This is a genomic window from Mycobacterium sp. 852002-51961_SCH5331710, from assembly GCF_001665535.1.
GTDB lineage: Bacteria > Actinomycetota > Actinomycetes > Mycobacteriales > Mycobacteriaceae > Mycobacterium.
On sequence record NZ_LZSQ01000128.1, the window covers coordinates 57,509 to 115,179 of the forward strand.

Sequence of the window (57,671 nt, forward strand, 5' to 3'; positions counted from 1 at the left end):
CGGCCGTGACGCCGATGATGACGAGCTCACCCTGGGGAGCCAGGCCGCCGACGGTGTCGGCCATCGCCTGCGAATTGGCGGCAGTCGCCAACACCACCGCGGCACCGCCGAGGTCCTTCAGCGCCGCGGCGACATCGACGGCCCTCGAGTCGATGTAATGGTGGGCGCCCAGTTCGCGGGCGTCGGCCTCCTTGTCGGCACCGCGCGCGATCGCCACGGTTTCGAAGCCCATCGCCCGTGCGAACTGCACGCCCAGGTGGCCGAGGCCGCCCACACCGAGCACGGCCACCAGGTCGCCGGATTTCGCCCTCGTCTGGCGCAGGCCGTTGAAGGTGGTGACGCCCGCGCAACCCATCGGCGCGGCCTCGGCGAACGACAGTTCCTCGGGAATGCGCGCGAGCGCGGTGACGGGCGCGACCATCGATTCCGCGTAACCGCCGGGGTAGTGCCAACTCGGCACCTGCATGCGTTCGCACTGCATGAACTGGCCCTTGCGACAGGGCACGCAGCGGTTGCAGTTGCCGCCGAACCATCCGACGGCGACGCGATCACCGACGGCGAAGTCCTCGACGTCCGGGCCCACCTCGGCGACGGTCCCGGCGACCTCGTGGCCCAGCGTGATGGGCCAGTTCAGGTTGGGGAAACCGCCGGCGACGAAACCGTGGTCGGTGCCGCACACACCGCACGCCGCGACGGCGATCCGCACGTGCCGCGGCGGGGGCGGCGTCGTCTCGACGTCGGAGAGGGTGAGAGAACCGCCGACGGATTCGACGAGAACCGCCTTGTGAGTGGGCATAGACAGACATTAGTGACGAACGACGGCCGGGCGCATCCCCTGCGCGCGGGCGGACCGTCGTCGCGACGCCGGTATCTTGGTGAGCCATGACCACCTCGGCCCTCGCGGCGACCGACCGGCTGGCGCTCATGCCGGATTTCCTCGATCCGATGACGCTGCTCGGTTACTTCGGCACGTGGGCTCTGGTCGGGCTGCTGGTGGTCATCTTCGTTGAGTCCGGGGTGCTGTTCCCGGTCCTGCCGGGTGACTCGCTGCTGTTCGTGGCGGGCATGCTGGCCGCGGGCACGGCCGCGCTGGCCGAGGGTGGTGGCGACGTCATCAACTTCCAGCTTTGGCAGTTGCTGGTGTTCATCCCCGTCGCCGCGATACTCGGCGGTCAGGTGGGGTACTGGATCGGGCGCAACGTCGGTACCGCGATGTTCAAGCCCGACGCCCGATTCCTCAAGCAGAAGTACCTCGACGAGGCTCACGTGTTCTTCGAGCAGCGGGGACCGTTCGCGATCGTCATCGCGCGATTCGTGCCGATTGTGCGCACACTCGCACCGATCACGGCGGGCGCGGCCAGGATGAGCTACGCGGCGTTCACATTATTCAACGTGATCGGCGCCGTCGTGTGGGGCGTCGGCCTGACGCTGCTCGGCTACTGGCTCGGCCGGTTCGAGGTCATCCAGAAGCTGCTCGAACCGATCGTGGTCGCGATCGTCGTGGTCTCGGTGCTGCCGATGTTCATCGAGTGGTACAAGCGGCGGCGCGCGGCCAAACGAGCCGACATCGCGACGCCCCCGCTGGAAACCGGCGAGCAGGGTTAACGACCGGGCCGGCTGCTCTCGAGTGCTCGGATCAAGCTGGCCGCATCCCACGGACCCTTGTGCCGCTTGCCGTTGACGAAGAACGTCGGCGTCGAGTTCAGGTCCATCAGCTCCGCGTCCTGCGCATCGTCCTGGACGTGGTGCAGCACCGCCGACGGGTGCACGCGCACGTCCTGGTCGAATCGCTCGATGTCGCAACCCGCAGCCACGGCGTAGCGGTACATGTCCGACCACTCGAGGTCGTCCTGGTGGCCGAACAGTTCGCGGGCCATCTCCCAGAACCTGTCCTGCAGCGAGGCCGCCTCGCTCGCCCGTGCGGCATCGAAGGCCCGGGGATGGGCGCGCTCCAGCGGTAGATGACGCCACACGTAGCGCAGTTCGCTGCCGAAGTGCGCGCGCACCTCGTCGATCGCCCCGGTCGCCCGGCTGCAGAACGGGCACTCGAAGTCGCCGTATTCCACGAGCGTCAGCTGGGCGTCGGGCTCACCCTTGATGTGGTCGCGGTCCGGATCGATCGGCCTAAGCAGCTTCAGCCCGACCGGCTCCGGCGGGCTGAGCCAGTCGGTGAGACGGAAGATCAGCCAACCCACGAGGAACGCGACCACCGATGCGATCAGCACACCGATGATCGCCTGCTCTTTGCGACCAGGATCGTCGATCGCGATGTCGACGATGAAAAGCGAGATGGTGAAACCGATTCCGGACAGCGCGGCACCGCCGGCGATCCGGCGCAGGGCCAAGCCGGGCGCCAGCGCACCCAACCCGGTGCGTTGCATGAACCATGTCGCGGCGGTGATGCCGACGAACTTGCCGAACACCAGGCCGGCGACGATGCCCCACGTCAGCGGCGAGCGCAGCGCCGCCGAAACGCTCTCGGCGTCCAGTTGGACACCGGCGTTGACGAGGGCGAACAGCGGCAGCACCAGAAACGACACGTACGGGCCGACGCTGGTCTGCAGCCGTTCGTTGATCGAGATCGAGTCCCGCAGACCGCGAGTCACCTCACGGGCGTAGCGCGAGTTCGGCGACTGCCGGAACGCCCGGATGCGCGCGACGACCTCCTCGACCTGGCTGCGCTCGGGCGAGTACACCGGGATCAGCAGCGCCACTGCCACGCCGGCCAGCGTCGGGTGCACTCCGGCCATGTACATGCTCACCCACAGCGAGAAGCCGAGCGCGGCGTAGGCGGGCCCGCGCGCGGCGGGCAACAATCGCACCGACGCGATGGCCGCGATCAGCGCGATGGAAATGACCAGCGGCACAACGTCGATGCGGTCGGAGTAGAACAGCGCGATCACGCACAGCGCGCCGACGTCGTCGACGACGGCCAGCGTCAGCAAGAACGTCCGCAACCGGGACGGGAACATCGGCTTGATGATCGCCAGGGCGCCGATCAGGAACGCGGTGTCGGTGGAGATCACGACACCCCACGCCTGCGCGTTGTCACCGGAGGGGTTGAACAGCAGGAAGATCGCCGCGGGCACCGCAAGACCGGCGATCGCCGCCACCACGGGCACCGCCGCGCGTGCTCGGTCGGTGAGCTCACCGATGGCGAACTCGTGCTTGACCTCCAGGCCGACGATGAAGAAGAAAAACGCCATCAGGCCGTCGTTGACCAAGTGTTTGACGGTCAACTCGAAACGGCTTTCGGCGAAGGTGAACCCGACGTGGGTGTCGAGCAGCGTCCAATAGCTGTGTGCCCACGGCGAATTCGCCCACAGCAGCGCGGCGAGCGTGAAGAGCAGCAGCAGACCGGCCGCGGTGTTCTCGCTCGTCTTGGCGGATTTGGCGTCGCTGGTGAACCGAGCGGGCAGCAGGCGGGCGATCCGCGGGCCGGTCTCTGTGCTCACGCCCCGGCCACCGCGTGCGCGGCTTCCATCAGCATCCACCCCGACAACTGCACCGACAGGTCGCGCTCGGGCACCTCCGAGGCGTTGACCGCTCCCTCCACGAACTGCGCCTGCCCACCGGCGGCGGTGGGGATCTCGGCGGTGCGGTCCCAGAACGCGCCGAACAGCGGCATCCCGTCGACCACCTGACGGTTCTGCCATGCTGCCTCCGCCGAGGCCAGCACCAGCGAGCGGGCGGTGTCACGCGCCGCGGAGTCCTCGTCGCCGTTCTGCGGCAGCGTGGTGGCCGTCAGCGCGAGGTAGCGGGCCAGGATGCCGTTGAACAGGCCCCCGTCTCCGCCGCCCGCGCCCTTGATGACGCCGTCGGTCGCCATGTTCTCGGCGATCGCGGCCACCAGGCGGTGCACCCGGGTGGCGTGCTCGGCGTCGTCGGTGCGCGCCGCGAGTTCGGTTTCCAGGCCGAGCACCACGCCCTGGCAGTAGGTGTACTGCGCGCGCACGAGCGAGCCGCCCTTGATGCCGTCGAACACCAGATGGGTCTCGGGGTCGATCAGGGTCTCGTCGATCCAGTCCGACATCTGCTGCGCGCGGCGCAACCGGTCGTAACGCGCCAAAAAGATCGCGGCCGGTCCGTTGGCGGGCGCGTTGAAGAACTGGTCCTGCTTGCGCCAGGGGATGCCGCCGCCGTCCTCGGGCACCCACGCGTTGACGAACTGGTCGCAGAGTTTCTTCAGCGCCTTGGGCCGCTCGACCGACGCGAGCGTGGCCGCCCGTTCCAAGGCCAGCGCCAACCAGGCCATGTCGTCGTAGTAGCTGTTGACCCAGGACAGGCTGTTGCGCAACCGGTGTGCGCGGATCTGGCGCGCTATCGCCTTCTGGCGTTCGGGCCGCGGATCGCGCACTTGGGCGTCGACGAGATTGTCCAGCAGATGCGCCTGCCACCAGTAGTGCCATGTACCGAACAGCCGGTGCTGCCGCGTCGCCGGCCAGGCGACGACGCCCAGCTGGGTGCCCGGCAGGCCCCACAGGCGTCTGACGTGTCGCTTGGCGACCGCGGCCTCAGCGCTGGCTGCGCGATTGGCCCAGAGCTGATCCATGGTGTCGATCCTGCCCTACCAGGCCGCGGAAAGGTCCCCGTGTTGTGTGATCCAGGTGTGCATGGCGATGCCCGCGGCGACGCCGGCGTTGATGCTGCGCGTGGAGCCGAACTGGGCGATGGACACGGTCATGGCCGCACCCGCCGTCGCCTCGGGTGTGATCCCCGGCCCCTCCTGGCCGAAGATCAGCAGGCAGTTCCGCGGCAGCGGAGTGGTCTCGAGGCGCACGGCCCCCGGCACGTTGTCGACGGCGACGACCGTCAGCCCCGCGTCGGCGGCGTACGCGAGCAGCGCGGCGGTGGTGTCGTGGTGGCGCAGCCGTTGGTAGCGGTCGGTGACCATCGCGCCGCGGCGGTTCCACCGGCGCCTGCCGACGATGTGCACGGTGTCGACCGCGAACGCGTTCGCGGTGCGCACCACCGCGCCGATGTTCGCGTCGTTGCCGAAGTTCTCGATCGCGATGTGCAGCGCGTGCCTGCGAGTGTCGATGTCGGCGACGATCGCGTCACGCCGCCAATAACGGTATGCGTCAACGACATTGCGGGTGTCGCCGTCGCGGAGCAGCTCGGGGTCGTAGCGCGGGTCGTCGGGCGGCGGTCCCTGCCACGGGCCGACGCCGGGCCCCTCGCCCCATTCGGTGGGCCCCGGTTCCAGCGGTTCAGTCATCCTTCGTCCACAGCGCGGCGTGGGTGCCGATGAGCGAAACCGTCGCGTACAGCAGCGCGTTGTTGATCTCGCCTTGGGTGCACAGCGATGCCTTCACCTGCACGGAGTCACGGGAGGCGTCGGGAAGCACCAGAATCGAGGCGCCGTAGACGTCGCACGCGTGGCTGAGCCCCGGCGGGGGCAGCGTCGGAGCGACCAGCACCATCGCGGGGCCCCCGCGCTGCTGCGAGACCTCACGGTATTGCTCTGCCAGCCCGCTGATTTCGAGCCCGAGCAGCATGTAGCCGTTGCCGGTGAACGCGCCCGGGTCGCCCAGGACCGTGGGGTCGAGCATGGCGCCGTCGCCGCGGAAGGCGTCGAGGCTCGTGGTGCGCAGCGACAGTCCGGTGTCGTTGTCCCTGACTGCGGGCAGCCCGACGGGGAACGCGGCGGGATGGGCGACGGTGGTGCCCGGTGTCCGGTCGCGTGGCGAGTACGCGTACACGCCGCGTACCTGCACCTGGTCGCGCGCCGGTCCGATGCACACGGTGCCGGTGAGGCGATCGGGGGCGGGGGCCGAGAGAGGTTGCAAGTCAAGGTTTGTCACGTCGCGACAGCTACCGAGCGCGTTGGCCTCGATCGGGTGCGCCAGGGCCCCGTACAGGCCGAAGCGGATGTCCTCGGGTTTGGCGTGCGGCCCGCCGGCCTCCGAGGGCGAGGCGTCGACGTCGAAGAGCGCGTAGTCGCCCTCGAAGCGAAGGTTCGACACCGACATGTTCCAGCCCAGCGTCGCCAGCGATTCGCCGATGGTCGCGGTTTGCGCGGCGTAGGGATGGGCCGACGCGTCGTCCTTGGAGCATGCGGATGCCGCGATGACGAGGACCGCGGTCAGCACCGCGATCAGCGTGCGCACGTATTCGGTGCCCTATGTCCGGCCACGGCCCCTACCCACGATTTTGGTCATGGCGCGCACCAGGTTTCGCGGCACCACGCGGCCGCCGGTGGTGAGCACCTTGTACTGGACCCCGGGCACGATCACGACCTTGCCTTTGGCGACGTCGGCCATCGTCTCTCGGACGACGTCGTCGACCTCGAGCCAGAACCACGACGGCGTGCCGTCCATGTCGATGCCCGCACGCTGGTGGAACTCGGTGCGGACGAAGCCCGGGCAGAGGGCGTGAACCCCGACCCCGGTGCCGCCCAGGCCGTTGGCGAGGCCCTCCGAGAACGCGATCACCCACGCCTTGGACGCCGAGTACGTCGAACCGCGCCCGGGCAGCAACCCGGCCACGCTGGCGACGTTGATCACCGTGCCGCGCCCGGCGTCCAGCATCGGGGGCAGCGCAGCATGCGTCAGCTGCATGACGGCGGTGACGTTGACGTCGAGCTGCGACTGCAGCAGCGAGAAGTGCGAGCTCCAGAACTCCCCGGAGGTGCCGAACCCGGCGTTGTTGACCAGGACCTGCACGCCCTCGGCGAGCCGGTCGGCCACCTTCGCCCGATCGGAGGCCTCGGCCAGGTCGGCGGTGAGCACCTCGACGGCCGCTCCAGCTTCGTCGTGCAGTTCGGCGGCCAGGCGCTCGAGCCTGGCGCCGTCGCGGGCGACGAGGACGAGATCATGGCCGTCGCGGGCGAACCTGCGCGCGAAGCCCGTACCGATGCCGGACGTCGGTCCGGTGATCAGGGCGACGGGGCGAGACATGGGTTCAGGGTACTTCCCGCGGTCGCGAGCCCCCGCGCCGCCGGAAGGGAGCGATTACCGCTGGTAGTGCGGCGACTGCCGGCCGTTTCGCGACGGCGGTTGCCGCCTGGCGTCCGGGCGAGGAGGTGGTTGCTGCGGATAACGCGCGGCTTCGGGCCGTGGCGGAGCGTCGGGTGCCGGCTCCCCGCGGCCTGCCGCCGGGGTGAGTGGACGGCTCGGCGATCCGCTCCGCCGGGCCAACGCGCCCTGGCTGCTCTGGCTGGCCATCGCCTGCGGGGTCGGCGGCAGCACGCGCAGCAGATCGTTGAACTGACGCACGGTGCGCAGACCCTCGTCCCACTGCGCGCGGGTGCTGGTGACCGGCATCGAGACCAGCGTCCAGTGCTCCTCGTTCCACATGATCTCGGCGCAGTCCGGTGCGGTGTGGGCGAAGGTCACCATGCGCCGGTCGCACGCGCGCCGCGCCGCGTCGAGGTTGGTGGAGTACACCATCCGCGGGCCGATCGCGCCGAGCAGCCAGATGTCGTTCTCGCGCGGCTCCTTGATGCCCTTGAGCCGCAGGTCGACGACCACATTGGTGCCGACCTTGCGGTGCAGCGCGATCACCGTCGCGACGTCCTCGAGGTCGAAGATGAACACCGCCTCGCCGCGGATCTGGCCGAGCACGACGTTCTTGGCGCTGACGTCGCCGACGGTCGACATCACCCCGCGCTTCCAGCGCTTGACGATGTCGTGCGATTCGTGTTCGTAGTCGAAGCCGTGCGACTTCGCCCACGACTTGCGCCGGCGGCCCAGCCCGCGTCGACGGTCGATGTCGACATACAGCAGCACGGCCGCGCCGACGAAGCACAGCGCGGACAGCGTGAACCAAAGCGGGACCATTGCGTCCTAGCCTACTTGCAGGTAGCCCTCAAATCCGAACTCGAGCGGATCACAGCCCCATCACATAGCGTCCAACGGCCCCGGCCGGCCCGCGATGCCGCGCTCAGCCGCCGGGGAAACTGGCCGCGGCCAACTCGAGGATCTCGGCGCGGTCCGCGGCCAGGATGAAACCCTCCTCGATCGTCCTGTCCAGCGCCGCGGTGAAACGTTCGAGGTAGTCGGCCTTACCGCCGGGATAGAGCCTGCCCAACGCCTCGTCGCCGAAGACCTCGCCCGAGCCGAAGATGAACGACATCGAGCTCTCGCCGGGAGCAAGCCCCGAGAGGCGAGCGGTCGGCACGTCCACCCAGGGCGTGCGGACGCCGCCCCTGGCAAGACCGTTGGCGTCGAGTTCGGGCGTCACCGGGTCGGATCCGGTCAACGCGATCGGCGGCGCCGAGGACGCGGGCCTGCCGGTGCGCACCCAGTCGTTCAGGTGGGCGACCGCGGCCTGCAACACATAGTGGTGCTGTGGCCCGAAGTTGATGTTGTACGAGAGCTTCTCGCCCATGAGCTCGTTGGTCGGCGCGAATGCCGCCGCGAGGTCGGCCAGCGGTGCGCACCCGCTGTCCATGACACTGCCGATGATCGTGTAGTTGTCCGCGTGGGCGGCACCGGGTATCTCCCAGGTCCGCAGCCGGTCGTGATCGGGTTGGCGCACAGCGTGATACCCCACCCGAAAGCCGCCGACCAGGTCGGTCTCGGTGATGAACGCCAGGACCGGGACGCGGGGGTCGGGCCGGAACGGGACAGCTTGCTGGGTTGACTCGTCCCCCTCGAACAGGTTCGCGCCGTCCAGCGGCGCGCTGGTACCGAACCGCGAGTGCACGAGGAATCCGTCGTACACGGCGGCGTCCGGATCGATCTCGTTGATGTAGGTCGACAGGAAGACGGCCGATTGCGACTCCCCGACACCGAGCACGATCTGCGGGCGCAGCCCGTCGATGGCGCCTTCGCGGACCAGGCGCCCCACCTGCGTGTAGATGTCGTAGGAGTACTCGTCTCCCGGATGATGCAATCGCGAATAGCGTTCGGGATCCTGTGTTTTCAGCGACATGTCGATGCCGACCAGGCTCGTGCCGCCCTCGACGCCCACCCGTTGGGCCGACACCCCCACGTAGGCGTAACCCGAGCGGGCGATCTCCCGATGCGCCATCAACCACACCGCGGGGGTATCCAACCCACCGCTGACGTTGAGCCATTCGACGATCACGGCGCCGTTGAACAGCGCGGGATCGACCGGGAGCACGACCACGATGCGGGTGGTGTAGTCGGCCGTGGCGTCGGTCGCATACGACCTGGCGGTGCCGGAGACGAAGAACTCCTCGGCGCCGTAACCCAGCGTGGCCAGGTCGTATGCCCCGAGGAGCAGGTTGGGCTTACCGGGAACGGATGTGATCACGTCCCCATCTTGCGGCTTCGGCGTGCTCGTTCACGTCAAAGCGAACGAGCACGCCGAAAACCCTTCTCAGCCGAGGACCAGCGAGTCGCCGTCCGGGCTGACGTTGACGGGCACGATGTCGCCGTCGTGCACGTCGCCGGCCAGCAGCAGCTTGGCCAGCTGGTCGCCGATGGCCTGCTGGATCAACCGGCGCAGCGGGCGGGCGCCGTACTGCGGGTCGAATCCGCGCTGTGCCAACCACCGCTTCGCGGGCAGCGACACCTCCAGGGTGAGGCGGCGCTGCGCCAGCCGTTTGGCCAGCTGCTCGAGCTGGATGTCGACGATGTGGACCAGCTCTTCGGGGTTGAGCCCGTCGAACACGATCACGTCGTCGAGGCGGTTGATGAACTCGGGCTTGAAGGCCGCGCGCACCGCCGCCATCACCTGCTCCTCGGTCCCGCCCGCGCCCAGGTTGGACGTCAGGATCAGGATCGTGTTGCGGAAGTCGACCGTTCGGCCCTGGCCGTCGGTCAGCCTGCCCTCGTCGAGCACCTGCAGCAGCACGTCGAACACGTCCGGGTGGGCCTTCTCGATCTCGTCGAACAGGATCACCGTGTACGGACGCCGGCGCACCGCCTCGGTCAGCTGACCGCCCTGGTCGTAGCCGACGTAGCCCGGAGGCGCACCGACCAGGCGGGCCACCGAGTGCTTCTCGGCGTACTCGCTCATGTCGATGCGGACCATCGCCCGCTCGTCGTCGAACAAGAACTCCGCCAGCGCCTTGGCCAGCTCGGTCTTACCGACGCCGGTCGGGCCGAGGAACATGAACGAGCCCGTGGGCCGGTTCGGGTCCGCGACGCCCGCGCGGCTGCGACGCACCGCATCCGAAACCGCCTGCACCGCCTTCTTCTGGCCGACGACCCGCTTGCCCAGCTCGTCTTCCATCCGCAGCAGCTTGGCCGTCTCGCCCTCGAGCATCCGGCCGGCCGGGATACCGGTCCACGCCGACACCACATCGGCGATGTCGTCCGGGCCGACCTCTTCCTTGAGCATCAGATCCTCGCGCGCCTCGGCTTGCGGCAGCGCGGCGTCGAGCTTCTTCTCGACCTCGGGGATGCGGCCGTACCGAAGCTCGGCGGCCTTCTCCAGGTTGCCGTCGCGTTCGGCCCGATCGGCCTCGCCGCGCAGCGCCTCGAGCTGCTCCTTGAGCTCGCGGACGATGTCGATGGCGTTCTTCTCGTTCTGCCAGCGGGTGGTCAACTCCGCGAGCTTCTCCTTGTGGTCGGCGAGCTCGGCGCGCAGCTTCTCGAGGCGCTCCTTGGAGGCGGCGTCCTCTTCCTTGGCGAGCGCCATCTCCTCGATCTCCAGCCGGCGGACCAGCCGCTCGACCTCGTCGATCTCGACCGGCCGCGAGTCGATCTCCATGCGCAGCCGCGACGCGGCCTCGTCGACCAGGTCGATCGCCTTGTCGGGCAGGAAACGGGCTGTGATGTAGCGGTCGGACAGCGTCGCCGCCGCCACCAGCGCGGAGTCGGTGATCCGCACACCATGGTGCACCTCGTAGCGGTCCTTCAGCCCGCGCAGGATGCCGACGGTGTCCTCCACCGACGGCTCACCGACGAACACCTGCTGGAAACGTCGTTCCAGCGCGGCGTCCTTCTCGATGTACTTGCGGTACTCGTCGAGCGTGGTGGCACCGACGAGCCGCAGCTCGCCACGGGCCAGCATCGGCTTGATCATGTTGCCTGCGTCCATCGACCCTTCGCCGGTCGCGCCCGCACCCACGATCGTGTGCAGCTCGTCGATGAACGTGATGATCTGGCCCGCCGAGTTCTTGATGTCGTCGAGCACGGCCTTGAGCCGCTCCTCGAACTCGCCGCGGTACTTCGAGCCGGCGACCATCGAGCCCAGATCCAGGCTGACGACGGTCTTGTCGCGCAGGCTTTCCGGCACGTCGCCGGCCACGATGCGCTGGGCCAGGCCCTCGACGATCGCGGTCTTACCCACGCCGGGTTCACCGATCAACACCGGGTTGTTCTTGGTGCGCCTCGACAGCACCTGCACGACACGACGAATCTCGTTGTCGCGGCCGATGACCGGGTCGAGCTTGCCCTCCCGCGCGCGGGCGGTCAGATCGGTGGAGTACTTCTCCAGCGCCTGGTACGTCCCCTCGGGATCCGGGCTGCTGACCCGGGCGCTCCCGCGCACCTTGACGAACGCCTCGCGCAGGGCCTGCGGCGAGGCGCCGTGGCCGGTCAACAGCTTCGCGGTGTCCGAGTCGCCGGTGGCCAGGCCGACCATCAGGTGTTCGGTCGAGACGTACTCGTCGTCCATCTCGGTCGCGAGGTTCTGGGCGGCGGTGATCGCGGCCAGTGCCTGCGGAGAGAGCTGCGGCTGCGAGGCCGCGCCGCTGGCGCTGGGCAGGCGGTCGAGGAGCCGCTGCGTCTCCGCGCGAATGGTCGCGGGTTCAACGCCGACGGCCTCGAGAAGGGGTGCGGCAATGCCGTCGTTCTGCGTCAGCAGTGCCATCAACAGGTGGGCGGGGGTGATCTGCGGGTTGCCCGCAGCCGTGGCCGCCTGCAACGACGCGGTCAGCGCCGCCTGAGTTTTGGTCGTCGGGTTGAACGAGTCCACGACACCTTCCCTTTCTTAGGTACGTGAGCTTGGCAAAAATGCTTGTCGCATACATCAACGTCGTCAATCTTGAGTCTGTTCCGCTCAAGTCTAGTCAATTTCTCTCGCCTCCCGCACGCACTTCTCGACAGACCGGACAACACGCCGCGCAGCTGTCACAATTTTCACAGCTGTATCAGCGAGGCTGGACGCATGCGTCGGCTTATCGCGATACTCGCGGGCTTCGCGGTGAGCCTGAGCGGGGTCGCACCGACGGCGTCGGCCGTTCCCGCGGCCTCGGTCAGCGACGAGGATCAGGTCCGCGCCGTACTCGACGGGATGAACGGCGCCTACAACCGCGAGGACTTTGCATCGTTCGCCGCGCACGTCTGCGCGCCGATGCGCCTGTCCGCGGGCTTCGCGGCCGAGTGGTACGCCAACCGGCGGGCCGACGGTCCGACGCAGATCACCGTGAGCTCGGTGAGGGTCGCCGGCGAGCCCAGCCTGACGGCCGCGGCCACGGTTCGGTTCGCGGCCGCCAACAAAGCCGAGGCCAAGATCTTCGACATCGACTTCCTGCGCGAAGGCAGCGAGTGGAAGGCCTGCCGGTACCACCCGGCGCGAGCCATCTGATCGTGACGGATGGCGACACCGCCGCGACGGTCATCATCGGCCAGCGGGTCCGTGCCGGTAAGGATGCGGCGTTCGAACGGTGGCAGCAGGACCTCAACCGCGAGGCTTCCCGATACACCGGCTTCCTCGGCGCCGAAATCCGCTCGCCCACCGCCGTTCAGCCGGAATGGGTGGTGATCTATCGCTTCGATTCGACCGCCCATCTTCAAGCGTGGATCAACAGCGCCACGCGGCAGAGCCGGCTGACCGCGGGTGAGGAGCTCTTCGACGGCCCGGCCACCCAACAGGTCGTCGGCGGCCGCGCCGCAGACGGCGATGCGCTGGTGACCGTCGTCGTCAGCCACCGGGTCCGCGCCGATCAGGTAGATGAGTTTCTCGCTTGGCAGGACCGGCTTCGACTGGCCGAGAACGAGTTTCCCGGCTTCCGCGGCAGCGAGCTGTTCCGCCCGGTGGCCGGAGTTCAGGATGAGTGGACCGCCATGTACCGCTACGACACCGCAGCGGACCTCGACCGGTGGTTGGTCTCGAAGAAGCGTCGCGACCTCCTCGCCGAGGGCGAGCAGTTCTCCGATTTCAATCTGCGCACCATCGACCACTCCTTCGGGAGCTGGTTCGCCTTCGACGAGCATGGCAAGCAGGCCCCACCACCGACGAACCTCAAGACATCCATCGCGGTGTGGGTCGGGCTGTACCCGACAGTCATGCTGCTCACCATCGCGCTGTCACCGCTGAGGCTGCCGCTGTGGTTGAACATGCTCGTCGGAAACCTGTTGTCGAGCCTGCTGATCAGCTTCATCGTCATGCCCTACTACGTGAACCCGCTGCTGAAGCACTGGTTGCGCCCACCGCCGAACGCGCCCGTCGCACGGACCAACCTTCGGGGCGTCGGCACCATCGTCGTCGCGATGTTGTTCTGGGCGCTGATATTCCACCTCGCGTCGGTCGTCTTCTGAAACGCCACTGAGGCAGAAACCAGCGACGCGCGGAGTGCATGCGGCGTAAGAACCGCACCGGCAGCGGGCATTCCGCTATGTTCGGCCTCGTGGACAAGGGATCGTTGCTCACCGAACTGATCCCGTTGGCGTTGGTGGTGGCGCTCTCACCGCTGTCGATCATCCCCGCGGTGCTGGTACTGCACACCGCGCGGCCCCGCCCGACGAGCCTGGCGTTCTTGGCCGGATGGCTGATCGGGTTGGCGGTGCTGACGAGCATCTTCCTTCAGGTGTCCAGCCTGCTGGGTGGCCGCGAGGGCCGACCACCGGGATGGGCGTCGTGGCTACGGATCGTGGTCGGCGCCGCCCTCATCGTGTTCGGGTTGTATCGCTGGTTCACCCGCAAGAAGGCATCGCACAAGCCGCGCTGGATGGAGGGCTTGAGCACGCTGACCCCACTACGCGCGGGCGGCACGGGGATGCTCTTGACCGTCGCCAACCCCAAGGTCCTGTTCATTTGTGCCGCAGCGGGTTTGGCTATCGGCACCGCCGGCGGTCCCCGCGACGACTGGGTGGCCGTCGCATGGTTCGTGATCGCGGCCGGTTCGACGGTCGCGCTGCCGATCCTGGCCTACGCGGTCTCCGGCGACCGGCTCGACCGACCGCTGGCCCGGCTCAAGGACTGGATGGACCGCCAGCACGCCGTCCTCATCGCGGGCATCCTCGTCGTGATCGGTCTCATGGTGTTGTACAAGGGCATTCACGGGTTATGACCCGCCGAGCTCCGGTAGCCCGAGCTCGGCGGCATCGGCGGTCAGGTACCGCGTCACCGTCGGCGCGAGCAGCCGTACCAGGTCGTCGTCGGGCAGCGTCGCCAACGGCGGGATCTTCATGACGAAGCGCAGCACCGCGGTTCCCACGAGCTGACTCGCCGCCAGCAGCGCACGCAGCCGGGCCTCTTCCCCTCCGCCGAGCTCGGCGGACACCGCGCTCAGCACGTGATCCTGCATGAACCCGCGGAACGCCTCGTGCGCGTCGGGATTCGAGGTGGCCGACTGCAACATCGCGACCATCGTCGGGCCCGACTCCGGTGACTGCCAGATCCGCAGGTACGTACGAACCATGCGGGTGCCGATGTCGGGGTCGTCGTCCGGGCCGCCGGCGAGCGCGGAGACCAGCGCGCCGGGGGTGACGACGAGGTTGAGCGACTCGCGGAACAGCTGGGCCTTGGAGCCGAACAGATAGAGCACCATCGACGGGTCGACATGGGCGTCGCGGGCCACCGCGCGCAGCGTCGTCTTCTCGTATCCCTCGGCACCGAAGCGCTTGCGCGCCGCCGCGAGCACCGCGTCGCGCGAAACCGGCTCGCCCTGTCGCCGGCCCCTGCGCCGGACTGTTTTGGCTGGTGACGCCATACCCCGAGGCTATCATTTCAATGGGTGTTGAAATTGTCGCGGCGCGGCGTTACTCTGCCCCTACGCAGAAATTCAACGTCGAATGAAAAGGTGCGGACCATGACTACCGAAACCCCGGAAAGGGCCCCCCACCACGCTTCACCGGTTCACGAGCCGCCCGCCGCGGTACGCGCGACGGGCGTGGTCGTGGTGCTCACCGTCGTCATCGCGATCGTCGCGCTGGCCTTCGCGCTGCCCGCCGCTCGCAGCGGCCCACATAACGTGCCGATCGGCGCGGCCGGACCGCAGGCGGCAAGTGGCCAGGTGGTGGCGACGCTGGACCAGCAGGCACCGGGGGCGTTCTCGGTCACCTACTACCCCGGGGCCGACGCCCTTCGCGAGGCCATCCGCAACCGCGACGTGTACGGCGGCATCGCGTTCGGGCCGGAGGGACCCACGCTGATGACCGCGACCGGCGCCAGCCCGATGGTCGCCCAGATGTTGTCCCAGATCGGCAACGGCATCGCGCAGAAGACCGGCACGCAGTTGCACGTCGAGGACCTGGCGCCCCCGACCGCCGACGATCCGCGCGGCGCCGGCCTGGCCGCCTCCGCCCTGCCCATCACCCTCGCCGGGCTGCTGCCCGCGATCGCCTTGATGTTCGCGCTCAAGCGGGAGGTGTGGACCCGCTTCACAGCCGCCGTGGTTTTCGCGGGCGTGGCCGGGCTGTCCATCGCCGCGCTGCTGCGCTGGGTGACGGGCTCGATCGAGGCGAACTTCTGGGGAGTCGCCGGTGCGCTGACGCTGGGCGCCCTGGCGATGGGGTTGACGATTTTGGGGCTGGGGTCGCTGTTCGGACGGGTCGGCCTGGCGCTGGGTGCGGTGCTCGCGTTGCTCGTCGGCAACCCGCTGTCCGGTTTGACCAGCGCCCCCGAACTGCTGCCCAGCGGCTGGGGAGAGTTCGGCCAGTTCATGCCTCAGGGCGCCAACGCCACCCTGCTGCGGTCCGCGGCCTTCTTCGACGGCGCAGGCGCCGCGGTACCGGTCCTCGTGCTGGCCTGCTGGACGGCCGTCGGAGTGGCGCTCATCGTGCTGGCGGCGCTTCGGCAGCGAAGGGTGACGCCCGGCTGACATACACTCGGGCCGCGTGGGACTCGACGACCGTGAAGCGCTGAGCATGCTGCGCGACGCGGTCGATCCCGCGTCCGGCTCGGACCTGATCCGCAGCTTCTACACCCATTGGTTCGCGATCGACATCTCGGTGCGCGACCTGTTTCCGCCGGACATGGACGAGCAGCGTCAGCGGTTCGGCCACGCCGTCACCTGGGTGCTGGGCGAACTCGTCGCCCAACGGGCCCGGGAACCGGTCGCCTTCCTCGCTCAGCTCGGCCGGGACCACCGTAAATACGGTGTCCTGCAACGGCATTACGACACCATGCAAACCGCGCTGTACGCCAGCTTCCGTAATCACTTGGCCGAGCGCTGGGACGACAGGCTCGCCGAGACCGCACACGACGTCGTCGCGTTGATGATCGGGGTGATGCGCGGGGCCGCCGACGCGGAGCAGGGGCCGCCGTTCTGCGACGGCACGGTCATCGAGCACCTGCGGGTCACCCGCGACGTCTCCGTCGTGCGATTGCAACTGGACCGTCCGCTGTTCTACCACCCGGGCCAGTACGTGACGGTTCAGGTTCCGCAGTGGCCGCGCCGGTGGCGGTATCTGAGCCCGTCGATACCGACCGAGCCCTCCGGCGCGATCGAATTCCACATCCGCTCGGTGGCCGGCGGCATGGTGAGCACCGCGATCGTCGCCGAGACGAAACCCGGCGACCGGTGGCGGCTGTCCAATCCGCACGGGGGGCTGCACGTGGACCGCGACGGCGAGGACGTGCTGATGGTCGCGGGCAGTACCGGGCTGGCACCGCTGCGGACGCTGATCATGGATCTCACCCGCTGGGGCGTCAATCCGCGAGTCCATCTGTTCTTCGGCGGAAGGTATCCGTGCGACCTGTACGACCTGCGCACGCTGTGGCAGATCGCGTCGCAGAACCCATGGCTGTCGGTCACCCCGGTCTCGGAGTTCAACGTCGACCCGCCGTGGGCCGCCGACTATCCGGACGTACAACCCCCGCGCGGCCTGCACGTGCGACAGACCGGCACGCTGGCCGACGTCGTCACCCGCTATGGCAACTGGGGCGATCGGCAGATCCTGATCTGCGGAAGCCCGAACATGGTGACGGCGACCAAGGCGGCGCTGCTCGCCAAAGGAGCACCGGCCGAACGCATTCAGCACGATCCGCTGAGCTCCTGAAACCGGGCGGCACGGCGGCGGTCGCACCCGCTCGTTTGTGAATCCGACGACGGTTTCGTCGCGATGAGCGCAGCTGGTTTCACAAATCACGCAGGCACGCGCTGCCGTGGCTTCATCTAAGCCCGGCGTGGGACGATCGTCTGGTGGTTGACTTCGATGCCGTCACGCTGAAGGACCCGTCGTCGGACCTGACCGCGACCTTCGTCCCGGCTGCCGGCATGATCGGCACGTCGCTGGCCGAGTCGGGTGACGAGTTCCTCGGACAGCGCCGCGGCTTGACCGCCTACGTGAACAACGGCAAGACGATGGGCATCCCGATCCTGTATCCGTGGGCGAACCGGTTGAGCGCCAATACCTATGAGGTCGACGGGTCGGTCGTCACCCTGACCCCGGGCACAAACGGGGTCCGCACCGACGAGCACGGCGCGCCGATTCATGGTGTGCTCGCCGCCTACCCGGGGTGGAAGGTCACCACCCGCACCGAGAACGTGCTGACCGCCGAGCTCGACTACGGCGCCGACGCCGAACTGCTCGCGTCGTTTCCGTTTCCGCACCTACTCACCCAACACGTCACGCTCGGCGATCGCACGCTCACCATCGAGACGACGGTCGCGGCCACGTCGTCGGCGGACGTGCCGCTGTGCTTCGGCTACCACCCGTACCTGAAGATCCCCGGCGTCCCGCGCGAGGAGTGGACGCTGAGCACACCGGAGATGCGCCACCTGCCGGTGGACGACAACGGCATCCCCACCGGCGCCCACGAGCAATGGCCCGGCGGCGCAGAGCAATTGAAGGTCACCGCCTATGACGACGGTTTCGACCAGGTCCCAAAGGGCGCCGTGTTCACCCTCGCTGGCGGTGAGCGCCGCATCGAGGTGCGGTTCGAAACCGGTTATCCCGCAGCGCAACTGTTCGCCCCGCCCAATGACGACCTGATCGGCATCGAGCCGATGGCCGCGCCGACGGATTCACTGAGAAGGGGCGGATACCGAAAAGCGGCCCCCGGCATGCCGGAGACCGCTCGGTTCTCGATCATTGTTTTTTGAGGAGTTTGTTACTCCGCCTGACGTCGCCGCCGAGCGGCTCCAGGTTGCCAGACCACGACCGCGGTGCTCTTCGGCATCACGGCCAGATCGCGGCGCTGAGACCCCCGCAACGCCTCCACTTCGTCGGTCAGCTCCCGGACCCTCGCCTGCAGCGCCTCGACCTGGTTGGTCAGCTCGATGATGCGTTTGATCCCGGCGAGGTTGACACCCTCGTCCTGGCTCAGCCGCTGCACCTCGCGGAGAAGTTCGACGTCGTGCTGCGAGTAACGCCTGCCGCCGCCCGAGGTGCGTTGCGGGCGCACCAGGCCGAGCCGGTCATAGGTGCGCAGCGTCTGGGCGTGCATGCCGGCCAGCTCAGCGGCGACGGAGATCAGGAACGTCCGCGCCTCGTCGTTCGGCCGTTTCGCTGCCATCACGCACCTGCCCATCCAGCCCGCGGATCGAAGCCGCTGGCCCGCTCCGCCTTCGCATAGGCCTCCAACGCCTCGGCCGCCTCACCCTCGAGATTGGGCGGGACCGCGACCTTCACCGTCACGAGCAGATCGCCGTGTCCGCCGGAGCGTTTCGGCACACCGCGCCCGCGCACGCGCAGGATGCGCCCGTCCGACGTGCCCTTGGGCACCCGAACACCGACCTTGCCCTCGAGCGTCGGCACCGAAAGCGTTGTACCAAGCGCCAACTCGTGGAAGCTGACGGGTACGGTGACGGTCAGGTCGTCGCCGTCGCGGCCGAACACCTTGTCGGGACGCACGTGAACGGTGACGTACAGGTCGCCCGACGGTGCACCGCGCAGGCCCGCTTCGCCCTGGCCGGCCAACCGGATTCGTTGTCCGTCCTCGACGCCCGGCGGGATCCGCACGTTGATCGTGCGGGTGCGGGTGGTCACACCGGTGCCCTTGCACTCCTGGCAGGGGTGCTCGATGATCGAGCCGCTGCCACGGCATTCCGTGCACGGCTCGGAGAACCCGAACGCGCCCTGGTTGCGGTTGATCACCCCGGACCCGTTGCAGTTCGGGCAGACCTTCGGGCTGGTGCCGGGGCGGGCGCCGCTGCCGTGACAGTTCGTGCACGGTGCGGGACTGGTGAGCCGCAACGGCATCGCCACACCCTTGGTGGCTTCCAGGAACGACAGCTCCGTCTCGGTCTCGAGGTCGTTGCCGCGGCGCGGCCTGCTGGGCCGCGGCTGCTGAGCGCCGCGGCCGAAGAGCCCACCGAAGAGATCGCCGATGTTGGCGCCGCCGGTCTGGCCGGCCGCATCGAAGAGGTCGTTCAGGTTGAACTCGACGCCGTCGCCGCCGCCGAATCCGCCGAAGCCGCCACCGCCGCCGAACCGACCGCGGCCGAAACCGCCGTTGGCGAACAAGCGCCGGGTCTCGTCGTACTCCTTGCGTTTGGCCGGATCCGTCAGCACCTCTTTGGCCTCGGAGACGGCCTTGTACCGCTCTTCGGCGGCCGAGTTCCCCGGATTGCGGTCGGGATGGTTTTCCGCGAGCAGCTTTCGGGCCGCCCGCTTGATTTCCTGATCGCTGGCGTCAGAGGAGACGCCGAGCTCCTTGTAGAAGTCCTTCTCGACCCACTCACGCTGGGCCATACCGCGTCACCTCCTTCCGCTCTTGTCTGTTTATCGCAGTCTCATTCCGATTTTGATGATTGACGACGAATCGCGCCGGATTAGTCGCCGCCGCCGAGTCGAAGGTGGCGCAGAATCCGCCCGTTTCGGCTATTCCGCGCCACCTTCTCCTCATCAGGCTTCGGCTTCCGGCGAAGCGTCACCCGCGGCGCCGTCACCGCCGTCGGGGACCGTGTCCACCACGCCCACCAAGGCGTGGCGCACGACCTGATCGCCGACCTTGTAACCGCGTCGCATGACGGTGCCCAAGACGGGGTGAGTGCCCTCACCCTCGTGCTGCACGGCCTCGTGGAGTTCGGGGTCGAACTCGTCGCCTTCGGCGCCGAACGCCGAAAGGCCAAGCCCTTCAAGGGTGTTGACCAGCTTGTCGGCCATCACCTTGAGCGGACCGCTCTCGAGGTCCCCGTGGCTACGCGCGCGGTCGAGGTCGTCGAGGATCGGCAGCAGCGCCGAGATGACCGAGGCCTTCGCCCGGTCGGCCGCCACCTGCTGATCGCGCAACGCACGCTTGCGGTAGTTCGTGAAATCGGCCTGTACCCGCTGCAGATCGGCCAGCAGTTCGGAGGCCTTGTCGGCCTCCTCCCCTGCCGCCTTCTGTGCGGGCGCGTCCGGCGCCGGCTCGCCGGGGCTTGATGCCGCCCCGGCCTCACCGGCCGCCGAACCCGAACCTGCTTCTCTCACTTCGCCCGTGACCGGATCGATGCGCCGTTTGTCGGTGACGGTCACCGGCTCGTGCGGATCGTTTCCTGTCACTTGTTCTCCTTGTCAGCGTCCTCGTCAACGACCTCGGCGTCCACGACGTTGTCGTCCGCCGAACCGGCGTCGGCGCCGCCGCCCGCGGCCTGCTCGGCCTGGGTGGCCTCGTAGATGGCCTGGCCCAGCGCCTGCGATTCGACGCCCAGCTTCTCCATCGCCGACTTGATCTCACCGATGTCGGTGCCTTCCAGCGCCTTCTTGGCATCGGCAATCGCGGAGTCGACCTTGGCCAACGTGTCCTCGGGGACCTTGGAGCCGCCCTCGCCGCCGCGCTGCTCGGAGACGAACTTCTCCGTCTGGTAGACCAGCGACTCGGCCTGGTTACGGACGTCGGCCTCCTCCCGACGCTTGCGGTCCTCCTCGGCGTGCGCCTCGGCGTCCTTGATCATCCGGTCGATCTCTTCCTTGGACAGGCCGGAGCCCTCCTGGATGCGGATCGTGTTCTCCTTGCCGGTGCCCTTGTCCTTCGCGGTCACGTGCACGATGCCGTTGGCGTCGATGTCGAAGGTGACTTCGATCTGGGGCACACCGCGCGGAGCCGGCGGGATGCCGGTCAGCTCGAAGCTGCCGAGCAGCTTGTTGTGCGCCGCGATCTCGCGCTCACCCTGATAGACCTGGATCTGCACCGACGGCTGGTTGTCGTCGGCGGTGGTGAAGGTCTCCGACCGCTTGGTCGGGATCGTGGTGTTGCGCTCGATCAGCTTGGTCATGACGCCACCCTTGGTCTCGATACCGAGGGACAGCGGCGTGACGTCAAGCAGCAGAACGTCTTTCACCTCACCCTTGAGCACACCGGCCTGCAGGGCGGCGCCCACCGCGACGACCTCATCCGGGTTGACGCCCTTGTTGGGCTCCTTGCCGCCGGTCATCTCCTTGACCAGATCCGACACCGCGGGCATGCGAGTCGAGCCGCCGACCAGGACCACGTGGTCGATATCGGACACCGAGATGCCGGCGTCCTTGACCACCTGCTGGAACGGCTGACGCGTGCGGTCGAGCAGATCCTGGGTGATGCGCTGGAACTCGGCGCGGGTCAGCTGCTCGTCGAGGAACAGCGGATTCTTGTCCGCGTCGACGGTGATGTACGGCAGGTTGATCGACGTGCTCTGGCTCGAGCTCAGCTCGATCTTGGCCTTCTCTGCGGCCTCACGCAGCCGCTGCATCGCCATCTTGTCCTTGGTCAGGTCGATGCCGGAGGTGCCCTTGAACTTGTCGACCAGCCACTCCACGATCCGGTCGTCCCAGTCGTCGCCGCCCAGGTGGTTGTCACCGCTGGTGGCGCGCACCTCGACGACACCCTCGCCGATCTCCAGCAGCGAGACGTCGAACGTGCCGCCGCCGAGGTCGAAGACCAGGATCGTCTGTTCCTTCTCGCCCTTGTCCAGGCCGTACGCGAGCGCTGCCGCGGTCGGCTCGTTGACGATGCGCAGCACGTTGAGCCCGGCGATCTGGCCGGCCTCCTTGGTGGCCTGACGCTGGGCGTCGTTGAAGTAGGCGGGCACGGTGATGACCGCATCGGTGATGTCCTCACCGAGGTAGCTCTCCGCGTCCCTCTTCAGCTTCTGCAGCGTCCGGGCGCTGATCTCCTGCGCCGTGTACTTCTTGCCGTCGATCTCCACCGACCAGTCGGTGCCCATGTGCCGTTTGACCGAACGGATCGTCCGGTCGACGTTGGTCACCGCCTGGTTCTTGGCGGGCTGGCCGACCAGCACCTCACCGTTGCGCGCGAACGCGACGACGGACGGCGTGGTGCGGGAGCCCTCGGAGTTGGCGACGACGACGGGGTCGCCACCCTCCAGTACCGCGACGACGGAGTTGGTGGTCCCGAGGTCGATTCCGACCGCACGAGCCATGTTGGTTCCTCCTGAATAGTCTGCTTCTTTGGGTCTGAGTGCACCGCACTCAAGACTGCGCCGACAGACTATAACCTGTCAACCCAGACTTGAGTCTGTTCCACTCAAGTATCGATAGGCTCAACGGGGCCACCGCAGGTTTTGTTCCCGGATTGGTCCCCGGGCCGGTAGGTGGGACCGCGACATATTCGCTGCGAGCTTTCGTCACGCCGGCACAAGCGAACATGACGCGCGGTGGCCGACTCGGTCACGGACCTCTCGCGCTTCGATCGAACGTCGACGAAATAGCGGCCGCGGATCTCCCCGACGACTCAACGCTCGGCCATCGAGGCCTACGTCGTCGACCCGAGCGTCCGACGCGAACCACTGGCCTCCCCGGTGTTCGACACCGCCCTCGCCGAAGCCATGCCGCCCAGTCTTGTCATGACCGGCGAACTCGACACGCTCGGCCCTGAAGGTGACGCGCTCGCAGGAGAATTCGCTCGCCGAGATGTGGCCACCACGCACCGCCGCTTCCCCGGCATCGACCACGGCTTCACGAGATCGCAAACGGATACTGCGCGCGAAGCCATGGCCCTCATCGGCGCTCATCTCATTCGGTACCTGACGTGAGAGGCGCCGGGATGCGTGCCATTGTCGTTGCCCCACAACGGGCAAGGGACCAGTTGGCGGCTTCGCACGAGCGATCCACGACGTCACGGCCATAACGTGGTCGCCATGCCTCGATCGAGCTCCCGACTCAGAACCGCAGACCTCACCGACCGGGTGGCGGTGATCACCGGCGCGAGCAGCGGCATCGGCCGCGAGCTGGCGCGGCTGTGCGCCGAACGCGGCGCCCACCTCGCGCTGTGCGACATCGACGACGCCGGTCTGGCCCACACCGCCGACGCGGGTCGAAGCCGGGGAACACAGGTGCTGACCCGCCATGTCGATGTGTCCGACGCCGCAGAGATGTCCGCGTTCGCCGACGCAACGTTCGACCGCTTCGGCCGGGTGGACATGGTGGTCAACAACGCCGGCGTGGGACTGGTCGGCGGGTTCCTCGACACCAGCGCCATTGACTGGCAGTGGCTGATCGGCGTCAACCTGATGGGAGTCGTGCACGGTTGCGATGCCTTCCTGCCCACCATGATCGAGTCGGGCCGCGGCGGGCACGTCGTCAACCTGTCCTCGGCCGCCGGCCTGCTGGCCAACCCTCAGCTGAGCGCCTACAGCGCAACGAAATTCGCCGTCCTCGGATTGTCGGAGGCCCTAAGGGTGGAGCTCAAGCCACACCGCATCGGCGTCACGGCGGTGTGCCCGGGCATCATCGACACCGCCATCACGCAGAACAGCCAGATCCGCGGCGACGGGGACCTCGACGAGCGCCGCACCCGGCTCGCGTCGACCTACCGCAAGCGCGGGTACCCACCCGAGCGCGTCGCGTACAACATCCTGCGCACAGTCGACCGAGACCGCGCCGTGGCGCCCATCGCCGCCGAGGCGCACGTCATGTATGTCCTCTCGCGCTGCGCTCCGCCGCTGGCGCGGTGGGTCGCTGCCCGGACCGCCGAGATGGCGAAATGACGCAGCTGGCGGGTCGACACGCCCTGGTCACCGGCGCAACGGGCGGAATCGGCCACGCCATCGCACATGAACTGGCCGCGCGCGGATGTTCGCTGACGGTCACGGGCCGGCGCGAGCTGGAGCTCAAGCGGTTGGTCGGCGAACTGGGACCGGCAGCCCATGGGCTGACCGCCGACCTCGCCGACCTCGATCAGGTGCGCGACCTGATGGACCGCGCGGGCCCAGTCGACGTGCTCGTCGCCAACGCAGGCGTCGGCATCCCGGAAGACCTGGCGATGCTGAGCGACGCCGAGATCGCCGATGCCATCCGCGTCAATCTTCTCGCTCCGGCGGCCCTCGCACGGGCGACGGTGGGCCCGATGAAGCGACGCGGGCGCGGGCACATCGTGTTCATCTCCTCGGGAGCGGGCCTGATCGCGACCCCGGGCAACGGCTCGGTCTACACGGCGACGAAGTGGGGCTTGCGGGGCCTCGGCCTGGCCCTGCGGCAGGAACTGCACGGAACGGGCGTCGAGGTTTCGACCGTCTTCCCCGGACCGACCCGGGACGCCGGAATGTTGGCCGACACCGGCGTCACCCTTCCGCGCGGATTCGGCACGAGCACACCGCAGGACGTCGCGCGAGCGGTGGCCCAGGCGGTCGAGCGGGATAGGCCAGAGACGACGGTCGCGTCGGCCGGCATGCGACTGCTGGTCGGATTCGGCGCTCTCGCACCGGTTTTGGTAGGCGAGGTCGCTCGGCTGGCCGGCGTCGGGCGGGTGCGCGAGGCGATGCTGACTAGGTGACCAGCTCGACGAGGGCCAGTGCGGCGCGCAACTCGAGGGTGCGCTTGTCCACCGGGCGCCCCAGTAGTTCCTCGGCCTGACGGATCCGGTAGGCGACGGTGTTCTCGTGCACGTGCAGCCGTTTGGCGGTCCGTCCGCGGCTGCCGTTCTCCTCGAGGTAGGTCCGCAGCGTCGCGGCCAGCCGGCGGGTCGCCTCATCCGTTGCCCCCAGCTTGCCGAGTTCGCGTCGCACGAACGCCGCTGCCTGGTCGGCGTCGACGGTGGCAAGCGCACGCAGCGAGACGGTGTGGTAACGCGTGACACTGCCCGCCGGGCGCCCGGTTAGCCGGGCGACCCGTTGGGCTTCAAGCGCCTCAACGTGACTGCTCCGGAAACCCGCGATGCCGCGCGCGGGCTCCCCGACCGCGATCCGTACCCCTGGCGCCGTGGCGGTGCGAAAGCGCAACTCGTCGAGCACTTTCGACGGAACCTCGCTGTGCGAGCCGATCCACGCCGCTGCCGAGAGGATGCCGAGCGGATGCACCAGTGGCTTCTGGTCACCGATCGCCGCGGCGATGTCGCGGATGGCTGACTCCAGCAGTGCTTGGGTGTTGCGGCCCTCCTCATGCGAGTCCAGCCAAGCGATCGCCGCGACGTGCACTCGGCGGACGTCGTGGCGCAACCGCCTGCTCGCCACCTCGGTGTCGATCGGCGCGCCGGCCAGGATGGTGCCGATGGTCTCGGCCTGGCTCGCGGCGGCACTGCGCAGCCATCGGTCCCGCTCTGCCGTGTAGACCTCTTCCACCAAACACAGCGCGGCGTCCACATAGGCGAACATCCACTCAGAACTCAATTCCGTTGCCAGGATCAGCTCCTCGGCGTCGCGCGCGTGGGTTTCTAGGATCGAGGTGAAGTGCTGGGCGGTCGCGGCGTGTGCGAGCCGGTAGCTGCGCATCAGGGTGGCCAACGGGATGGCGTGTTGCGCACCGTCCTGGGCGTAGGCCAGCGTAGGCGATGCCAGCCGGGCCGCCTCGCCGGGATCGGCACCGGCCAGCAACACCTCGGCGAAATCTCGGATACTGGCTTCGGTGCTCGCCCGGTTCACTTCGAGCGCCTCGGCGCTGGCGAGCAGTTCGGGGAGCCGCTCGCTGGTGAAATCGTTGACCACAGCAGAGATCTCATTGGCCCGCGCCGCGAGTTCGGTGGCCGCAGGACACAGCACCGACGACCACACCCGACATCGGTCCTCACCGCGCGCGCCCGCCCAGGCCGGCTCCATGCAGAGCACGGTATCGCCGCCGGCCAACCGGTGATGCGCAAATTCCACAACGGCCGGGCACAACGTTGGCGCGCGCAGACAAGAAAGCCGGGGCCCGCCCGGACGACCATCGTGGTATGAGACAACTGACCAGCCTCGACGCCCAGTTCCTGGCAATGGAAAACGATCGCGTGCAAGGCCACGTCAGCGTCCTCGGTGTCTACGAGTCGCACACCGCGGCCGGCCTGCCGCTGGGTGCGGAGCTCGTCCGAGACGTCATCGGCAGCCGCTTGCATCTGTTGCCCACCTTCCGCTGGCGGCTCGCACAGGTCCCGTTCGCTCTGGACTACCCGTACTGGGTCGACGACGGCACCTTCGACATCGAGTACCACGTCCGTGAACTCGCGCTCCCGTCGCCGGGTGACGCGCGCCAGCTCGCCGAGCAGGTGGCTCGCATCATCGGCCGCCAACTCGACCGGGCGCGCCCGCTGTGGGAGGTGTACGTGATCCACGGCCTCGCCGATGGCGGTGTCGCGGTGCTGACGAAGATGCACCACGCCGCGGTCGATGGCGTGTCCGGCGCCGAGGTGATGAGCATCCTGCTCGACGACACGACGGGCCGCGAGCGCGAACCCGCGACGGAGGTCCTCGCCGAGAGCTTCCCTTCAGAGGTCGAAATGCTGGGCCGCGGCCTTTTGGGCCTGCTGCGCCAGCCGTTTCGGGTGCTGGGCGCGGGCCCGACAGCGTTGCCGCACCTCGACGATGTGCCGACCATTCGGCACCTGCCCGGCGTGAAGGCCATCGCCCGCAGCAGCCGGCTGGTCAAGCGCGCGTTGCGGGGCGGCGCCGTCGGCGCGACTTTGCGCGGCAGCGACATCTCCGCGCCGCGCACCCGGTTTCAGGCCCGCGTGTCACCGCACCGCCGCGTCGCCTTCGGCTCGTTGCCACTCGGCGAGGTCAAGGGCATCAAGAACACGTTCGGATGCACCGTCAACGACGTCGTCCTGGCCATCTGCACCGCAGGTCTGCGGTCCTGGCTCGGCGACCAGGCCGAGCTGCCCGGCGAGCCGCTCGCCAGCTTCATCCCGATGTCGGTGCGAACCCCGGAGCAGCGCGGCACCTTCGGCAACCGGGTCTCGGTGATGTTGACCGCGCTGCCCACCGATGAGGCCGATCCGGTTGTGCGGCTGAGCCGCATCAACGAGGCCATGAGCGACGCCAAGGAGCGCCACCGCGCGCTGCCCGCATCGCTGCTGCAGGACGCCAACCACTTCATCCCCCCGGCGCTGTTCGCTCAGGCGGCCAGGGCGACATCGCGACTGGCGGGCCTGCGCGGGCTGAATCAGCCTGCGAACGTGATGATCTCGAATGTTCCGGGCCCGTCGGCCCCGCTGTACCTCGGCGGTGCCCGCCAGCGCGCGCAGTTCCCGGTCTCGGGGGTGCTCGACGGAATCGGCATCAACATCACCGTGATGAGCTACCAGGACTCACTCGAGTTCGGCATCGTCGTCGACCGCGAACTCGTCGACGACCCGTGGCCGATCCTCGACGCTCTGCGCGCCGGCCTGGACGAACTGCGTGACGCCGCCGATGCGGCGAATTCAGCCATGTCGCAACGCAGGAAGACCCCAACTCGCAGGAAGGCGACCTCATGACCGCCCACATGCTGCGCAGCAACAGCATGGACGACTACCCACTCACGCTGACCGCCATCGTGGAACGCGCCGAACGGTTCCACGCCGACCAGCCGGTCGTGTCACGCCGTCCGTCGGGGGCGATCGCCCGAACCACCCTCGGCGCCTGCGCGAGTAGGGCACGACGGCTCGCCGGAGCACTGTCGGCACTCGGTGTGCGCGAGGGCGAACCGGTGGCCACCTTGCTGTGGAACCAGAGTGAACACCTCGAACTGTACTTCGCGGTTCCCGCCATGGGTGCGGTCATCCACACACTCAACCCGCGGCTGTTTCCCGACGAACTCGGCTACATCGTCGGCGACGCCGAAGACAACGTGATCGTCGTCGACGAGTCACTGTTGGAGGTGTTCGAACGCTTCTGTAGCGCATGCTCTTTCGCGCACGTCATCGTCGTCACGCACACCGGCGAAGCACCGGCGGGAACACTGGACTACGAGTCGCTCATAGCCGACGCCGAGCCTGTCGAGTGGCCCGTTCTCGACGAACACCGCGCGGCGGCGATGTGTTACACGTCCGGCACCACCGGACGGCCCAAGGGTGTGGTGTATTCCCACCGGGCGCTGACGTTGCATTCGCTTGTCGCCGCGCTGCCCGACCAGCTGGCGGTATCGGCACACGACACGATTCTTCCCGTCGTGCCGATGTTCCACGCCAACGCGTGGGGCCTGCCGTACGCGGCGGCGCTGGCCGGCGCCCGTCTGGTGTTGCCGGGGCCGCGGCTGGATGCCGAGAGCGTGCTCGACCTGTGTGCCGCTGAACGGGTCACGATGACGGCGGGTGTGCCGACGGTGTGGATGGGGATGCTCGCGGCACTCGACGCCGAACCGGACAAGTGGGACCTGTCCGAGCTGGACCGGCTGATCGTCGGGGGGGCGGCCGTGCCGCGGTCGATGTTCGAGGGGTTCGACCGCCACGGCTTGACCGTCGTGCAGGCGTGGGGAATGACCGAGACCGCACCGCTGGGAGCCGTCTGCCGGCTGCCGGGGCGCCTCTTCGAGAGCGAGCGTGACGAGCAGTACAGCCATCGCACCCGGCAGGGTGCCGCCACCCCGTTCTTCGAGATCCGGGCGCGCGACGACAACGGAGCGCTCATCGCCTGGGACGACGCCGCCATGGGCGAATTGGAGGTGCGCGGCCCCTGGGTCGCGTCGAGCTACCACAGCGGGCGGGGTGCCGACAGCTTCACACCCGACGGCTGGTTCCGCACCGGAGACGTGGTTCGGATCGACCCGCACGGCTGCATCCGGATCTGCGATCGGTCGAAAGACCTCGTCAAGTCCGGCGGCGAATGGATCTCCTCGGTGGACCTGGAGAACCAGCTCATGTCGCACGCCGCCGTCGCGCAGGCCGCCGTGATCGCGGTGCCCGACGAACGCTGGGGCGAGCGCCCGCTGGCCGTCGTGGTGCTCCGCGACGGCGGGCGAGCATCGGCCGATGAACTGCGCGACCACCTAGCCCGGGAGTTCGCCAAATGGCAACTGCCCGACCGGTTCGAGTTCATGGAAGCGATCCCCTGCACCGCAACCGGCAAGTTCAAGAAATCCGTCCTACGAAACCTGTTCACCACAGCCTGAAAGGAACCCACCATGAGCAGATTCGACATCTCCCAGACCAACCGGGCCGTGGAGCGCTTGATCGAGACCACGGACAACCCCCGTCATCTCTACCTGCTGCACGCCTACAACCGGCACCGCTACCTGGAGATGGCCGGCCGGTACGAGGAGATCTTCGCTCCGGACATGACGGTCGAGAAACCCGTCTACCACTTCAACATGCTCGGCAAGAGCGTGACCGTCGAGGGCGCGGATGCCGTCAAGGCGCTGTACCGGCAATGGCGGGACACGGCGCAGTGCGTTTTCTATGTCGACGACGAGAAGCTGGCGGTCAGCGACGACATGATCGTGTCGACCTCGTTCATCTATCAACAAACCCCCGGCGCCATCCTGGCGGCCGAGGGGGTGCCCGCCGATCCTCAGGCCACCTATCTGGTCAAGACCGCCGAGCACATGATCTGGCCCTACGAAGACGGACTGCTCGTCGGTGAGGACGTGTGGGAGTACGACGAGAACGCACGCGAGTTCATCATGCTCGACCCGGCCGACGTGCTCACCATCGAACAGTCCGCTGCGCTGCTCGACCCGCTGATCAAGCCGCTGCCGGAACACAATCCGTTCCTGCGATGACCACAGCCCGCAGTGTCTAGGGTGATGAGTCGGAACCGGCGAAAGGACCACGATGCCCGAACGTGCTGACACCGATGTGGTCGCTGCGAAGCTGCCGGGGGGCGAGACGCTACCGTTCGCGCCCATTCCGTCGGCCAGCATCGCCGGCCGCACGCTCCAGGAGTCCACCTACGCCCAGCGGACCGTCCCGCGGCGCCTGCACGACGATGCGCCCAACATCATCATCGTGCTGATCGACGACGCCGGCCCCGGCCTGCCGACGACGTTCGGCGGGGAAGTCCGCACCGACACCCTGGATCGGGTCTGCGCCGAGGGAGTGTCGTACAACAGGTTTCACACCACCGCGATGTGCTCGCCCACTCGGGCATCACTGCTGACCGGACGCAACCACCACGAGATCGGCAACGGTCAGATCGCGGAACTGGCCAACGACTGGGACGGTTACGCCGGAAAGATCCCGCGGTCCAGCGCGACGGTCGCCGAAGTGCTCAAACAATACGGCTATGCCACCGCCGCGTTCGGCAAGTGGCACAACACCCCGGCCGAAGAGACGACGGCCGCGGGGCCATTCGAGAATTGGCCTACCGGTTTGGGTTTCGAGTACTTCTACGGATTCCTCGCCGGCGAGGCCTCCCAGTACGAGCCGCACCTGGTGCGCAACACCACCGTCGTCACGCCACCCCGGACACCGGAGGAGGGCTATCACCTCTCGGAGGATCTGGCCGACGACGCCGTCGCCTGGTTACGCCGGCACAAGGCATTAAACGCCGACAAGCCCTTCTTCATGTATTGGGCCAGCGGATGCCTGCACGGCCCACACCACATCATGAAGGAATGGGCGGACAAGTACGCAGGCAGGTTCGACGACGGCTGGGACGCCTACCGACAGCGTGTGTTCGAGCGGGCCAAGGAGAAGGGCTGGCTTCCACCGGACTGCAAGCTCACCGAGCGCGACGACACCCTGGCGTCCTGGGACAGCATCCCCGAGGACGAGAAGCCGTTTCAGCGGCGCCTCATGGAGGTCGCGGCGGGCTACGCCGAGCATGTCGACGTCCAAGTCGGCCGTCTCGCCGACGAGTTGGACCGGCTCGGCTACGGCGACAACACGCTGTTCCTCTACATCTGGGGCGACAACGGTTCATCGGGTGAAGGCCAGAACGGCACGATCGCCGAATTGTTGGCGCAGAACGGGATTCCGACAACAGTCCGCCAGCACATCGACGCGCTCGACGAGCTCGGCGGCCTCGACGTGCTCGGGTCACCTCTGGTTGACAACCAGTACCACGCCGGGTGGGCATGGGCGGGCAGCACACCGTATAAGGGAATGAAGCTGCTCGCCTCGCATCTCGGCGGCACCCGCAACCCGATGGCGGTCAAGTGGCCGGCGAGAATCGGTCCCGATCCGGTACCGCGCGACACCTTCCTGCACTGCAACGACGTGGTGCCCACCATCTACGACGTTGTCGGCATCGAGGCACCGCGCGTGGTCAACGGTGAACCGCAGATACCGCTTGCCGGAGCAAGTTTCGCGTCCACCCTTGTCGACCGCACGGCCGCGGGCGGCAAGGAGACTCAGTACTTCGAGATCATGGGCAGCCGCGCGATCTACCACCAGGGATGGATGGCCTGTGCCCGTGGGCCTCGGCTGCCGTGGGTGCCCGGCCAGCCCGAGGGCATCGCGACGTGGACCCCCGATGCCGATGTTTGGGAGCTGTACCACCTCGACGAAGATTGGTCGCAGGCTGATGATCTCGCGGAGCAGCACCCCGACAAGCTCGCCCAGCTGCGGGAGGTGTTCGCCATCGAGGCGGCGCGCAATTCGGTGCTCCCAATCGGCGGCGGATTGTGGGTGCCGGTCTATCACCCCGAGTTGCGGATCTCCCCGCCGTACCGGGAGTGGGAGTTCTCGGCAGATACGGTGCGCATGCCAGAGTTCTGTGCACCAGCGCTGGGCAACAAGAACAATGTCGTCACGATCGAGGCCGAGGTGCCCGCAGACGCGAACGGCGTGCTGTATGCGCTCGGAGCCGGCGCCGGAGGGTTGACCTGTTATTTCGACGACGGGTACTTGTGTTACGAGTACAACCTGTTCATCCTGCAGCGCACCAAGATCCGGTCCGACGCGAAGGTCCCGCCGGGGCGCACCACCATCTCGGTTCAGACCCGTTACGCCGAACAGCGACCCGCCGGACCACTGGACATCACACTGGCTGTCGGCGGAAAAGCCGTTGCGACGGGCCAGGTTCCGGTGAGTGCGCCGTTGTTGTTCACCGCCAACGACTGTCTCGACATCGGAACCTGCCTCGGCTCACCGGTTTCGCTGGACTACCGCGAGCGCGCCCCGTTCCCGTTCGAGGGGGTCATCGACCGTGTCCATGTCGCCTATACCTGAGGACCGCGAGCGATGTGCCAATACTGCGGGTGCCGTGACCTCCCGCTGATCCGCGACTACATCGCGGAGCACGCCCATGTCCTCAACCTGGGCGGCGAGGCCGTCCGCCGCATCGACCGCGGTGACCTCGACACCGCGCGCCGCCTGCTGGCCGAGATGGCCGAGGCACTCGAGTCCCACTGGCGCGGCGAGGAAGAGGGCCTGTTCAAGGTGCTCCAACGCGAGGAGTTGTTCGCCGAACACATCGAGCCTCTGATTCGTGAGCACCGCGAACTCGCCGACCTGCTCGCCTCGGTGGATCTGGCACGCGATGCCGACCGGCAAGCCGTGCGCGTCGCCGTCGAGGACCTCTGGGAGCACACCCGCAAGGAAGAGGACGGCATCTTCCCCGCCTCGCTCACGGAATTGGACGGCGAGGACTGGGACGCCGCGATCGCGGCGTGGCACGCGGCTCATCCCGACCGCGAGATGGTCAAGTGGGGCGTGTGACGAGTGGCCGTCCCTAAGGTGGAGAGATGACCACCGCTGCACAACGGGAACGCGCCGCACTCGTCGAGACCATGCGCGAGGTGGGTCCCGACGCTCCCACGCTGTGCGGGGACTGGACGACCCGTGATCTCGCCGCGCACCTGGTGGTGCGCGAACGCAGGCTCGACGCCACGCCGGGCATCATGGTCCCCGCGCTCGCCGGTTACACCGACAGGGTCCAGCGGCAGACCGCCCAGGGCTCCGAGTGGGAGGCACTGCTCGACAAGGTCGCGTCCGGCCCGCCGCTGTATTCGCCGTTCAAGCTGCTCGACCCGGTGGCCAACATGGGCGAGATGTACATCCACCATGAGGACGTCCGCCGCGCCCAATCTGGTTGGGAGCCGAGGCCTCTCGACGACGCCACGGTCACAGCGCTGACCCGGTCACTGCCGCTGATGGCCCGGATGACGCTGGCGAAAGCGCCGGCTCGGATGACGCTGAAGACCCCGCAGGGCAAGTCGCTCGCCCCCGTCGGGAAGGGTGAGCCGTTGACCGTCATCGGCGAGGCGCAGGAATTGCTGCTGTTCGTCTCCGGTCGCGACGAGGTTCGCGTCGAGTTCGAGGGCGACGCAGCCGTGGTCGACGCCGTCCGCAAGAACCGGCGCGGGCTGTAGCCACAGTTTCGCCGTCGCGTGTCGGTGCTGCGTGATAGTGTCGAACACATGTTCGAGACCACGCAGCTGGCGGAGGTGGACCCCCGCGTGGACGAGGCTGCTCTGGTCGAGCGGATCGCCTGGTTGGAGCGGGTTAAAGCGGCCGCCGCGGCGGGGCAGGCCCGGGCTTCGGCCCTGCTCGACGCTTCACGGCGCGCCAGCGAGGCCGCCGCCGGCGTGCCCGCGGCCAAACGGGGTCGCGGGGTTTCCAGCGAAATCGCCTTGGCCCGGCGCGTCTCGCCGTCGCAGGGTGGTCGCCACCTCGGGTTCGCCAAGGCGTTGGTCGACGAGATGCCCCACACACTGGCCGCGTTGGAGGGCGGGGTCCTGTCGGAGTGGCGGGCGACACTGATCGTGCGTGAGTCCGCCTGTCTCAGCGTGGAGGACCGCCGCGCGCTGGATGACGAGATGTGCTCGGATGTACAGACTTTGGAGGGAAAGGGCGACGCACGCATCGCCGCAGATGCCAAAGCCATCGCCTACCGGCTCGATCCTCAGGCGTTCGTCGACCGCGCTGCACGAGCCGAGGCCGATCGCACCGTGACCATCCGGCCCGCGCCCGACACCATGTCCTACGTGACCGCGCTGCTGCCCATGCGCCAGGGGGTGTCCGTCTACGCCGCGCTCAAGCGCGCCTCCGACACCACCTTCGACGACCGGGGACGAGGTCAGGTGATGGCCGACACCCTGGTGGAGCGGGTCACCGGTCGGCCGGCCGAGGTTCCCGAGCCGATCGCGGTCAACCTGGTGATCTCGGATGAGGCGTTGATGGGCGACGACACAAGCCCAGCGCTCGTCGACGGCTACGGTCCGATACCGGCCGCGGTGGCGCGCACGCTGGTGCAGACCGCCGCCTCGGACAAGCGGTCGCGAGCCACACTGCGTCGGCTGTACAGACGTCCGGATTCGGGGGCGCTGGTAACGATGGAGTCGCGCTCACGGCGCTTCCCGCGGGTGATGGCCCGCTTCATCGGATTGCGCGATCAACGATGTCGCACCCCTTACTGCGATGCACCGATCCGCCACCGCGACCACGCGGTGCCCGCACACCGCGGTGGCCCAACGCATCTGGTCAATGGGCTGGGCCTGTGCGAGCGGTGCAACTACGTCAAGGAGACCCCGGGCTGGCTGGTGCAAACCTGCCAGGTGGACGGTGGCCACCACGCCGAGTTCACCACGCCCACCGGAGCGCATTACGGGTCGGCGGCCCCGCGGCTCCCCGGCCGCTCGGTGGTTCACCTAAGCGAAGTCGAAGCACGCATCGGCGTCGCGCTGACCAACCTGCACGCCGCCTAAGCTGGCAGCCGTGAGCTCATCGGTGGATTTCCGGGTTTTCGTCGAACCGCAGCAGGGCGCGTCGTACGCCGACCAACTCGCCGTCGCGCAGACCGCAGAGGAGCTGGGCTTCTCCGCATTCTTCCGCTCCGATCACTACCTGGCGATGAGCGGCGACGGACTGCCCGGCCCGACCGACTCGTGGGTCACCCTGGCAGGCATCGCCCGCGAGACGTCGACGATCCGTCTCGGCACCATGGTGACCTCGGCGACCTTCCGGTATCCGGGGCCGTTGGCGATCTCCGTGGCGCAGGTCGACGAAATGAGCGGCGGCCGAGTGGAATTCGGTATCGGCGCGGGCTGGTTCGAAGCCGAACACCAGGCGTACGCGATCCCGTTTCCGCCGCTCCGCGAACGCTTCGACCGGCTCGGCGAACAGCTCGACATCATCACTGGACTGTGGACGACGCCGCAGGGTGAGACGTTCGACTACTCCGGTCAGCACTACACGATCGTCGACTCCCCCGGCCTGCCCAAGCCCGCGCAGTCGCCGCACCCGCCAGTCATCATCGGCGGCCAGGGCGCCAAGCGGACGCCGGCGCTCGCGGCGAGGTTCGCCTCCGAGTTCAACGTGCCGTTCGTACCGCTGGAGACGGTCAAGACGCAGTTCGAGCGGGTTGCCGCAGCTGTCGCCGACGCCGGTCGGTCCGCGGACTCGATGATGTACTCCGCGGCGTTCGTGCTGTGCGCGGGCCGCGACGAGGACGAGATCGCCCGCCGGGCGGCGGCGATCGGGCGTGAGGTCGACGAGCTTCGCAGCAACTCCCCCACGGTGGGCACGCCCGCCGAAATCGTCGACAAGCTGGGACCATTCCTGCAGGCCGGCGTGCAGCGCATATACCTGCAGGTTCTCGACATGTCGGACCTGGACCACCTGGAGTTCTTCGCGCGCGAGGTGCTGCCGCAACTGCGCTGAACAGGCGCGCGCGGGCCACCGGCCCTACGATCAGTGGCCGTGCCCGGCGGCAACGGCAACGATCACCGCGGCGGTGGAGACCCGCCGCCGCAGCCCTGGTACAACCGCACCCCCGAAGTCGTCGGCGCAAGCCTTCTCGGCCTAGCCGCGATCGGTCTCCTCGTGCTGGCGATCTCCTTCTTCGCCGGGCGGTTCAACGAGCAGACGCCGGCGCCGGTGGATTTCGTCGAGCCGACGTTCACGGCAACAGAGACCCCGACGGGCCCCTCCGCGACCCTCACGACGGGAACCATCACGAGCACCAGCCCACCGCAGACCACCGAGATCAACGACCCCCTGCCGTCGGAGTCCACGACCTCGGGCAGCGAGACGACTTCGGGCACCGAGACCACGTCCAGCACCTCGACGACGACCAGCCGGACACCGCCCACCAGTGAGGCCGGCGGGGCCGAGGAGCCCACCACGACCCGCACGACGCGCCGACCCCGGACGAATGTGACGCGGACGCTCAATCCGTACCCCTGAGCGCCTACTATCGATGGCCGTGGCGCGATACGGATCTCCGGACGACCCGAACAATCCCGACAACGAACCCACGGCCTACATCAATTACGGCGACGGGGGTCCCGGTGTGCCTCCCGAAGAGCCGGAACCGTGGTACCGCAGGCCGGCGGCACTGGTCGCGTTCGGCGCGATCGGCGCCCTGCTCGTCGCCCTCATCGTGTGGCTGCTCGCGTCCTTGATCAGTGGCGACGACTCGACGACCGAACGCACCTCGCTGACGCCGTTGACCACGACCTCGCGCTCCGTCGTCCCGACCACCTCGCTGTCCCCGCAGACCGTCACGGAGACCATCACCGCGCCGCCGGAGACCACCACGACCACCGAGCGGACGACCACCACGACGACGACCACCACGACCACCCCGCCGACGACGAGCATCAGCACCGAAACCAGCACCGAAACGGTGACCGAGACGGTGACGGAGTCGCCGACCCCCTAGCGGCCGCGGCCTGATTGGCCGCTCAGCGGCCGCGGCCTGATTGGCCGCTCAGCGGCCGCGCGCCGCGTACTCCGCCACCAAGGCCTCCGCGCTACGCACCGCCGCCCGACAGGCCCGAGTGGTGAACGGGTCGTTCAGCGGATGCTCGGCACGCCTGCGCCAGCGCTGTGCCGCCGCGAACGCCGCCCGCGGCCCGTCGTACGGATTGTCCGGTTGAAGGCCGAGCCTGCTGGCCGCGTCGGTACCCGAACCCCCAATGATCCGGCGCAGCGACGCCATCTCGTCGTCGTTCAAAGTCGTTGGCCGCGAACGTAACTGGCTCAGCAGGCGCAACTCCTCGAACGCGTGCGTATCGGCCAGCAGCGGGTCGATGTCGGCGAGGATGTACGGGGTGGCGTAGATCGGGTTGGTCTGCACGAACTGCCGCAGCGACAACAACGCGGTGTGCGCCTTGAGCAGATCCGACCGCTGCGCAAACTGCTGATCGATGACCTCCCGCAGCGCCACCAGCCCACTGCGCTCCAACAACTCGTCGGCCAGCGCCACCGAATCGCTGACACCGGCGCGCAGCACCGCGATCGAGATCCGGATCCCGAACATCCCGAACCGGTCCAGCAACGCCGCCCTGGTCGCCGCGTCGACGGGCAGCGAGCTGTCCTCGCGGACGAAGCGGTCCACCGACAACATCGCCTTCGTCAGCTCGGCGGCGTCCACCCCGGCGAGCTTCTCCAACGCGACGAACTCGCTCTGCCGCAACGTTCGTGCCGTCAACGCCAGCAGCCCGGACACCGGCACCACGGCCTGACATGTTCCCGTGCGCTCCATCTCGGCGGTGAAGCGCGTCGCGACGTCCCTGGCCGACAACATCGCATCGATGCGCCCGGCGCCGATCTCGTCGGCGCGCGAGGCCACACCGATCACGCCCAACGCGCCCGCCGACCCGCCGACCAGTTCGCCGATCTGCTTGAGCAGCGCGATATCGGCGGCGTTCAGAGTCCTCAGCAGGAAGACGACCGCGTCGACGCGCGGCACCCCGTCCTCGGGTACGAGCAGGCGCAGGGTGCGCTCCGAGACGTCCCGGGACAACGACGAGGTGCCGGGGGTGTCGATGATCGTGGTGTCGATCAGCTCGGCGGCCGGCCACTCCACATCGAGGTCGACGATGTCCTCGGGGTCGAGCGTGGCGAAGTCGAACGTCAGGCCGCCCTCATTGGGATCGCGCCCGATCGGCACGTTGGATCGCCTGCCGCCGCGATGATTAGCGGTCACCTTCGGCGTGGGCCCATGCCGGAACCACGTCACGATTCGGGTGGCCTCCGTCGCGTCGGTGGGCGCAATGTCCTCGCCCACAAGCGCATTCACCAACGTCGACTTGCCCGCCTTGAGTGTGCCGGCCAGCGCGATCCGGATCGGCTGGTTGAGCCGGCCGCCGATGCGCTCGAGTTCGCGATGCACATCGGGGCGCTGCCGATAAGCGGGGTCGGCCTGGTAGGCCTGGATGGTTCCACCCAGGATTGCGCGCACCTGATCGCTCGTGCTCATTTCGCGCTACCCACCAATGCTCCTGGCTGCTCTCCCCGTTCGGCGATGGCCAAGAGTCCAGCTTATGCACCGACGCGGCTATGTGGTCCCAACGGGTTCCGGCGCAGAGCCGGCGGGCAGCAGTTTGACCGCGTGCTCGGTGACCTGATTGAGGATGTTGAGCTGACGCTCCAGTTCTTTGATCCGGCCGTTGCGTTCGGCCTCCTGCACCTGTGCGGCGGCGATGGTCGCCTGCAGCGACTCGTTGAGGGATCGAGAGGTTTGGTTGGCGATGCCGCGATAGTGGTCACGCAGCTGCCGCTGAATCGCCTTGAGCCGGTCGCGCGATTCCTTGCCGACCGCGAACTGCGTGTCGTCGATGAAGCGGCGGGTGTTGGTCTTGGCCTCGTTGCGAACCCGCAGCATCCGGTTCTCCATGTTCTCCCGGAACGCCGTACGCCCCATCAGCAGACCAGCGCCGAGGGAGATCGGGTTGAACATGCCCAGGCCCGCGAACGACGTCATCATGCCGAACATCAGCACGCCGCCGTAGGACCCCTGCATGCCCATGGTCAGCTTGCGGCCCTTGCCGACGGGTTTGGCTTCGAGCTTGCCCAGCGATTTCATCTCCCCGAGGCTGGCGCCCATGCGGCTGGGGTCGAGTTGCGGCATGTTGACCGCGTCGAGACCGGCCTCGACGAACGTGCGGGCCACCTCGGCGGCCAGCGCCTCGGCCCGTTGATAGGCCCAGACGAAGTTGTCGCCAACGGCCGTGGCGACAGCGTTCTCGAGTTCGGCTCCGATCTCGGCCCAGTGATGCGTCGGGTCGCAGTTGTCGATGACCTTCTCGATGTGCTGGCTGATGATGCGGAACCGCCCGCGCAGATCGTGGTCGACATCGGCGGTCAGATCGGCGATTCCGTCGTTGAGCACCTGCTGCCACAATGCGGTCTGCTGCAGCGCGTCCTGGGCCTCCTGCTTGCGTCGTTCCAGATCCTCCTTCAGCCGGTCCCGGGTCGCGGGGTCGTTGAGCACCGCCAGCTCGGCCTTGACCTTGAGCGTCAAATGCTCGGCCGCCGAATAGATCTCGTTCACGACGTGGTCGCGGATCCGGTCGTTCTGTCGTGCCAGCACCTGCTCGCTGAGGAACCTCACGATGGCCGGGAAGTTCGACTCCTCGTTGAGTTCCTTGTCGTTGAGCTGGATAGCGTGGGTGCGCAGCAGCGAGGACGCCGGGATCATCGGCACGTCCACGCCCGCACGCTGCAAATGCGCCTTGTTGGCGTCGACGATCTGGCGCCAGTGTGGGTAGAGGTCCGTCTTCGTCGCGATGATCGTTGCGACAGGGCAGATCTCGAATGCCTGTCGCATGAAAGTCATCTCGGGCTCGGTGAACTCCTGGCTGGTGTCGCTGCACATCAGCACCGCGTCGGCGTCGGGCAGCAGGCCCAGCGTCGCGGACAGATGCGGTTGTCCGTGGCCGCCGACGCCCGGGGTGTCGACGAATGCGAGCCCGTTCTTGAGCAGCGGGCCGGCGGCGGTGACCTCCACGCGAATCACCTCACGCCCGTTGGCCTGGGGGGCCCGTCGCAGATCGTTCTTGATGTCGGCCATCGGGATCTCGACGGCATCGGGCTCCTCGCCCTCACCGCGCGCCACGATGAGCTTTGCCGCAGCGGTCTCCCCGTACGTCACCACGGTCGGCAGCACCGTGCTCTCGTCGTCACCGACCCGCGAGACGGGAACGTTCAGAAGCGAGTTCAACAACTGGCTCTTGCCCTGCTTGAGCTGACCGGCGATCACCACCCGGATCTGCGGATCGGTGATGCGCTCCTTGGCTCTGGCCAGCCGCTCGACCAGATCACCGCGATCGTTGGCGTCGGCGATCCGGCTGGTGTGGTCGATCAGCTCGACGATGACCTTCGATTGCCTGTCCGGCTGCGCCTGCTTGGCCGGCGTCGCCTGTCGATCATTGCCTTGCGTCATCAAGTCCTCGTATCCGGTTGGGCCGGTGAGTCAACGGTAGACGTGCCGACTGGCGGGGATCGCAGTTTGATCCCCGCCAGTGGCGTTGTGTGCTCGGCTCAGAACAGGCCGGCGTCGACGGTGGTGTCGACATCGACGTCGGTGTTGACCTGACCGGAGTTGTCGGTCGAGTTGTCCTGTCCGGAGTTGTCGACCGAATTGTCGACCGAGTTGTCCACCGAGTTGTCCTCGACACTCGTGCCGCCGGAGATCCCGCCCGACACGCTGCCGTCGATGTCGCCGACAGTGGTCTGGTTGCCATCGACATTGGTGGTGGTCGTGTCGTTGTCGTTGATCACGATGCCTCCGCCGGAACCGCCGGCCCCACCGGTGGCGTTACCGCCGTCGTTGCCGACCCCGATCAGCCCGCCACCGCCGTCACCGCCAGAAGCGCTGCCACCGTTGCCGCCACTCATGTCGACGTCGTTGATGACCGGGCCGTCGTTGTCGGAGATGATGTCCCCGCCGGCGGTCTGATCGCCGCTGTCGTCGATCTCGTTGTCCTCACCGATGTTGACGTTGGAGTCCTCGATGTCACCGGTGTTGACGTTCTCGTTGTCATCGCCGACCACGTTTCCGTCGCCCTCGACGTTGGTGGCATCGATATCGCCGGCATTGCCGGTGTTGACGACCCCGCCGTCGGTGGCGGTGTTGGTGGTCTTGTCACCGAAGGTGATGTCACCGAACTCCAGATCGAAGTTGCCGATGCCCTGCTGCTGATCGGCACCGGCGTGGTTGACCGTGTTGGTCTCCGGGCTCAGGAACCGGGTGTCGTTGTGGCTGAGCGTGTCGTTGTTCGACAACACCTCGGTCTGACGCTGCGGAGTGAACGCAATCCCATGCGTCTGCGCCACCGCCTGCTGCAAACCCACCACCGGATTCCCGCCACCGTGCACCACCGCGGCGGGTGCCACGGTGGCCGCCACGGCCTGTACCTGGGCGGCGGAGACGTTGCCGAAGCCGGCCTGGTGCAGTTCGCGGTCGGGGTCCGCCACGAACGCAGCGGCGGAGACAGGGTCGCGGAACAGGTTCAGAAACCAGTCGATGAGGTTCATGTCGGATCCTTTCGGGGTTTTCGTTGTGGTCTGGTCGCCGGTCCGTCCGGCGAACTGAAGACCACGTTATGGCCGCGGCGAGCCCCCAGAAACGGGGTCACAACCCCTCCCTGCGCAGCGCCATCCCGGGATCGGAGTAGGGGCCGCGTTAGGGGATTAGGGGGTGGTTCGGGGATCGGCCGGCAATTATGCGTTGTACTGGCGATTTCACCCCGGAAACGACGAATGCGCAGTCCCCTCGGGGAACCGCGCATTCCGGCGTCGAGCGCCTCAGTCGAAGATGTCGAACCCGCCCGCGTCGATATCGAGCTGCTGCACGTCGGCCACCGCATCGCTGAAGTCGTCGATCGTAGGAGGTTGTTCGACCACGTCGTCGATCACCGGGTGGTCCAGCTGCTGCAGCGAGGTGTCGTCCACCTCGGCGACGCTGGGGACGTTCGGATCGGCGAGATCGGAGACCCCGGGGTCGGAGATCAATGCGGTGGAGACGTCGTCGGCCACATTGGCCGGCACATGGTCCCCGAAGGCGTCAAACGCCGCCGTGGCCGCACCGCTGCTCCACACATTGCTTGCGGCCTCGGTGATGCCGCCGTCCAGCCCGGTCGTCGGGACGGTCGTCGGCAGCGCCGACATCGACTCCGAGACCACAGGGATCAGGGCGTGGACATCGGCGCTGGTCACGTTCGTCAGATTGGCGTCGACAATGGCTTGATCCGGATCGGCGGCGAAACGCGCAGCGGCGTCGGGATCACGCACCACCGACATGACGAAGTCGAGTAGCTCGTTGGCCATGAAACACCCTCCCTCCCTCAAACAGATATAAGTGGCTAGAGACATGACCTAGCCAAGCGGCTTGCCACGATGCTATCGACGGCGGCGGCCCCCGTGATCGGTGTCAAACCCACCTGCTCGGCCGGGTCGTTAGGGGACGAGCCGTTAGGGGATTTCCTCCCACTAGGGGCAGGTCCCGAATTCGGAGAGGTCCAGCCGCTATCGTGATGGCCGGGTCCGAATTGACCCAAATACAGAGGTGGAGATGAGCGACTCACTCGGGTTGTCGATCGGTTCGACCAACTTGGTGGCGGCCCGGGTCGGCCGTCCCCCGGTCATGCGGCGATCCATTCTCACGGTCTTCGACGATCGCCCGCCGGAGGTCGGCGTACCGGCCGAGAACCCGAACCTGAACCAACCGGGGATGGTGCTGAGCGGCTTCGTCGAACGAGTCGGCGACCCGGTGCCGTTGGTTGCGGCCGACGGTTCACCGCATCGCGGAGAACAGGTGCTGGCCGAAGCCCTCGACGCGATGGCCCGTACGGTCGGCGGCGGATCGCCAGTCGTGATCGCGGTGCCCGCGCATTGGGGCGCCGCGGCGACGGGTGCGCTGCGGGGCGCCCTGCGTGCCGCACCCGGCCTGGCTCCTGGCGGGGTGGCGCCCACGCTGGTGCCCGATTCGGCGGCGGCGCTCGCCGCACTGCAGGCCGCGCCCGGACTGCCGTCGAGCGGTGTCGTGGTGCTGTGCGATTTCGGCGGCAGCGGCACCAGCATCAGCCTGGCCGACGCCGGTGCCGACTTCGCTCCGGTCGGGGAGACGGTGCGCTACCCGGAGTTCTCCGGCGACCAGATCGATCAGCTCCTGCTCAACCACGTCGTCGCGGGAATCGCGGCGGCAAACGACGCCGATCCGGCGGGTACCGCCGCCGTCAGCTCGCTGGCCCGGTTGCGCAACGAGGCTCGCGTGGCCAAGGAACAGCTGTCCGCCGACACCGCAGCGGTCGTACACGCCGATCTGCCCGGGTTCACCTCCGACGTGCGGGTGACCCGCACCGAATTGGAGCAGCTGATCAGCGAACCCCTCGACGGTGTGCTCAACGCCGTCCAGGAAGCGTTGCAGCGCAACAACATTCCGACAGCGAACGTCTCGGCCGTCGCAACCGTCGGCGGCGGCGCGAACATCCCGATGGTCACTCAGCAGCTGTCGACCCGTCTGCGCGCGCCCGTCATCACCACGCCGCAGTCGCAGCTCAACGTCGCCGCGGGAGCGGCTCTGATCGCCGACGCCGCCGGAGCGGCAACGGGGATGGCGTCCGCCGCGGAAGCCCCTACCGGCATGGCGCCGACGAGCATGGCCGCGGCCGCATGGGCCGCAGGTGCCGCCGGCGTCGCGGCTTCTGAGTCGGCCGCCGACGGGGCCGCCTCGGCGACGTTCCGCGCTCTGGCGTGGTCGCAGGACGACTCCCCCGCCGATGAGCCGGTCCGGTACGCCGGCGAGGACTACACCTTCGAAGCGGGCGCAACCGGCGCGCGACCGGGGATGGAATTCGCCCATGAGGAAGAGCAGTACGAGCCGGAGCCCGCGCCGCTGGCGTGGTACCGCCGCCCGGTGGTGCTGTTCGGCGCGGCGGCCGCCGCGGCCCTGCTGGCCGCCGGCGGGCTCGCGGTCACGCTGACGAGCACGAGCGGTGACAGCTCTCCGGTCACCGAGACCGCGACGACGGTCGAGACCGGGCCCTCCCCGGAGCAGACGACTTCGGTTGCGCCCCAGACGGTCACGGTCACCGGAGACGACGGCCGTGCGACCACGAGCGTGATTCCGCCGCCGCCTCCTCCCGAGACCACGACCACCACGACGACGCCGAGCACCACGACTACGACGACAACGACGACCACCACGACCACGACCACCACCCCGCCGACCACCACGACGACGCGTCCTACGACCACCCAGCCCACGACCACCCAGCCGCCGACGACCACGGAGCCGCCGACCACGTCGGTGGAACCGCTGCCGGACATCCCCGCCGAGGACGAGCCGTAGCGCCATGACCGCGTCGGACCCGCGGACCGAAATCCCGCCGCCCGCACGCGAAGCGGTCGCGAGGCTCGCGGCCGCACCGACCGAGCCGGTCAAACTTCTCGTCTCGGGTGGCGTCGGTACGGGTAAGACCTCGGTGCTGGCCGCCGTCCGGACCGCGCTGCGGGCCGCGGGCGTGCCGGTGCTCACCCGCGCCCCGCGTGCCGGCGAGCATGCCGCGGTGGTCATCGACGACGTGCAGCTGCTCGACGACGACGTCCTCGACCAGCTCACGGATCGAGTGTCCGACCCGGAGTCGACGGTCATCGTCAGCAGTGAGCCGGTGGCACACCGGCCTGCCATGCGTGCCCTGTCCACGGCGGTCGAGCGCGAGAACCCGGTCGTCGTCCTGGGGTCGCTGGGCCCGGCCGACGTCGCCGCCCTCGTCACCGAAAAGCTCGGCGGCACACCACCGTCCGATATGGTGCGGTCACTGGTCGTCGCGACGGCCGGGCTGCCGTTCCTGCTTCAACCGGCGATCGCTGCCGCCGTGGCTCCGGAGGGCGAGGCGCCCGCAACGGCCATCCTGCACGCGGTCAAGTACGCGATGATCGAACGGCTCCGCCGCCTCGACGATGCGTTACTGGACACGCTTCTGATGACATCGCTGAGCAGAGAGCTCGGTCCGGATGACGTCGCGGCGGCGTTGCGGATCGGCGCCGAGCAGGCGCACGCACTGGTCGATCGTGCCCGCGCCGCCGGCCTCATCGAGCCGTCTCACAGCCGGGCCTTCTTACGCACACTGCACCGGTGTATCGCGCAGATCCTCGGCGCCGCACGGCATCACGACACCGAGGTGTCACTTCTGGTGTCGCAGCTCGAATCGTCGACGCTGTCGGCGGAACTGGCGTTGCAGATGGCCGAGCACGGCTTGCGCGACGATCGCCTGGCCAACGCGCTGGCCGACATGGCGGCACGCAGCCACAACCAACCCGCCAGGGCGGCAAGGCTTTACCGCGGCGCCGTCGATGCGGGGGCGACCGCGCTGAGTTCACAGCTGGCCGACGCGCTGGCATTGACCGGCGACTGCGGCACCGCGGGCCGGCTCACCGATCAACTGCTCGGCTCCGACGATGCCGCCGAAAAGGCCGCCGCGGTCCGGATCGCCGCCAGCATCGCGGTCCATGACGGCAGCGCCGCCCAGGCCGCGGACCTGTTCCGCTGGCTGGGGCCGTATCCGGACGCGTTCATCAGCGCTGCGGGCGCCGTGGTGTCGATCGCCGCCGGTGACCTGTCCGCCGCGCGGGCGGCGTTGTCCGTCGAGAGCGGTGGGCCGCCGACCTCCACGGCGCGCGCCGCGCGCAGCCTCGCCGACGGGCTGCTGATGTCGCTGGACGCTCCCTACCCCGCCGCCGTCGCCCGGCTGGGCCAGGCGATCACCACCGACCAGGCCACCACCGGCGTCGCTCCTGACACGCCGGCAGCGCTGGTGACCCTGGCCGCACTGCACGGCGGCGATCCGGTGCGGGCACGCAGCGTTATCGGCCGCGCCGTGCGCACCGGCCTCGACGACGGTTCGGAGGCCGCGCTTTTCGTCGCCCGCAGGCATCGGCTGCTGCTGGGCTGGGTGCGCATGCAGGACGGACAGCTGTCTGCGGCGACGTCCGACGTCGCGATCGCCGGCGCCGACGCCGACACCGCCCCGCTGCATCGCCGCGACGCACTGTGGGCGGCCGCACTGCAGACCGCGATCGCCCGGCGCAGCGGCGACACCGGCGCCATGCAGAAGCACTGGTATTCGGCGGTGGAGGTACTGGCCGAATACTCGATGGACCTCTTCTCTCTACTGCCGCTCGGCGAACTGTGGGTGGCCGCCGCTCGGATGCACCAGATCGACCGGCTGCGCCACACCATCGACGAGGCCTTCGCTCTGCTCGGCGCACTCGGCGATCCCGTCTTGTGGTCGGCCCCGCTGCACTGGGCGGGTGTGCACGCCGGCATCTTGGCCAACGCTCCCGACGCGGTCGCACCGCACGGCCAGGCGCTGACGGCGGCGGCCGGTCGCAGCCCCTTCGCCAGGACGCTGGCCACCGCCGGCCGCACGTGGTTGCGGGTGTTGGCGAACCACGTCGAGACCGACGAGGTCACCACCGCCGCGCGGCTGCTCGCGCAGGTCGGCCTCACCTGGGATGCCACCCGGCTCGCCGGTCAGGCCGCGCTGCAGGCCCCCGACGGCCGCGTGTCGGGTGCGATGCTTCAGCTCGCGCGCGACCTGAAGCAGGCCGTCGCACTGGATGAGGCTCCCGGCGCCGAGCAGCCCGCCGCGCCCGAGGCCACACGGGCCGGTGCGGCGCGCCCCGTGTCGTCGCGACTGTCCGACCGCGAGCGTGAGGTCGCCGAACTGCTCCTGCTCGGCATGCCGTACCGCGACATCGGTGCGCAGCTGTTCATATCGGCGAAGACGGTCGAGCACCATGTCGCCCGGATCCGCCGCCGTCTCGGCGCGGAGTCCCGGTCCGAGATGTTGTCGATGCTGCGGGCGATGCTGGCGCCGCAGTCGTGATCCCCCAACCCGTCGCCATCCCCTAACGGAGATCCCCTAACCGGGCCCGCCGACGACGGGATCGCCGCCGGATTCGCACATCGGCGCAGCGCCATAGCGTCATCGCATGATCAGTCACCAGGCATCTCCGGACCGGCCGCTGGGTGTTTCGGTCGGCGCGACCAACCTCACCGCGACCCGCGACGGGCACGCCGCGGTGATCAGACCCTCCGAGCTGACGGTCGGCGGGCAACGGCTCACCGGATTCGTCGACCGCATCAGCGATCCCGTTCCGCTCATAGCCCCCGACGGTTCGTCCCATCGACCCGAGCGGCTCCTCGCTGAAGCCTTGCGGAGGCTCGGCCACAACGACGAAACGGACATGGCGGTGGCGGTTCCCGCGCACTGGCGGCCATCGGTCGCCGACTCCGTGCGCCAGGTCCTGCGTGACGGCGTGCCGGTCATCACCGACGCCACCGCGGCCCTGGCGACCTTGAACGCGGAGCCTGGCCTGCCCTCCCGCGGCGTCGTGGTGCTCTGCGACTTCGGCGGTACCGGAACCAGCATCACGCTGGCCAACGCCTCCTCGGGCCACGGGGTGGTCGGCGAGACCGTACGGTTCGCAGACCTGTCGGGCGATCTCGTTGACCAGGCACTCCTGACCCACGTGATGACGGCGCTGCCCTCCGACACCGATCCATCGGGCACCGCGGTCGTCGGCTCGCTGACGCGGCTGCGCAACGAATGCCGCGCCGCCAAGGAACGGTTATCAGCGCACACCGCGACCGCCATCCCGGTCGACGTGCCCGGATACCGCGCGGAGATCCGCGTCACCCGCGCCGAGCTCGAGCAGCTGATGCAGCATCCGGTCGCCGACTTCCTGGCGGTCGTGGACGACACTCTCGATCGCTACGGCGTCCCCGCGGCCGCGGTCACGGCGGTGGCGACCGTCGGCGGCGGAGCACGCATTCCGATGCTCACCCAGAAGCTGTCCGAACATCTGCGCGCGCCCGTGGTGACCACCCCGCAACCTCAGTTGGCTGCGGCCGGCGGCGCCGCCCTGATCGCACAGCGCCGACGCGTCGTCGAACCCGCGACGACCCTGACACCCGCAGGGGTCGAGGAAGCGACCGTCCGCATTGACGGACCGCCGTCGAGCGCGTTCGGCGCGCTTGCCTGGTCCCAGGACGACCAGGACGACGCGCCCCTTCCCGCCATCGAATCCCGCCCCGATCTCGTCTTTCACCGCGAGGACTGGCAGGACGAGGCGCCGCCGCGGCGGTCCCCGCTCGTCCTGTTCGGCCTCGCAGCCGCCGCCGCGGCGATCACGACCGGGCTGTTCGTCGTGATGCAGCTGCGCGACGACACCGTGACCCCGGTGGAGGCGGCGACCAGCACTGTCGCACCACCCCCCGCGCCTGCGGCGCCGGCTCCCACTCCAGCACCCCCGGCGCCGCAGGCCCCTCAACTCACCACGATCGTGGTGCAACCGGCGCAGCGGTCATCGGCGCCCCCACAGCGAAGCGCGCGCCAGGCGCCGGCCACACAGGCGGCCCCGAGCCCGCAACCCCCGACCGTGCCTCCGACGACGACCACTCCCCCGTCGACCGAGCCCGAGGCCCCACCGTCGCCGGAACCGGAGACCGACCCGTCGCCCGAGCCGCAGACCCCGCCGTCGGCCGATCCACCGCCGATCGACCCCGGGCCCGGAAACGGCGCTCCGGACGCCGATCCGGATCCCGCCGACACGGATTCGAGCGGCGATCAAACGGGTACCGACACCGTGCCCGACGAGTCCAGCCCGACCGACGGTGCGTAGTTAGGACAACCTTCGTAGCGGTGTTTCCCTTGGAGATGCAACTATGACCCCCGGGCTTGAGCAGGCCCTGAGTTAAGTTACCGACGGGTAACTTACGATAAGTTACTCTTGGGTAACTTGAGAACGGGAGGCGCGCGGTGGACACGCAGATGCTGATCAGGCTCGTCGTCGGACTGGGGCTGACGGCCCTTGTGCTGGTCTTCGCCGCCAAACGCGTGCTGTGGCTCACGACGTTGATCCGCTCCGGCGCGCCCACCAGCCCGGAGAACAACCGCAAGGACAACCTCGGCAAGCGCATCACCACGCAGGTCGAAGAGGTCTTCGGGCAAACACGGCTGCTCAAGTGGTCGCTGCCCGGCCTCGCCCACTTCTTCACGATGTGGGGCTTCTTCATCCTGGCGTCGGTCTACCTCGAGGCGTACGGCCTGCTGTTCGACCACGACTTCCACATCCCGATCATCGGCCGCTGGGACGTGCTCGGTTTCCTGCAGGACTTCTTCGCCGTCGCGGTGCTGCTCGGCATCATCACGTTCGCGATCATCCGCGTGATGCAGGAGCCCAAGCAGCACGGCCGCGACTCCCGCTTCTACGGCTCGCACACCGGCGGCGCCTGGCTGATCCTGTTCATGATCTTCAACGTCATCTGGACCTACGCGCTGGTGCGCGGGGCCGCGGTGAACACCGGCGCGCTGCCCTACGGCAACGGAGCCTTCTTCTCCCAGTTCATGGGCTGGGCCCTGCATCCGCTGGGTGAGCCCGCGAACGAATGGATCGAGACCATCGCGCTGCTGCTGCACATCGCGGTGATGCTGATCTTCCTGCTGATCGTGCTGCACTCCAAGCACCTGCACATCGGCCTGGCGCCCATCAACGTCACCTTCAAGCGGATGCCCAACGGGCTCGGCCCGCTGCTGCCGGTCGAGTACGACGGCAAGCGCATCGACTTCGAGGATCCGCCGGAGGACGCGGTGCTGGGCCGCGGCAAGATCGAGGACTTCACGTGGAAGGCCTACCTCGACATGACCACGTGCACCGAATGCGGTCGGTGCCAATCGCAGTGCCCGGCGTGGAACACCGGTAAGCCGCTGTCGCCCAAGCTCGTGATCATGAACCTGCGCGACCACCTGTTCGCCAAGGCGCCTTACATCCTCGGCGACAAGGAATCGCCGCTGGAGAACACGCCCGAAGGCGGCCTCGGTGAGGAACTGCGCGGCGAGAAGGAATCCGAGAAGCATTCGCACGAGCACGTTCCCGAGTCCGGCTTCGAACGGATCCTGGGATCGGGCCCGGAGCAGGCGACCCGGCCGCTGGTCGGCACCGAGGAGCAGGGCGGCGTGATCGACCCCGACGTGCTGTGGTCCTGCACGACGTGCGGTGCCTGCGTCGAGCAGTGCCCGGTCGACATCGAGCACATCGATCACATCGTCGACATGCGCCGCTACCAGGTGATGATGGAGTCCGAGTTCCCCGGTGAACTCGGCGTGCTGTTCAAGAACCTGGAGACCAAAGGCAATCCGTGGGGCCAGAACGCCAAGGACCGCACGAACTGGATCGACGAGGTCGACTTCGACGTGCCGGTGTACGGCCAGGACGTCGAGTCGTTCGACGGTTACGAATACCTGTTCTGGGTGGGATGCGCCGGCGCCTACGAGGACCGCGCAAAGAAGACCACCAAGGCCGTCGCCGAGCTGCTGGCCGCCGCGGGCGTCAAGTACCTGGTGCTCGGTGAGGGCGAGACCTGCAACGGCGACTCGGCCCGCCGCTCCGGCAACGAGTTCCTGTTCCAGCAGCTGGCCGCGCAGAACGTCGAGACGCTCAACGAGCTGTTCGAGGGCGTCGAGCATGTCGACCGCAAGATCGTTGTCACCTGCCCGCACTGCTTCAATACGCTGGGCCGCGAATATCCGCAGGTCGGCGGAAACTTCACGGTGTTGCACCACACGCAGCTGTTGAACCGGCTGGTGCGCGACAAGAAGCTCATCCCCGTCACCCCGGCCGACGGCGGTACGGAGATCACCTACCACGATCCGTGCTACCTGGGACGCCACAACAAGGAGTACTCGGCGCCGCGTGAGCTGATCGGCGCCTCCGGTGCGAAGCTCACCGAGATGCCGCGCCACGCCGACCGCGGGCTGTGCTGCGGCGCCGGTGGCGCGCGGATGTGGATGGAAGAGCACATCGGTAAACGCGTCAACACCGAGCGCACCGAGGAGGCGATGGACACCGCCTCGACGATCGCGACCGGTTGCCCGTTCTGCCGCGTGATGATCACCGACGGCGTCGATGAGGTCTCCGCCGCCCGTGAGGTCGAGAAGGCCGAGGTTCTGGACGTGGCGCAGCTGCTGCTGGGCTCGCTGGACAAGAGCACCATCACGCTGCCGGAGAAGGGCACCGCCGCCAAGGAGGCCGAGGAGCGCGCGGCCAAGCTGGCCGCCGAAGCGCCTGCAAAGGAGGCCCCGGCCGAGTCCGAGCCGCAGGCCGAACCGGAGCCCGAGGCCGCGACAGCGACAGCGACGGAGACGAAGCCCGTCACGGGTCTCGGAATCGCCGGCGGCGCCAAGCGCCCGGGTGCCAAGAAGGCCGCGCCCGCGGCCGACGAAAAGCCCGCTGCGGCAGCGCCTCCCGCGAAGGGGCTCGGCATCGCTGCGGGGGCCAAGCGGCCCGGCGCCAAGAAGACAGCACCCGCTGCACAGTCGGCACCCGCAGAGGCGGAGGCCAAGCCGGAAGCCGCCGCGACGCCGGAGCCGGAGGTCAAGGGACTCGGCCTCGCGGCAGGCGCCAAGCGTCCGGGCGCGAAGAAGAAGGCCCAGCCGGCGTCACCGAACGAGGGCGAGGCGACGGTCACGCAGCCGCCGAACGTCGACCCGGACAAGGCGGCACCGGGCGCCAAGACCGACACCGCCGACTCGGACCGGGGCCTGGAGGCCAAGCCCGAGCCCGAGGTCAAGGGACTCGGCATCGCGCCTGGCGCCCGCAGGCCGGGTGCCAAGAAGTCTGCCGCGCCCGCCCAGCCGAAACCGGCTGCCGCCCAACCGGAGCCACAGGCCGATGGCGAATCCAGCGCTGCCCCTGAGCCTTCCGAGAGCGGCGACGGCGACAAGCCGGAAGCGCCGCCGGTGAAGGGTCTCGGGATCGCCAGAGGAGCACGCCCTCCGGGTAAGCGCTGAGCCGTTGACCGGCGATTTTGGTTAATCGCTGGACAGAAATGAGAGCATGGAGGTCGTGACCACCCACCACGTGCCGATCCATGCCGCCGGACACGGACCGCGGCCGCGCACGTTCACGCAGTCGTCGAAGCTGCAGGACGTCCTGTACGAGATCCGCGGACCGGTGCACGAGCACGCGTCCCGGCTGGAGGCCGAGGGGCACCGCATCCTGAAGCTGAACATCGGCAATCCCGCGCCGTTCGGCTTCGAGGCGCCGGATGTGATCATGCGCGACATCATCCAGGCGCTGCCCTATGCGCAGGGCTACTCCGACTCCAAGGGCATCATGCCGGCCCGTCGCGCGGTGTTCACCCGTTACGAACTCGTCGAGGGGTTCCCGAGATTCGACGTCGAGGACGTCTATCTCGGCAACGGCGCCTCCGAGTTGATCCAGATGACGTTGCAGGCATTGCTGGACAACGGCGATCAGGTGCTGATCCCTGCGCCGGACTATCCGTTGTGGACCGCGTGCACGTCGTTGGCCGGCGGCACCCCGGTGCACTACCTGTGCGACGAGACGCAGGGTTGGATGCCCGACATCGCCGACCTGGAATCGAAGATCACCGAACGCACCAAGGCGATCGTCGTGATCAATCCGAACAACCCGACCGGCGCGGTGTATACGCGCGAAGTCCTCACGCAGATAGCGGATTTGGCGCGTAAGCACCAGCTGATGCTGCTCGCCGACGAGATCTACGACAAGATCCTCTACGACGACGCCGAGCACATCGCGATGGCGTCGGTGGCCCCCGACGTACTGACATTGACCTTCAACGGATTGTCGAAGGCCTACCGGGTGGCCGGTTACCGGTCGGGCTGGCTCGTGATCACCGGCCCCAAGGAGAATGCCGCGAGCTTCATCGAGGGCATCAGCCTGCTCGCAAACATGCGGTTGTGCCCGAATGTGCCTGCGCAACACGCGATTCAGGTCGCGCTCGGCGGGCATCAGAGCATCGACGAGCTGGTGCTGCCGGGTGGTCGGCTGCTCGAGCAGCGCGATGTGGCCTGGCAGATGCTCAACGAGATCCCTGGGGTGTCGTGCGTGAAACCCCAAGGCGCCCTTTACGCCTTCCCCCGCCTGGACCCCGAGGTCTACGACATCGCCGACGACGAACAGCTGGTGCTGGACCTGCTGCTGCAGGAGAAGATCCTCGTCACCCAGGGCACCGGGTTCAACTGGCCGACGCCGGATCACCTGCGGATCGTGACGCTGCCGTGGGCCCGCGACCTGGCCAACGCGATCGAACGGCTGGGCAACTTCCTGGCGAGCTACCGGCAGTAGGGGCACGCGACCGGACTAGAACCCGGTGTGCTCCAACCACGCCTCCCACACCGCGGCGTCGCCGAACACCTCGATGCCGAGGTCTGCGGCCGTGCGCCTGCGAGTGATCGCCAGGAGCAGGTCGGTCGCGGTGCCGCGCAGTGCGGCGTCGGCCTTGCTGTGGTCGTGCGACCACGAGACGCCCAGCTCGTCGTGGACGATGGTCCACTCGCCCGTGGGCCCGAGCCCGTCGTCGGTGGCGTGCATGTGGATGCTCCTGCCGGGGTCCAGCGCCGGTGGCGGGCCTGCGGCGACCATCAGCTCGACCCATTCGCTGATCGCGTCGGCGGCGAGCTCCGCCGGTGGGGCGTAGTCGGCCCCGAGCGCCAGGGCCGCGTCGGCGTGGTGCACGGTCACCTCGTGCAGCCGACGCCGGATCCACCAGCCCGCCGGGCGCGGGCCGCGGAAGGTCCACACCCTGGTCGCCGCACCGGCCCGTTCGACCGCGTCGACCACCAGCTGCGCACCCTGGTTGAACCAGTCAGCGGCACCCTCGGGCTCGTCGGGTGGCTTACCGTCGCGCACCTCGCGCGGATCCAGCGCGGACATCCGGCGCTCGGCGATGATCTGTGCCGCCCACCGGTTTCCGCGGCCCACGTGGCGGAAGAGCTGTTTGAGCGTCCAGTCGGGACAGGTCGGCACCGGCGTTGAGGGGTCGGCACTGCGGATCAGTTCCCCGAATTCGCGGGTCTGGTCGAGCAGCGCGGCTCGGAAATCCACGCCCCGAACGTACTCAAAACTGGACGCCGAGACCCCCGTTCGAGCCGATCTCGTTTCCGCGTGTCCGGTTCCGACAGAACAGGCCCGGTCAGGACGGTGAACTGAGTTGAGAGCGCGCGGTTCCCAACGTGATCGGCAGCGACGCCCACCCCCGCAGCACCCGCGTTTCGCGTCGGCTGCCCGCACCGGCCAGCCGCGCCTCGGGGAATCGCTCGAAGAATGCCCGCAGGCCGACCTCGCCCTCGGCGCGGGCCAGCGCCGCCCCGAGGCAGAAGTGCCTGCCACCGGAGAACGACAGGTGTCGGCCGGCGTTGCCGCGCTCGAGGTCCAGGCGGTCGGGGTCGTCGAAGACGTTGGGATCGCGGTTGGCGCCGACGATGTAGACGATCACGGCCCTGCCGCGGGGAATCGGCTGACCCGCGATCTCGGTGTCTTTCGTCGCCCTGCGCGCCGTCAGCTGCACCGGCGGTTCCAGGCGCAGGATCTCTTCCACCGCGGTAGGCCACAGTTCGGGTCGCTGCGCCAGGGTCTCGAGGTGCTCCGGGCGGTCGAGCAGCATCCGGATGCCGTTGCCCAGCAGGTTGACCGTCGTCTCGAATCCGGCGGCGAGCACGAGGCCGGCTGTCGCCATCAGCTCCTGCTGGTTGAGCCGGGCGCCTTCGTCGGACGCCGCGATCAGCTGGCTCATCAGGTCGTCGCCCGGGTTGCGCCGCAGCCCTTCGAGGTGTCCCGACAGCCACTCGTTGAAGCCCACGACGCTGCGATAGACCGTGCGGTACTGCGGCCAGGTCAGGCCGATGTCGAGGCTTGCCGCACCGCGCTCGCCGAACTCCAGGACCTTGGCCCGGTCCCCGTCGGGCACGCCCAGGATGTCACCGATCACCGCGACCGGCAGTTGAGCGCAGTAGCGGTCGACGATGTCGACGGTTCCGGCGTCGGCGAGTTCGTCGAGCAGCGATTCGGCGGTCTCCTGCACCCGCTCCCGCAGCGCGGACACTGCTCTGGCGGTGAACACCGACGACACCAGCTTGCGGTACCGCGTGTGCTGGGGCGGTTCGACCGCCAGCATCGACGGAGGTTCGAGCGGATGCAGCAGATCGGTCTTGGTGCGGTTGGCCACCCACTGCACCGGCTTGGGCAGATTCGAGCCGATCGGCAGCACCTCGAAATCCTCGGACCGCAACAAGTCGCTGGCGATCCCGTGGTCGACGGTCAGGTGCACGATCGCGGCCTCGACCAGCGGTCCCCGGGCGCGCAGTTCCTCGGCGAACGCCACCGGGTCCGCGCGCACCGTCGGATCGGCGATCATCCGCCCCTGCGGATCGCCGCGGCGGGCGAGCAACGTCGAGGCGCCGCGCACGAAGCCGTGCACCGCCAGCCATCGGATCCGGTGGCGGATCGGTCCACCCGGCCGACCCGGACGAATCGGTTCCACGCGGCCGAGCCTACCGACTGTGCGCCGCCGCGCCCCTCCCCAGGCAGTGAAACCGCCAGCCCGCCCGCATCCACCGGTCCGCGTCGAGGCAATTGCGCCCGTCGACAACAACTTTCGCGCGTACGGAACCGGCGAGCCCGGCCGGATCCAACTCGACGAATTCGCGCCACTCCGTGAGGACCAGCACGGCGTCGGCCCGTTCACACGCCTCGGACACCGACGTCGAATAGTTCAGCGTCGGGAACTGGCGTCGGGAGTTCTCCATCGCCTTCGGGTCGTAGACGTTGACGGTCGCCCCGTTGAGTTGCAGCATCCCGGCCACGTTGAGCGCCGGCGAGTCACGCACGTCGTCGGACTCGGGTTTGAACGCGGCGCCGAGCACGGCGATGTTCGCGCCCAGCAGCGATCCGCCGCACGCGACGGTCGCCAATTCCACCATCCTGCTGCGCCGACGCATGTTGATCGCGTCCACCTCGCTGAGGAACGTCAACGCATGGTTGGCGCCGAGTTCACCGGCGCGGGCCATGAAGGCGCGAATGTCCTTGGGCAGGCAGCCGCCCCCGAAACCCAATCCCGCGTTCAGAAAGCGGCGGCCGATCCGCGGGTCGTGCCCCAGGGCGTCGGCGAGCAACGTCACGTCGGCGTCGACGGCCTCGCACACCTCGGAGATCGCATTGATGAACGAGATCTTGGTGGCCAGGAACGCGTTGGCGGACACCTTCACCAATTCGGCGGTTTGCAGGTCGGTGACCAGAAGAGGAACCTGCCGGGCCAGCAGAGGGGCGTACAGTTCGCGGATCGACGCCTCGGCGGCACTCGAATCCCGTTGCACGCCAAGCACGATCCGATCCGGATGCAAGGTGTCCTGTACGGCGAAGCCTTCCCGGAGGAATTCGGGGTTCCAGGCGATCTCGACGTTCACACCCGGCGCCAGCCCACGCACCCGGCCCCGGAGTTCGGCGGCGGTGCCGACAGGCACGGTCGACTTGCCGACGATGACCGCCGGCCGGTTCAAGCGCGGAACCAGCCTGTCGACGACGGCGTGGACGTGGCGCAGATCGGCGGCGTACTCCCCTTTCTTCTGCGGCGTCCCGACGGCGAGGAAGTGCAGGTCGGCGAATTCGGCGCCCGCGTCGTAGTCGGTGGTGAATGCCAGTCGGCCGGCGGCGATGTTGTCGTTCAACAGCTTTCGCAGCCCGGGTTCGTAGAACGGGATCTCACCGGAGGCGAGTTTGGCAACCTTACCGGCGTCGATGTCGACGCCGAGGACCTCGTGACCCAGCTCGGCCATTCCCGCCGCGTGGGTGGCTCCCAGATAACCCGTCCCGAAAACGGTGCACCGCATACCGCTTTGATATGCAGCCCGAATGAGCTAACGGCTACGCGACACTGAGCGCCGGGCCAACGGCAGGTTACAAGTCGCTAGCCGGCGCAGATGTTCAACACACAGATGGACACCCCGTCATGACCAGACGAGCCGCCCCTGCCCCGGGAACCGCTGTCGCTCGACCCACTGCCGGGATATCGGCCCGATCCGCTGCCGGGATAGCCGCTGGATCCGCTGCCGGAATGGCTGCCGGATCCGGGACCGCCACCTGGACCGTTCTGCCACGGCGGGACCTGAGGCTTGGGCAGCTGCGGCGCCTCGGGCTCGTCGCGCCACGGCGGCGTCCACGACGGGGGCTTCGGCGGTGTCCATACCGATCGCGGCGGCGACCACGGAGGATTCCACGGGTTCTGCGGTCGCGGATAGTACTGCGGTGGTGCCACCGCCGGCGGGACGTACACCGGAACCGGGGCCGGAACCACCGGCGCGGGCGCGACGGGTGCGGGCGCGGGTGGCGGTGCCGCGGGCGGAGGGGCGGGCGCAGGCGCTGCGGGCGCCGGAGGCGGGGACTCGACGTAGACGGTCCGCGGCGCTTGCGGCGCAGGCTGCTGCTGGACCACCGGCACGGGCGCCTTGATGGTCTCGGCCTGCGGAGGCGGCGGCGGCGCCTGAGCCGGCTGCGCCTGCTGCGCAGGTGCGGGCGACGGTGCCGGCGCGACGGTGCTGGGAACAATCGCGCTCTGGCCCGGACTCGGTCGCTGATCGGCCGTGGGCCGGATGCTCACCGCCAACGAAATCACCAGCGCCACAACGCCGACGACGAAGATCGACGCCATCGCGCTGCCGACGAGCAGGAACGGCTTGCGGTCGTCGCCGGCCGCGGGCGTCAGGCCGGTCCCGGGCTCGGCGCCGCCGACGTAGGCGCCGTCACCGCCCACGGGGGCCAACTGTGTTTCCGCCGCGGCGAGCCCGGCGTAAACCGAACCCGCGGTGGTGCCGTCGGGGTCTTGCGAGTAGGCGAGCCCGACGGTGGACGCCTCCATTGCCGGCGCATTGGCCGCGGCAAGGGCCGCACCGCGGGCGAGCGCCATCTCGGGCTCGTCGGGGGCGTGCACCGGCAGGCTGACCAGATGCTCGAGATGGCTCTTCACCGAGCTGACGTCCACACCCGAGCCGACGACGAACATGCCCTGCGGCGGGTCGTCCTGGGCGTCGACGGCGGCGGCCATGTCCGCGAGCACGGCCATC

The 57,671-nt window shown here is 68.4% G+C and carries 48 protein-coding genes (2 of these 48 running past the window's edge); 25 read left to right on the plus strand and 23 right to left on the minus strand.

Features of this window, described 5'->3' with window-relative positions:
* Positions 1 to 796, minus strand: the 5' portion of a protein-coding gene (locus tag A5752_RS25435; RefSeq protein WP_067091851.1) for an alcohol dehydrogenase catalytic domain-containing protein. It extends 218 nt beyond the left edge of the window; only the first 796 of its 1,014 coding nucleotides appear in the window; its start codon is at positions 794 to 796; its stop codon lies beyond the left edge, outside the window.
* Between the two features lie 86 nt (positions 797 to 882).
* Here A5752_RS25435 and A5752_RS25440 point away from each other — a divergent pair, with 86 nt between their 5' ends.
* Positions 883 to 1,605, plus strand: a complete 723-nt coding sequence (locus A5752_RS25440; RefSeq protein ID WP_067091853.1) for a VTT domain-containing protein — start codon at positions 883 to 885, stop codon at positions 1,603 to 1,605.
* On the opposite strand, the gene nhaA is transcribed toward A5752_RS25440, so the two are convergent.
* The 8 genes from nhaA to clpB all read right to left on the minus strand — a co-directional run bounded on the left by nhaA (position 1,602) and on the right by clpB (position 11,835).
* Positions 1,602 to 3,455 carry a Na+/H+ antiporter NhaA gene (gene nhaA, locus A5752_RS25445; protein WP_067091855.1) on the minus strand — a complete coding sequence of 618 codons (1,854 nt, stop codon included), beginning with the start codon at positions 3,453 to 3,455 and terminating at the stop codon, positions 1,602 to 1,604. The two genes, A5752_RS25440 and nhaA, sit on opposite strands and share 4 nt — an antisense overlap.
* Positions 3,452 to 4,552, minus strand: coding sequence for a glycoside hydrolase family 76 protein (locus A5752_RS25450; protein ID WP_067091857.1), 1,101 nt, complete (start codon positions 4,550 to 4,552; stop codon positions 3,452 to 3,454). The genes nhaA and A5752_RS25450 overlap by 4 nt, the downstream gene beginning before the upstream one ends.
* 15 nt (positions 4,553 to 4,567) lie before the next feature.
* A complete protein-coding gene (locus A5752_RS25455; protein WP_067091859.1) occupies positions 4,568 to 5,218 on the minus strand; it encodes a TrmH family RNA methyltransferase in 651 nt (216 codons plus the stop codon).
* A complete protein-coding gene (locus A5752_RS25460; RefSeq protein WP_067091861.1) occupies positions 5,211 to 6,110 on the minus strand; it encodes a hypothetical protein in 900 nt (299 codons plus the stop codon). Before A5752_RS25460 ends, A5752_RS25455 begins: the two co-directional genes overlap by 8 nt.
* A gap of 12 nt (positions 6,111 to 6,122) precedes the next feature.
* On the minus strand, positions 6,123 to 6,899 hold the full coding sequence (locus tag A5752_RS25465; RefSeq protein ID WP_067091863.1) for an SDR family NAD(P)-dependent oxidoreductase: 777 nt from the start codon (positions 6,897 to 6,899) through the stop codon (positions 6,123 to 6,125).
* A gap of 54 nt (positions 6,900 to 6,953) precedes the next feature.
* On the minus strand, positions 6,954 to 7,781 hold the full coding sequence (ttfA, locus tag A5752_RS25470) for a trehalose monomycolate transport factor TtfA (protein ID WP_067091865.1): 828 nt from the start codon (positions 7,779 to 7,781) through the stop codon (positions 6,954 to 6,956).
* 103 nt (positions 7,782 to 7,884) lie between these two features.
* Positions 7,885 to 9,222 (minus strand): alpha/beta hydrolase domain-containing protein, encoded by a 1,338-nt coding sequence (locus A5752_RS25475; protein ID WP_067091867.1) that lies wholly within the window; start codon positions 9,220 to 9,222, stop codon positions 7,885 to 7,887.
* Between the two features lie 66 nt (positions 9,223 to 9,288).
* A complete protein-coding gene (gene clpB / locus A5752_RS25480) occupies positions 9,289 to 11,835 on the minus strand; it encodes an ATP-dependent chaperone ClpB (RefSeq protein ID WP_067091869.1) in 2,547 nt (848 codons plus the stop codon).
* Between the two features lie 192 nt (positions 11,836 to 12,027).
* Between clpB and A5752_RS25485 the strand changes: the two genes are divergently transcribed.
* The 3 genes from A5752_RS25485 to A5752_RS25495 all read left to right on the plus strand — a co-directional run bounded on the left by A5752_RS25485 (position 12,028) and on the right by A5752_RS25495 (position 14,152).
* On the plus strand, positions 12,028 to 12,447 hold the full coding sequence (locus A5752_RS25485; protein WP_231983516.1) for an Rv0361 family membrane protein: 420 nt from the start codon (positions 12,028 to 12,030) through the stop codon (positions 12,445 to 12,447).
* A complete protein-coding gene (locus A5752_RS25490; protein WP_067091967.1) occupies positions 12,447 to 13,400 on the plus strand; it encodes an antibiotic biosynthesis monooxygenase in 954 nt (317 codons plus the stop codon). The genes A5752_RS25485 and A5752_RS25490 overlap by 1 nt, the downstream gene beginning before the upstream one ends.
* An 89-nt stretch (positions 13,401 to 13,489) precedes the next feature.
* A complete protein-coding gene (locus A5752_RS25495) occupies positions 13,490 to 14,152 on the plus strand; it encodes a GAP family protein (RefSeq protein ID WP_231983517.1) in 663 nt (220 codons plus the stop codon).
* On the opposite strand, the gene A5752_RS25500 is transcribed toward A5752_RS25495, so the two are convergent.
* Complete coding sequence (locus tag A5752_RS25500) at positions 14,147 to 14,794, minus strand: TetR/AcrR family transcriptional regulator (protein ID WP_067091873.1); 648 nt, start codon at positions 14,792 to 14,794, stop codon at positions 14,147 to 14,149. The two genes, A5752_RS25495 and A5752_RS25500, sit on opposite strands and share 6 nt — an antisense overlap.
* A gap of 99 nt (positions 14,795 to 14,893) precedes the next feature.
* Here A5752_RS25500 and A5752_RS25505 point away from each other — a divergent pair, with 99 nt between their 5' ends.
* From A5752_RS25505 to A5752_RS25515, 3 genes are all read left to right on the plus strand, one after another.
* Complete coding sequence (locus A5752_RS25505) at positions 14,894 to 15,904, plus strand: hypothetical protein (protein ID WP_067091874.1); 1,011 nt, start codon at positions 14,894 to 14,896, stop codon at positions 15,902 to 15,904.
* Positions 15,905 to 15,920: 16 nt separating this feature from the next.
* Positions 15,921 to 17,084, plus strand: coding sequence for an FAD-binding oxidoreductase (locus A5752_RS25510; RefSeq protein ID WP_067091876.1), 1,164 nt, complete (start codon positions 15,921 to 15,923; stop codon positions 17,082 to 17,084).
* A gap of 143 nt (positions 17,085 to 17,227) precedes the next feature.
* Entirely contained in the window at positions 17,228 to 18,130 is a 903-nt protein-coding gene (locus tag A5752_RS25515; protein WP_067091878.1) for an aldose 1-epimerase, read from the plus strand.
* Between the two features lie 8 nt (positions 18,131 to 18,138).
* Here the strand turns inward: A5752_RS25515 and A5752_RS25520 are convergent, their stop codons facing one another.
* The 4 genes from A5752_RS25520 to dnaK all read right to left on the minus strand — a co-directional run bounded on the left by A5752_RS25520 (position 18,139) and on the right by dnaK (position 22,369).
* A complete protein-coding gene (locus tag A5752_RS25520) occupies positions 18,139 to 18,543 on the minus strand; it encodes a heat shock protein transcriptional repressor HspR (RefSeq protein ID WP_067091880.1) in 405 nt (134 codons plus the stop codon).
* The gene (dnaJ, locus tag A5752_RS25525; RefSeq protein ID WP_067091882.1) at positions 18,543 to 19,721 is read right to left on the minus strand and encodes a molecular chaperone DnaJ; all 1,179 of its coding nucleotides are present in this window, start codon (positions 19,719 to 19,721) and stop codon (positions 18,543 to 18,545) included. The genes A5752_RS25520 and dnaJ overlap by 1 nt, the downstream gene beginning before the upstream one ends.
* A 153-nt stretch (positions 19,722 to 19,874) precedes the next feature.
* On the minus strand, positions 19,875 to 20,513 hold the full coding sequence (grpE, locus tag A5752_RS25530) for a nucleotide exchange factor GrpE (protein WP_067091884.1): 639 nt from the start codon (positions 20,511 to 20,513) through the stop codon (positions 19,875 to 19,877).
* Positions 20,510 to 22,369 carry a molecular chaperone DnaK gene (dnaK, locus tag A5752_RS25535; protein WP_067091887.1) on the minus strand — a complete coding sequence of 620 codons (1,860 nt, stop codon included), beginning with the start codon at positions 22,367 to 22,369 and terminating at the stop codon, positions 20,510 to 20,512. The genes grpE and dnaK overlap by 4 nt, the downstream gene beginning before the upstream one ends.
* A 297-nt stretch (positions 22,370 to 22,666) precedes the next feature.
* Here dnaK and A5752_RS25540 point away from each other — a divergent pair, with 297 nt between their 5' ends.
* The 3 genes from A5752_RS25540 to A5752_RS25550 all read left to right on the plus strand — a co-directional run bounded on the left by A5752_RS25540 (position 22,667) and on the right by A5752_RS25550 (position 24,720).
* On the plus strand, positions 22,667 to 22,981 hold the full coding sequence (locus A5752_RS25540; RefSeq protein WP_082964067.1) for an alpha/beta hydrolase fold domain-containing protein: 315 nt from the start codon (positions 22,667 to 22,669) through the stop codon (positions 22,979 to 22,981).
* A gap of 105 nt (positions 22,982 to 23,086) precedes the next feature.
* On the plus strand, positions 23,087 to 23,935 hold the full coding sequence (locus A5752_RS25545; protein WP_067091969.1) for an SDR family NAD(P)-dependent oxidoreductase: 849 nt from the start codon (positions 23,087 to 23,089) through the stop codon (positions 23,933 to 23,935).
* Positions 23,932 to 24,720, plus strand: a complete 789-nt coding sequence (locus A5752_RS25550; protein WP_067091891.1) for an SDR family NAD(P)-dependent oxidoreductase — start codon at positions 23,932 to 23,934, stop codon at positions 24,718 to 24,720. Before A5752_RS25545 ends, A5752_RS25550 begins: the two co-directional genes overlap by 4 nt.
* Here A5752_RS25550 and A5752_RS25555 read toward each other — a convergent pair.
* On the minus strand, positions 24,713 to 25,978 hold the full coding sequence (locus tag A5752_RS25555; RefSeq protein WP_067091971.1) for a PucR family transcriptional regulator: 1,266 nt from the start codon (positions 25,976 to 25,978) through the stop codon (positions 24,713 to 24,715). The genes A5752_RS25550 and A5752_RS25555 overlap by 8 nt on opposite strands.
* 116 nt (positions 25,979 to 26,094) lie before the next feature.
* Between A5752_RS25555 and A5752_RS25560 the strand changes: the two genes are divergently transcribed.
* The 10 genes from A5752_RS25560 to A5752_RS25605 are packed head-to-tail and all read left to right on the plus strand — an operon-like array spanning position 26,095 to position 36,661.
* Positions 26,095 to 27,612: a WS/DGAT/MGAT family O-acyltransferase gene (locus tag A5752_RS25560; RefSeq protein ID WP_067091893.1), complete on the plus strand. Its 1,518-nt coding sequence runs from the start codon at positions 26,095 to 26,097 to the stop codon at positions 27,610 to 27,612.
* Positions 27,609 to 29,225: a long-chain fatty acid--CoA ligase gene (locus tag A5752_RS25565; RefSeq protein ID WP_067091895.1), complete on the plus strand. Its 1,617-nt coding sequence runs from the start codon at positions 27,609 to 27,611 to the stop codon at positions 29,223 to 29,225. The genes A5752_RS25560 and A5752_RS25565 overlap by 4 nt, the downstream gene beginning before the upstream one ends.
* A gap of 12 nt (positions 29,226 to 29,237) precedes the next feature.
* Entirely contained in the window at positions 29,238 to 29,834 is a 597-nt protein-coding gene (locus tag A5752_RS25570) for a hypothetical protein (RefSeq protein WP_067091897.1), read from the plus strand.
* 52 nt (positions 29,835 to 29,886) lie between these two features.
* Positions 29,887 to 32,226 (plus strand): arylsulfatase, encoded by a 2,340-nt coding sequence (locus A5752_RS25575; RefSeq protein WP_067091899.1) that lies wholly within the window; start codon positions 29,887 to 29,889, stop codon positions 32,224 to 32,226.
* A gap of 12 nt (positions 32,227 to 32,238) precedes the next feature.
* Complete coding sequence (locus tag A5752_RS25580) at positions 32,239 to 32,715, plus strand: hemerythrin domain-containing protein (RefSeq protein WP_067091901.1); 477 nt, start codon at positions 32,239 to 32,241, stop codon at positions 32,713 to 32,715.
* Between the two features lie 26 nt (positions 32,716 to 32,741).
* A complete protein-coding gene (locus A5752_RS25585) occupies positions 32,742 to 33,368 on the plus strand; it encodes a TIGR03085 family metal-binding protein (protein WP_067091903.1) in 627 nt (208 codons plus the stop codon).
* A gap of 48 nt (positions 33,369 to 33,416) precedes the next feature.
* A complete protein-coding gene (locus tag A5752_RS25590) occupies positions 33,417 to 34,703 on the plus strand; it encodes an HNH endonuclease (RefSeq protein WP_067091905.1) in 1,287 nt (428 codons plus the stop codon).
* A gap of 10 nt (positions 34,704 to 34,713) precedes the next feature.
* Positions 34,714 to 35,658, plus strand: a complete 945-nt coding sequence (locus A5752_RS25595; RefSeq protein ID WP_067091907.1) for an LLM class F420-dependent oxidoreductase — start codon at positions 34,714 to 34,716, stop codon at positions 35,656 to 35,658.
* Between the two features lie 39 nt (positions 35,659 to 35,697).
* Positions 35,698 to 36,183: a hypothetical protein gene (locus tag A5752_RS25600; protein ID WP_156614168.1), complete on the plus strand. Its 486-nt coding sequence runs from the start codon at positions 35,698 to 35,700 to the stop codon at positions 36,181 to 36,183.
* Between the two features lie 19 nt (positions 36,184 to 36,202).
* Positions 36,203 to 36,661, plus strand: coding sequence for a hypothetical protein (locus A5752_RS25605; RefSeq protein WP_082964069.1), 459 nt, complete (start codon positions 36,203 to 36,205; stop codon positions 36,659 to 36,661).
* 48 nt (positions 36,662 to 36,709) lie between these two features.
* On the opposite strand, the gene A5752_RS25610 is transcribed toward A5752_RS25605, so the two are convergent.
* The 4 genes from A5752_RS25610 to A5752_RS25625 form a co-directional block, all read right to left on the minus strand.
* The gene (locus tag A5752_RS25610) at positions 36,710 to 38,203 is read right to left on the minus strand and encodes a dynamin family protein (protein ID WP_067091913.1); all 1,494 of its coding nucleotides are present in this window, start codon (positions 38,201 to 38,203) and stop codon (positions 36,710 to 36,712) included.
* Positions 38,204 to 38,281: 78 nt separating this feature from the next.
* Entirely contained in the window at positions 38,282 to 40,168 is a 1,887-nt protein-coding gene (locus tag A5752_RS25615; RefSeq protein ID WP_067091915.1) for a dynamin family protein, read from the minus strand.
* Positions 40,169 to 40,266: 98 nt separating this feature from the next.
* Positions 40,267 to 41,262 (minus strand): IniB N-terminal domain-containing protein, encoded by a 996-nt coding sequence (locus tag A5752_RS25620; protein WP_067091917.1) that lies wholly within the window; start codon positions 41,260 to 41,262, stop codon positions 40,267 to 40,269.
* Positions 41,263 to 41,532: 270 nt separating this feature from the next.
* Positions 41,533 to 42,054: an Rv0340 family IniB-related protein gene (locus tag A5752_RS25625; protein WP_067091919.1), complete on the minus strand. Its 522-nt coding sequence runs from the start codon at positions 42,052 to 42,054 to the stop codon at positions 41,533 to 41,535.
* Between the two features lie 244 nt (positions 42,055 to 42,298).
* On the opposite strand from A5752_RS25625, the gene A5752_RS25630 reads away from it, so the two are divergent.
* From A5752_RS25630 to A5752_RS25650, 5 genes are all read left to right on the plus strand, one after another.
* The gene (locus tag A5752_RS25630) at positions 42,299 to 44,077 is read left to right on the plus strand and encodes an Hsp70 family protein (RefSeq protein WP_067091973.1); all 1,779 of its coding nucleotides are present in this window, start codon (positions 42,299 to 42,301) and stop codon (positions 44,075 to 44,077) included.
* Positions 44,078 to 44,081: 4 nt separating this feature from the next.
* Positions 44,082 to 46,616 carry an isoniazid response ATPase/transcriptional regulator IniR gene (iniR, locus tag A5752_RS25635; protein ID WP_067091921.1) on the plus strand — a complete coding sequence of 845 codons (2,535 nt, stop codon included), beginning with the start codon at positions 44,082 to 44,084 and terminating at the stop codon, positions 46,614 to 46,616.
* Positions 46,617 to 46,722: 106 nt separating this feature from the next.
* Complete coding sequence (locus A5752_RS25640) at positions 46,723 to 48,414, plus strand: Hsp70 family protein (protein WP_067091923.1); 1,692 nt, start codon at positions 46,723 to 46,725, stop codon at positions 48,412 to 48,414.
* A gap of 137 nt (positions 48,415 to 48,551) precedes the next feature.
* Positions 48,552 to 51,581, plus strand: coding sequence for a (Fe-S)-binding protein (locus A5752_RS25645; RefSeq protein WP_067091925.1), 3,030 nt, complete (start codon positions 48,552 to 48,554; stop codon positions 51,579 to 51,581).
* Between the two features lie 46 nt (positions 51,582 to 51,627).
* Positions 51,628 to 52,902 (plus strand): pyridoxal phosphate-dependent aminotransferase, encoded by a 1,275-nt coding sequence (locus A5752_RS25650; RefSeq protein WP_067091927.1) that lies wholly within the window; start codon positions 51,628 to 51,630, stop codon positions 52,900 to 52,902.
* A gap of 15 nt (positions 52,903 to 52,917) precedes the next feature.
* Here A5752_RS25650 and A5752_RS25655 read toward each other — a convergent pair whose 3' ends face one another.
* The 4 genes from A5752_RS25655 to A5752_RS25670 all read right to left on the minus strand — a co-directional run.
* Positions 52,918 to 53,661: a maleylpyruvate isomerase family mycothiol-dependent enzyme gene (locus tag A5752_RS25655; RefSeq protein ID WP_067091929.1), complete on the minus strand. Its 744-nt coding sequence runs from the start codon at positions 53,659 to 53,661 to the stop codon at positions 52,918 to 52,920.
* A gap of 88 nt (positions 53,662 to 53,749) precedes the next feature.
* The gene (locus A5752_RS25660; protein ID WP_231983521.1) at positions 53,750 to 55,060 is read right to left on the minus strand and encodes a cytochrome P450; all 1,311 of its coding nucleotides are present in this window, start codon (positions 55,058 to 55,060) and stop codon (positions 53,750 to 53,752) included.
* Positions 55,061 to 55,106: 46 nt separating this feature from the next.
* Positions 55,107 to 56,441, minus strand: a complete 1,335-nt coding sequence (locus A5752_RS25665; RefSeq protein ID WP_067091931.1) for a UDP-glucose dehydrogenase family protein — start codon at positions 56,439 to 56,441, stop codon at positions 55,107 to 55,109.
* A 77-nt stretch (positions 56,442 to 56,518) separates the two neighbouring features.
* On the minus strand, positions 56,519 to 57,671 hold the 3' portion of the coding sequence (locus tag A5752_RS25670; protein ID WP_067091933.1) for a DUF7159 family protein. The gene runs 470 nt beyond the window's last position; the window shows 1,153 of its 1,623 coding nt (coding positions 471-1,623); the start codon falls outside the window, past its right edge — the gene reads right to left on this strand; the stop codon is at positions 56,519 to 56,521.

Bases quoted from the DNA above. Each gene is read 5' to 3' on its own strand.
- A5752_RS25560 (WP_067091893.1), top strand. From the start codon at position 26,095: ATGAGACAACTGACCAGCCTCGACGCCCAGTTCCTGGCAATGGAAAAC.
- dnaJ (WP_067091882.1), bottom strand. From the start codon at position 19,721: ATGGCCCAGCGTGAGTGGGTCGAGAAGGACTTCTACAAGGAGCTCGGC.
- A5752_RS25505 (WP_067091874.1), top strand. From the start codon at position 14,894: ATGACTACCGAAACCCCGGAAAGGGCCCCCCACCACGCTTCACCGGTT.
- A5752_RS25610 (WP_067091913.1), bottom strand. From the start codon at position 38,203: ATGAGCACGAGCGATCAGGTGCGCGCAATCCTGGGTGGAACCATCCAG.
- A5752_RS25485 (WP_231983516.1), top strand. From the start codon at position 12,028: ATGCGTCGGCTTATCGCGATACTCGCGGGCTTCGCGGTGAGCCTGAGC.
- A5752_RS25555 (WP_067091971.1), bottom strand. From the start codon at position 25,978: ATGGAGCCGGCCTGGGCGGGCGCGCGCGGTGAGGACCGATGTCGGGTG.
- A5752_RS25590 (WP_067091905.1), top strand. From the start codon at position 33,417: ATGTTCGAGACCACGCAGCTGGCGGAGGTGGACCCCCGCGTGGACGAG.
- A5752_RS25585 (WP_067091903.1), top strand. From the start codon at position 32,742: ATGACCACCGCTGCACAACGGGAACGCGCCGCACTCGTCGAGACCATG.
- A5752_RS25615 (WP_067091915.1), bottom strand. From the start codon at position 40,168: ATGACGCAAGGCAATGATCGACAGGCGACGCCGGCCAAGCAGGCGCAG.
- A5752_RS25545 (WP_067091969.1), top strand. From the start codon at position 23,087: ATGCCTCGATCGAGCTCCCGACTCAGAACCGCAGACCTCACCGACCGG.
- A5752_RS25550 (WP_067091891.1), top strand. From the start codon at position 23,932: ATGACGCAGCTGGCGGGTCGACACGCCCTGGTCACCGGCGCAACGGGC.
- A5752_RS25465 (WP_067091863.1), bottom strand. From the start codon at position 6,899: ATGTCTCGCCCCGTCGCCCTGATCACCGGACCGACGTCCGGCATCGGT.
- A5752_RS25665 (WP_067091931.1), bottom strand. From the start codon at position 56,441: ATGCGGTGCACCGTTTTCGGGACGGGTTATCTGGGAGCCACCCACGCG.
- A5752_RS25500 (WP_067091873.1), bottom strand. From the start codon at position 14,794: ATGGCGTCACCAGCCAAAACAGTCCGGCGCAGGGGCCGGCGACAGGGC.
- A5752_RS25450 (WP_067091857.1), bottom strand. From the start codon at position 4,552: ATGGATCAGCTCTGGGCCAATCGCGCAGCCAGCGCTGAGGCCGCGGTC.
- A5752_RS25440 (WP_067091853.1), top strand. From the start codon at position 883: ATGACCACCTCGGCCCTCGCGGCGACCGACCGGCTGGCGCTCATGCCG.
- A5752_RS25565 (WP_067091895.1), top strand. From the start codon at position 27,609: ATGACCGCCCACATGCTGCGCAGCAACAGCATGGACGACTACCCACTC.
- A5752_RS25640 (WP_067091923.1), top strand. From the start codon at position 46,723: ATGATCAGTCACCAGGCATCTCCGGACCGGCCGCTGGGTGTTTCGGTC.
- iniR (WP_067091921.1), top strand. From the start codon at position 44,082: ATGACCGCGTCGGACCCGCGGACCGAAATCCCGCCGCCCGCACGCGAA.
- A5752_RS25580 (WP_067091901.1), top strand. From the start codon at position 32,239: ATGTGCCAATACTGCGGGTGCCGTGACCTCCCGCTGATCCGCGACTAC.
- A5752_RS25650 (WP_067091927.1), top strand. From the start codon at position 51,628: ATGGAGGTCGTGACCACCCACCACGTGCCGATCCATGCCGCCGGACAC.
- ttfA (WP_067091865.1), bottom strand. From the start codon at position 7,781: ATGGTCCCGCTTTGGTTCACGCTGTCCGCGCTGTGCTTCGTCGGCGCG.
- A5752_RS25575 (WP_067091899.1), top strand. From the start codon at position 29,887: ATGCCCGAACGTGCTGACACCGATGTGGTCGCTGCGAAGCTGCCGGGG.
- A5752_RS25630 (WP_067091973.1), top strand. From the start codon at position 42,299: ATGAGCGACTCACTCGGGTTGTCGATCGGTTCGACCAACTTGGTGGCG.
- dnaK (WP_067091887.1), bottom strand. From the start codon at position 22,369: ATGGCTCGTGCGGTCGGAATCGACCTCGGGACCACCAACTCCGTCGTC.
- A5752_RS25570 (WP_067091897.1), top strand. From the start codon at position 29,238: ATGAGCAGATTCGACATCTCCCAGACCAACCGGGCCGTGGAGCGCTTG.
- A5752_RS25620 (WP_067091917.1), bottom strand. From the start codon at position 41,262: ATGAACCTCATCGACTGGTTTCTGAACCTGTTCCGCGACCCTGTCTCC.
- A5752_RS25520 (WP_067091880.1), bottom strand. From the start codon at position 18,543: ATGGCAGCGAAACGGCCGAACGACGAGGCGCGGACGTTCCTGATCTCC.
- A5752_RS25625 (WP_067091919.1), bottom strand. From the start codon at position 42,054: ATGGCCAACGAGCTACTCGACTTCGTCATGTCGGTGGTGCGTGATCCC.
- A5752_RS25455 (WP_067091859.1), bottom strand. From the start codon at position 5,218: ATGACTGAACCGCTGGAACCGGGGCCCACCGAATGGGGCGAGGGGCCC.